The sequence below is a fragment of the Cytobacillus firmus genome (genome assembly GCF_023715565.1).
Lineage (GTDB): Bacteria > Bacillota > Bacilli > Bacillales > Cytobacillaceae > Cytobacillus > Cytobacillus firmus_C.
Window position 1 is genome coordinate 1 of record NZ_JAMBOJ010000041.1, and the last position, 43,075, is coordinate 43,075.

46 protein-coding genes and 1 riboswitch are annotated in these 43,075 nt (G+C 40.8%); of the genes, 30 read left to right on the forward strand and 16 right to left on the reverse strand.

Annotated features, from left to right (window positions below; all coding sequences use genetic code 11):
* Positions 1-129: 129 nt before the first annotated feature.
* Entirely contained in the window at positions 130-348 is a 219-nt protein-coding gene (locus M3205_RS16285) for a methionine aminopeptidase (RefSeq protein ID WP_251170929.1), read from the reverse strand.
* Between the two features lie 261 nt (positions 349-609).
* The gene (locus M3205_RS16290; protein ID WP_251170930.1) at positions 610-1,500 is read right to left on the reverse strand and encodes a LysR family transcriptional regulator; all 891 of its coding nucleotides are present in this window, start codon (positions 1,498-1,500) and stop codon (positions 610-612) included.
* 196 nt (positions 1,501-1,696) lie between these two features.
* Here M3205_RS16290 and M3205_RS16295 point away from each other — a divergent pair, with 196 nt between their 5' ends.
* The 8 genes from M3205_RS16295 to M3205_RS16330 all read left to right on the forward strand — a co-directional run bounded on the left by M3205_RS16295 (position 1,697) and on the right by M3205_RS16330 (position 10,694).
* Positions 1,697-3,505 (forward strand): assimilatory sulfite reductase (NADPH) flavoprotein subunit, encoded by a 1,809-nt coding sequence (locus M3205_RS16295; protein ID WP_251170931.1) that lies wholly within the window; start codon positions 1,697-1,699, stop codon positions 3,503-3,505.
* A 26-nt stretch (positions 3,506-3,531) separates the two neighbouring features.
* Complete coding sequence (cysI, locus tag M3205_RS16300; protein ID WP_251170889.1) at positions 3,532-5,253, forward strand: assimilatory sulfite reductase (NADPH) hemoprotein subunit; 1,722 nt, start codon at positions 3,532-3,534, stop codon at positions 5,251-5,253.
* A gap of 1,147 nt (positions 5,254-6,400) precedes the next feature.
* Complete coding sequence (locus M3205_RS16305) at positions 6,401-7,408, forward strand: nuclease-related domain-containing protein (RefSeq protein WP_251170890.1); 1,008 nt, start codon at positions 6,401-6,403, stop codon at positions 7,406-7,408.
* Between the two features lie 51 nt (positions 7,409-7,459).
* The gene (locus M3205_RS16310; RefSeq protein WP_251170891.1) at positions 7,460-8,620 is read left to right on the forward strand and encodes a pyridoxal-phosphate-dependent aminotransferase family protein; all 1,161 of its coding nucleotides are present in this window, start codon (positions 7,460-7,462) and stop codon (positions 8,618-8,620) included.
* A 63-nt stretch (positions 8,621-8,683) separates the two neighbouring features.
* Complete coding sequence (locus M3205_RS16315; protein ID WP_251170892.1) at positions 8,684-8,857, forward strand: hypothetical protein; 174 nt, start codon at positions 8,684-8,686, stop codon at positions 8,855-8,857.
* A 191-nt stretch (positions 8,858-9,048) separates the two neighbouring features.
* Positions 9,049-9,201, forward strand: a complete 153-nt coding sequence (locus M3205_RS16320) for a hypothetical protein (protein WP_251170893.1) — start codon at positions 9,049-9,051, stop codon at positions 9,199-9,201.
* 276 nt (positions 9,202-9,477) lie between these two features.
* The gene (locus tag M3205_RS16325; RefSeq protein ID WP_251170894.1) at positions 9,478-9,936 is read left to right on the forward strand and encodes a GNAT family N-acetyltransferase; all 459 of its coding nucleotides are present in this window, start codon (positions 9,478-9,480) and stop codon (positions 9,934-9,936) included.
* A gap of 11 nt (positions 9,937-9,947) precedes the next feature.
* Entirely contained in the window at positions 9,948-10,694 is a 747-nt protein-coding gene (locus M3205_RS16330) for a class I SAM-dependent methyltransferase (RefSeq protein ID WP_251170895.1), read from the forward strand.
* Between the two features lie 100 nt (positions 10,695-10,794).
* Here M3205_RS16330 and M3205_RS16335 read toward each other — a convergent pair whose 3' ends face one another.
* Entirely contained in the window at positions 10,795-10,935 is a 141-nt protein-coding gene (locus M3205_RS16335; protein ID WP_251170896.1) for a hypothetical protein, read from the reverse strand.
* A gap of 20 nt (positions 10,936-10,955) precedes the next feature.
* A complete protein-coding gene (locus tag M3205_RS16340; RefSeq protein ID WP_251170897.1) occupies positions 10,956-11,201 on the reverse strand; it encodes a hypothetical protein in 246 nt (81 codons plus the stop codon).
* 225 nt (positions 11,202-11,426) lie between these two features.
* Between M3205_RS16340 and M3205_RS16345 the strand changes: the two genes are divergently transcribed.
* The 6 genes from M3205_RS16345 (at position 11,427) to M3205_RS16370 (ending at position 18,987) form a co-directional block, all read left to right on the forward strand.
* Positions 11,427-12,452 carry a DUF2332 domain-containing protein gene (locus tag M3205_RS16345; RefSeq protein WP_251170898.1) on the forward strand — a complete coding sequence of 342 codons (1,026 nt, stop codon included), beginning with the start codon at positions 11,427-11,429 and terminating at the stop codon, positions 12,450-12,452.
* A gap of 134 nt (positions 12,453-12,586) precedes the next feature.
* Entirely contained in the window at positions 12,587-13,537 is a 951-nt protein-coding gene (trhO, locus tag M3205_RS16350; RefSeq protein WP_251170899.1) for an oxygen-dependent tRNA uridine(34) hydroxylase TrhO, read from the forward strand.
* Between the two features lie 95 nt (positions 13,538-13,632).
* Positions 13,633-14,253 carry a LysE family translocator gene (locus M3205_RS16355; RefSeq protein WP_251170900.1) on the forward strand — a complete coding sequence of 207 codons (621 nt, stop codon included), beginning with the start codon at positions 13,633-13,635 and terminating at the stop codon, positions 14,251-14,253.
* A 207-nt stretch (positions 14,254-14,460) separates the two neighbouring features.
* Positions 14,461-14,925: a hypothetical protein gene (locus tag M3205_RS16360; RefSeq protein WP_251170901.1), complete on the forward strand. Its 465-nt coding sequence runs from the start codon at positions 14,461-14,463 to the stop codon at positions 14,923-14,925.
* A 113-nt stretch (positions 14,926-15,038) separates the two neighbouring features.
* Positions 15,039-18,251 carry a DEAD/DEAH box helicase gene (locus M3205_RS16365; protein ID WP_251170902.1) on the forward strand — a complete coding sequence of 1,071 codons (3,213 nt, stop codon included), beginning with the start codon at positions 15,039-15,041 and terminating at the stop codon, positions 18,249-18,251.
* A gap of 292 nt (positions 18,252-18,543) precedes the next feature.
* Complete coding sequence (locus M3205_RS16370; protein WP_251170903.1) at positions 18,544-18,987, forward strand: GyrI-like domain-containing protein; 444 nt, start codon at positions 18,544-18,546, stop codon at positions 18,985-18,987.
* A 29-nt stretch (positions 18,988-19,016) separates the two neighbouring features.
* Here the strand turns inward: M3205_RS16370 and M3205_RS16375 are convergent, their stop codons facing one another.
* Positions 19,017-19,643 (reverse strand): metal-dependent hydrolase, encoded by a 627-nt coding sequence (locus M3205_RS16375; RefSeq protein ID WP_251170904.1) that lies wholly within the window; start codon positions 19,641-19,643, stop codon positions 19,017-19,019.
* 170 nt (positions 19,644-19,813) lie between these two features.
* Between M3205_RS16375 and M3205_RS16380 the strand changes: the two genes are divergently transcribed.
* Together M3205_RS16380 and M3205_RS16385 are read left to right on the forward strand one after the other, a co-directional pair.
* Entirely contained in the window at positions 19,814-20,980 is a 1,167-nt protein-coding gene (locus tag M3205_RS16380; protein WP_251170905.1) for a TraB/GumN family protein, read from the forward strand.
* A gap of 138 nt (positions 20,981-21,118) precedes the next feature.
* Entirely contained in the window at positions 21,119-22,129 is a 1,011-nt protein-coding gene (locus M3205_RS16385; RefSeq protein WP_251170906.1) for a DUF3231 family protein, read from the forward strand.
* A 58-nt stretch (positions 22,130-22,187) separates the two neighbouring features.
* Here the strand turns inward: M3205_RS16385 and M3205_RS16390 are convergent, their stop codons facing one another.
* The gene (locus tag M3205_RS16390; protein WP_251170907.1) at positions 22,188-23,348 is read right to left on the reverse strand and encodes an ABC transporter permease; all 1,161 of its coding nucleotides are present in this window, start codon (positions 23,346-23,348) and stop codon (positions 22,188-22,190) included.
* Positions 23,308-24,237: an ABC transporter ATP-binding protein gene (locus M3205_RS16395; RefSeq protein WP_251170908.1), complete on the reverse strand. Its 930-nt coding sequence runs from the start codon at positions 24,235-24,237 to the stop codon at positions 23,308-23,310. Before M3205_RS16395 ends, M3205_RS16390 begins: the two co-directional genes overlap by 41 nt.
* A 178-nt stretch (positions 24,238-24,415) precedes the next feature.
* Between M3205_RS16395 and M3205_RS16400 the strand changes: the two genes are divergently transcribed.
* Together M3205_RS16400 and M3205_RS16405 are read left to right on the forward strand one after the other, a co-directional pair.
* The gene (locus M3205_RS16400; protein WP_251170909.1) at positions 24,416-24,649 is read left to right on the forward strand and encodes a nucleotidyltransferase domain-containing protein; all 234 of its coding nucleotides are present in this window, start codon (positions 24,416-24,418) and stop codon (positions 24,647-24,649) included.
* A 341-nt stretch (positions 24,650-24,990) separates the two neighbouring features.
* Entirely contained in the window at positions 24,991-25,203 is a 213-nt protein-coding gene (locus M3205_RS16405) for an aminoglycoside adenylyltransferase domain-containing protein (protein ID WP_251170910.1), read from the forward strand.
* A 37-nt stretch (positions 25,204-25,240) separates the two neighbouring features.
* Here M3205_RS16405 and M3205_RS16410 read toward each other — a convergent pair whose 3' ends face one another.
* Entirely contained in the window at positions 25,241-25,582 is a 342-nt protein-coding gene (locus M3205_RS16410; protein ID WP_251170911.1) for a hypothetical protein, read from the reverse strand.
* Between the two features lie 106 nt (positions 25,583-25,688).
* On the opposite strand from M3205_RS16410, the gene M3205_RS16415 reads away from it, so the two are divergent.
* The 5 genes from M3205_RS16415 (at position 25,689) to M3205_RS16435 (ending at position 30,983) form a co-directional block, all read left to right on the forward strand.
* Positions 25,689-26,144, forward strand: coding sequence for an NUDIX hydrolase (locus M3205_RS16415; protein ID WP_251170912.1), 456 nt, complete (start codon positions 25,689-25,691; stop codon positions 26,142-26,144).
* Between the two features lie 68 nt (positions 26,145-26,212).
* Positions 26,213-27,337, forward strand: coding sequence for a DNA polymerase III subunit beta (dnaN, locus tag M3205_RS16420; RefSeq protein WP_251170913.1), 1,125 nt, complete (start codon positions 26,213-26,215; stop codon positions 27,335-27,337).
* 240 nt (positions 27,338-27,577) lie between these two features.
* The gene (locus M3205_RS16425) at positions 27,578-28,270 is read left to right on the forward strand and encodes a response regulator transcription factor (RefSeq protein ID WP_251170914.1); all 693 of its coding nucleotides are present in this window, start codon (positions 27,578-27,580) and stop codon (positions 28,268-28,270) included.
* Positions 28,248-30,467: a sensor histidine kinase gene (locus tag M3205_RS16430; RefSeq protein ID WP_251170915.1), complete on the forward strand. Its 2,220-nt coding sequence runs from the start codon at positions 28,248-28,250 to the stop codon at positions 30,465-30,467. The genes M3205_RS16425 and M3205_RS16430 overlap by 23 nt, the downstream gene beginning before the upstream one ends.
* 15 nt (positions 30,468-30,482) lie before the next feature.
* Positions 30,483-30,983, forward strand: a complete 501-nt coding sequence (locus M3205_RS16435; RefSeq protein ID WP_285886507.1) for an RNA polymerase sigma factor — start codon at positions 30,483-30,485, stop codon at positions 30,981-30,983.
* A gap of 484 nt (positions 30,984-31,467) precedes the next feature.
* On the opposite strand, the gene M3205_RS16440 is transcribed toward M3205_RS16435, so the two are convergent.
* The gene (locus M3205_RS16440; protein ID WP_251170917.1) at positions 31,468-32,019 is read right to left on the reverse strand and encodes a DUF3231 family protein; all 552 of its coding nucleotides are present in this window, start codon (positions 32,017-32,019) and stop codon (positions 31,468-31,470) included.
* Positions 32,020-32,168: 149 nt separating this feature from the next.
* Between M3205_RS16440 and M3205_RS16445 the strand changes: the two genes are divergently transcribed.
* Together M3205_RS16445 and M3205_RS16450 are read left to right on the forward strand one after the other, a co-directional pair.
* The gene (locus tag M3205_RS16445; RefSeq protein WP_251170918.1) at positions 32,169-32,690 is read left to right on the forward strand and encodes a general stress protein; all 522 of its coding nucleotides are present in this window, start codon (positions 32,169-32,171) and stop codon (positions 32,688-32,690) included.
* Between the two features lie 432 nt (positions 32,691-33,122).
* On the forward strand, positions 33,123-33,938 hold the full coding sequence (locus M3205_RS16450) for a lipid II flippase Amj family protein (RefSeq protein WP_251170932.1): 816 nt from the start codon (positions 33,123-33,125) through the stop codon (positions 33,936-33,938).
* A gap of 33 nt (positions 33,939-33,971) precedes the next feature.
* On the opposite strand, the gene M3205_RS16455 is transcribed toward M3205_RS16450, so the two are convergent.
* The 6 genes from M3205_RS16455 to M3205_RS16480 all read right to left on the reverse strand — a co-directional run bounded on the left by M3205_RS16455 (position 33,972) and on the right by M3205_RS16480 (position 38,831).
* Positions 33,972-34,574 carry a DedA family protein gene (locus tag M3205_RS16455; protein ID WP_251170919.1) on the reverse strand — a complete coding sequence of 201 codons (603 nt, stop codon included), beginning with the start codon at positions 34,572-34,574 and terminating at the stop codon, positions 33,972-33,974.
* Between the two features lie 135 nt (positions 34,575-34,709).
* Positions 34,710-36,020, reverse strand: coding sequence for a hemolysin family protein (locus M3205_RS16460; RefSeq protein WP_251170933.1), 1,311 nt, complete (start codon positions 36,018-36,020; stop codon positions 34,710-34,712).
* Positions 36,021-36,141: 121 nt separating this feature from the next.
* Positions 36,142-36,513 (reverse strand): MerR family transcriptional regulator, encoded by a 372-nt coding sequence (locus M3205_RS16465; protein ID WP_251170920.1) that lies wholly within the window; start codon positions 36,511-36,513, stop codon positions 36,142-36,144.
* A 169-nt stretch (positions 36,514-36,682) separates the two neighbouring features.
* Positions 36,683-37,906: a dicarboxylate/amino acid:cation symporter gene (locus tag M3205_RS16470; RefSeq protein WP_251170921.1), complete on the reverse strand. Its 1,224-nt coding sequence runs from the start codon at positions 37,904-37,906 to the stop codon at positions 36,683-36,685.
* Between the two features lie 149 nt (positions 37,907-38,055).
* Positions 38,056-38,198, reverse strand: a riboswitch (cyclic di-AMP (ydaO/yuaA leader).
* A 106-nt stretch (positions 38,199-38,304) separates the two neighbouring features.
* The gene (locus M3205_RS16475) at positions 38,305-38,589 is read right to left on the reverse strand and encodes a GNAT family N-acetyltransferase (protein WP_311315739.1); all 285 of its coding nucleotides are present in this window, start codon (positions 38,587-38,589) and stop codon (positions 38,305-38,307) included.
* The gene (locus M3205_RS16480) at positions 38,553-38,831 is read right to left on the reverse strand and encodes a hypothetical protein (RefSeq protein ID WP_251170922.1); all 279 of its coding nucleotides are present in this window, start codon (positions 38,829-38,831) and stop codon (positions 38,553-38,555) included. The genes M3205_RS16475 and M3205_RS16480 overlap by 37 nt, the downstream gene beginning before the upstream one ends.
* A gap of 111 nt (positions 38,832-38,942) precedes the next feature.
* Here M3205_RS16480 and M3205_RS16485 point away from each other — a divergent pair, with 111 nt between their 5' ends.
* From M3205_RS16485 to M3205_RS16505, 5 genes are all read left to right on the forward strand, one after another.
* A complete protein-coding gene (locus M3205_RS16485; protein WP_251170923.1) occupies positions 38,943-39,398 on the forward strand; it encodes a GNAT family N-acetyltransferase in 456 nt (151 codons plus the stop codon).
* Positions 39,399-39,527: 129 nt separating this feature from the next.
* Positions 39,528-40,538, forward strand: coding sequence for a serine hydrolase domain-containing protein (locus M3205_RS16490; RefSeq protein ID WP_251170924.1), 1,011 nt, complete (start codon positions 39,528-39,530; stop codon positions 40,536-40,538).
* A gap of 195 nt (positions 40,539-40,733) precedes the next feature.
* Positions 40,734-41,897, forward strand: coding sequence for an endonuclease (locus M3205_RS16495; protein ID WP_251170925.1), 1,164 nt, complete (start codon positions 40,734-40,736; stop codon positions 41,895-41,897).
* A 147-nt stretch (positions 41,898-42,044) separates the two neighbouring features.
* Positions 42,045-42,227, forward strand: a complete 183-nt coding sequence (locus tag M3205_RS16500) for a DUF3896 family protein (RefSeq protein ID WP_251170926.1) — start codon at positions 42,045-42,047, stop codon at positions 42,225-42,227.
* A 171-nt stretch (positions 42,228-42,398) separates the two neighbouring features.
* Entirely contained in the window at positions 42,399-42,899 is a 501-nt protein-coding gene (locus M3205_RS16505) for a DinB family protein (protein ID WP_251170927.1), read from the forward strand.
* Here the strand turns inward: M3205_RS16505 and M3205_RS16510 are convergent.
* On the reverse strand, positions 42,892-43,075 hold a 184-nt coding region (locus tag M3205_RS16510; protein WP_251170928.1), incomplete at its 5' end, for a hypothetical protein. The two genes, M3205_RS16505 and M3205_RS16510, sit on opposite strands and share 8 nt — an antisense overlap.

Here is a 43,075-nt window from a genome sequence, read left to right on the forward strand (position 1 = left end):
GTAACTTAATTGTATCAGAAGTGGTCCTTATTTTTCTCAAAAACAATCAAAGCCGGTGACATTTTACTCGTCGTAAAATGTCACCGGCTTTTTCATTTCAGAGGTGGGTTTTGTCCCAGCCTCTTTCCATTAGGATAAACTTTGCCATTCTGAATACAGTCCGGTTCCATTGCAGCCCTGGCAGTCAAATTGATTAGCGTGATAAGCGAATTCATTCCCCGGATAGAGTGAAAAACCTCTGCCGTAACAGTCTGGACACTTATTTTCTTCCTTCATGCGATTAACATGGTTTTGATATTTCATTTCACGCCATTCATTAAAGGCATTCAATAATCCCATCGTTTTCACCTCAGCCAATTTTTCCTTATTTTGAATAAATTGGACAGATTTTATACACCTCTACACAATAATATATGCATAAAATAGGACTAGTGTGAAAAAAGCTTGTCTTATTATTAGGTTTTTTTCAAGGATTTTTGTCTTTTGTTTATGAATTCAACCCGTTTCAGGCTCCCGGCGCACGGGCTGGAATCGAAGAAAATGTTTCAGCATTTTCAAGGATGGAGTGCCCACACAGAGGATCAGCTCAGCAAATAAACCAAGTTACTGTTATTTATATTTCCATTTTTCGCTGAGAGCTTCGATAAAAATGCTGACATTCCTTTTCTCCTGCATAATGGGGGAAAGCACATAGGAAAGAGTGCGTTTGAATTCGTGATTTTTCACCTTGATAATCGACAGGTTATTTTGTTTTACGTCCCTTGCCACTACGCTTCCGGAAAGAATGCTCATTCCAAGCCCGTTAATGAGTGTTTCTTTTATCCCCTGATTACTGCTGATCGTCAGGAGAGATTTCACCTTAAGACCATTTGACCTGACGACATGGTTAAAATACTCTCTGGTTCCTGACCCGTTTTCCCTCATGATCCAGGCCTGATCCTGCAGGTCAGCAATGGTTGCTTCTTCTTTTTGTGCCAATGGATGCTGGTTGGAGATCACAATAAATAATTCATCCTCTAAAAAGGGAGTCACGATAAGCTCTTTTTCATTTGTCTGGCCCTCAATTAAGCCGATATCGACATGATGGGAGCGTGTGGATTGGACTACTTCCTCTGTGTTGGCAATCGTAACATGAAGATTCAGTTCGGGATATTCATTCTGCAGGTCAAGCAGAAGGGACGGAAGGACATATTCCCCTATAGTGAAGCTGGCTGCAATTTTCAAATCCCCTTTTATGGAGTGCTGCTGATCTAAAATTTCCTGCCGGGTTTGCTCATAGATGGTAATCATCTGCTTGGCCCGATCATATAATATTTCACCGCTGGGCGTAATCTTCAAGTATTTTGGAGAACGTTGAAACAGTTTAGTCTGAAATTCCTTTTCAAGATTTTTGATATGGAGGCTGACACTGGGCTGAGACATGAGCAGAAGCTCTGCCGTTTTTGTAAAATTTTTCACTTCAGCCAAGGTGACGAATGTTTTTAACGCATCATAATGCAGAAAAACCATCCTTTCTATAATTAATAATATTAATAGTTATGATAATTAATATTTATTTTACTAATGCTAATTCATTCGGTAAAGTATTAGATATATATTTTTTAATTATAAACCCGACTTTTTTTATAGGAAAAGAAGAATTTTGAAAAAATAAGAATAAACCAGCCCATTCTGCTGGTTTGCGAGGTGGATCATGTTGCAACTTCAGGTAATGAACAGTCCGTTTAACGAGGAGCAGACAGAGCTCCTTAATCGTCTACTCCCAACTCTGACAGAGACTCAATCCCTCTGGCTGAGCGGGTATCTTGCCGCTGTACAATCCTCAACACTGCAGGCTGCACCTGCAGTAGAGGAACGTCCAGCACCGGCATCGGTGCCTTCAATTCCGAAAGAAGTGACCATTTTATTTGGTTCACAGACCGGGAATGCGCAAAATCTGGCAAAAAAAGCCGGGAAATCGCTTGAGGAAAAAGGTTTTCAAGTAATCGTCTCAAGTATGAGCGACTTTAAGCCTAATAATCTGAAAAAAGTTAAAAACCTGTTAATTGTGGTAAGTACGCATGGCGAGGGTGATCCTCCTGATAACGCGCTGACATTCCATGAGTTCGTTCATGGAAAAAGAGCGCCGAAACTGGAAGACTTCAGGTTCTCCGTTCTGGCACTTGGCGACAGTTCGTATGAATTCTTCTGTCAGACCGGGAAGGATTTTGATAAGCGATTGGAAGAGCTTGGCGGTACTAGAATTACGCCAAGGGTAGACTGCGACCTTGATTTCGACGAACCTGCTGCCCAATGGGTGGAAGCTGTATTATCCGGTTTGAGTGAAGGGGCTAGCAGCAGTCAGTCTCCTTCAACAGCGTCAGTATCAGCGGCAGCACCAGCCGAATCTGTTTATTCCCGCTCCAACCCATTCAGGGCAGAAATACTTGAGAATATTAATCTCAATGGCCGTGGTTCCAATAAAGAAACACGCCATCTTGAGATTTCGTTAGAGGGTTCAGGTCTGACGTATCAGCCTGGTGACAGCCTTGGGGTATATCCGGAAAATGATCCTGAATTGGTTGATCTGCTCTTAGCTGAGATGAACTGGGATCCTGAGGAAGCAGTCAGAGTGAAGGAGGAAACAGTAACACTAAAAGAAGCACTAACGTCTCACTTTGAGATTACTGTCCTGACCAAACCGCTTGTAGAAAAGGCTGCAAAGCTCTCCGGTAATGAAGAGCTGCACCAGCTTGCCTCAGACAGCGCTCAGATGAAATCCTATATTGATGGGCGCGATTTAATTGATTTAGTGCGTGATTTTAAGCCATGGAACAGCACGGCACAGGAGTTTATCGCTATACTGCGCAAGATGCCTGCGCGTCTATATTCTATTTCCAGCAGCTTTGAGGCTAATCCTGATGAAGTGCATTTAACTATCGGTGCAGTCCGCTATGACGCCCATGGTCGTGAACGCAAAGGGGTCTGCTCGATTCTTTGTGCAGAACGCCTCCAGCCGGGTGATACACTTCCAGTGTTTATTCAGCATAATGAAAACTTCAAACCGCCTGAAAATCCGGACACACCTATCATCATGGTCGGTCCGGGAACCGGAATTGCACCGTTCCGATCCTTTATGCAGGAGCGTGAAGAAAGCGGGGCGGAAGGAAAGTCCTGGCTATTCTTCGGCGACCAGCATTTCGTGACAGATTTCCTTTATCAGACGGAATGGCAGAGGTGGCTCAAGGATGGAGTGTTATCGAAGATGGATGTTGCTTTTTCCCGTGACGGTGATGAGAAGGTATATGTTCAGCATAGAATGCAGGAAAACAGCAGAGAGGTATTCGAATGGCTTGAGCAAGGTGCGGCCGTCTACATCTGCGGCGATGAGAAACATATGGCGCATGATGTCCATAACACACTTATAGATATTATTGAAAAAGAGGGCGGAATGAGCCGTGAACAGGCTGGGGAATATCTGGCTGATATGCAGAAAAATAAACGCTACCAGCGCGACGTATATTGATTTGGAAGGAAAGGAGTTTTTTCAGCATGGTAAATCCAAAATTAAAAGCACCGGACGGCCCTCCAAGTGATGTTGAGGGAATTAAGGATCGAAGCAACTTTTTGCGCGGAACGCTGGCGGAAGTTATGGAGGACAGGATCAGCGCAGGTATTCCCGAAGATGATAATAGATTAATGAAGCACCATGGGAGCTATCTGCAGGATGACAGGGATCTGCGGAATGAACGCCAGAAACAAAAGCTTGAGCCGGCTTATCAGTTTATGCTCCGTCTTAGGCTTCCCGGCGGGGTCGCAACCCCTGAGCAATGGCTGGTCGTGGATGACCTGGCTGAGAAGTATGGCAACGGCACACTGAAATTAACTACACGCCAGACATTTCAGATGCATGGAATCCTGAAATGGAATATGAAAAAGACCATTCAAGCTATCCATTCGACTATGCTTGATACTATCGCGGCATGCGGAGATGTGAACCGGAATGTCATGTGCATCTCCAACCCTGATCAATCTGAAATTCATGAGGAAGTGTATGAGCTGGCGAAGATGCTAAGTGACGATCTTCTGCCCCGCACACGTGCCTACCATGAAATTTGGCTGGATGAAGAAAAGGTAGCCGGCTCTCCAGAGGTGGATGAAGAGACTGAGCCGATGTATGGCCCGCTGTATTTGCCGCGGAAATTTAAGATTGGGATCGCTGTGCCGCCTTCCAATGATATTGATATCTTTTCACAGGATCTCGGCTTTATTGCGATAGTCGAGGATGGCAAACTGATTGGCTTTAACGTGGCAATTGGCGGGGGAATGGGATTCTCACATGGAGATAAAGCCACATACCCGCAGCTTTCGAAGGTCATCGGCTTTGTGACGCCAGATAAAATTTATGAAGTGGCTGAAAAGACCATTACGATTCAGCGCGATTATGGAAATCGCTCAGTCCGGAAAAATGCCCGTTTTAAATATACGGTTGACCGCCTCGGGCTAGAGACTGTTATTGAAGAGCTCGAAAACCGCTTAGGCTGGAAGCTGGAGGAAGCTCGCGGATTCAAGTTTGATTCCAACGGTGACCGCTATGGATGGGTAAAGGGTATCCGCGGAAAATGGCATTTTACGATGTTCATAGAAGGAGGCCGTGTGGCTGACTTCGACGGGTATAATTTGAAAACTGCATTGCGGGAGATTGCCAGGGTTCATAAAGGCGATTTCAGGCTGACGGCCAATCAGAATCTGATTATCGGCAATGTGGCTGACGAAGATAAAGCTGCGATTGAATCATTGATTGAAAAATATGGCTTAACAGACGGAAGCCGCTACAGTGCGCTGCGCCGCGGTTCCATGGCATGTGTCGCTCTGCCGACTTGCGGATTGGCAATGGCTGAGGCTGAACGCTATCTGCCTGGATTGATTGATAAAATTGATGAAATCGCCGATGAGGCAGGATTGCGGAATGAGGAAATTACTATTCGCATGACCGGCTGCCCGAACGGCTGCGCGCGTCACGCACTCGGCGAAATCGGCTTTATCGGCAAGGCGGTCGGAAAGTACAATATGTATCTCGGGGCAGCCTTTGACGGAAGCCGCCTCAGCAAAATGTACCGCGAAAACATCGGAGAAGAAGAAATCCTGAACGAGCTGCGTGTCATCCTGCCGCGCTACGCCCGGGAACGTCTGGACGGCGAGCATTTTGGCGACTTCGTGATCCGTGCTGGGATAATTGAAGCTACTACGGATGGGACTAATTTTCATGATTGATTGGGTATGAGGAAAGATGGGGCTGGTGCCCTGTCTTTTTTTGTGTGCTGGTGAACGCACAGAAATTTGGTTGTCCGCACATATTTTGGGGTTATGCGCACACAAATTTGGTTATCCGCACACAAATGTCGTCTATCCGCACAGAAGCTCCCTTTTGGTACTTTTTTTAAAGAGATATGTAATAGATTTCTAGTATCAATCAAGATTGGTGCGGAAAATGATCCTTAAAGAGCGGAAAACCCCCTTAATTAAGCTAGAATTCTATCTTTTTTGCATAGTGCTGGATTGAACGCACAGAAATAGTTTTATCCGCACATAATTTGGACTTATGCGCACACAAATTTGGTTATCTGCACACAAATGTGGTCTATCCGCACATAAACTCGCTTTTGGTACTTTTTCAAAAATACTATTCAGGCTTGGCGCGGAAAAAAGATACTTAAAGAACGAAAAACCCCCTTAATTAAGCTAGAACCCTGTCTTTTGAATAGTGCGGGGAGTGAACGCACAGAAATAGTTTTATCCGCACATAATTTGGACTTATGCGCACACAAATTTGGTTATCCGCACACAAATGTCGTCTATCCGCACATAAACTCGCTTTTGGAACATTTTTTAAAGAGATATGTAATAGGTTTCTAGTATCAATCAAGATTGGTGCGGAAAATGATCCTTAAAGAGCGAAAAACCCCCTTAATTAAGCTAGAATTCTATCTTTTTTGCATAGTGCGGGAGTGAACGCACAGAAATAATGTTATCCGCACATATTTTTAGGCTTGTGTGCACACAAATTTGGTTATCCGCACACAAATATCGTCTATCCGCACATAAACTCCCTTTTGGTCATTTTTTCAAAGAGATATGTAATTGAATTTCTAGTATCAATCAGGCTTGTAGCAGAAAATGATCCTCAAAGACTGAAAACTCCCCTTAATTAAGCTAAAACCCTGTCTTTTTGTATAGTGTGCAAATGAACGCACAGAAATAGTTTTATCCGCACATATTTTTCGCTATGTGCACACAAAAACGCCTATGTGCACACAAATTCCATCTATCCACACATAAATCATCTTTTTGTAGTTTTCCAAAGAGGATTTCTAATAATCTTGAAGAATTCTCTAGTATAAAACAAGAATGGAGTGAAAAAATGATCCTCAAAGAACGAAAAATCCCTCTATTAATCCGTAAAACAGAAGCTCTCCTCCGCAGGCTGCCGTCAAACCACCCCAAAATCCCATTCATTAATGAAGAGCTGAATAAAAGACTTGCAGGTTATAAAGGAGAAGCTTCATTGGATTTTCCTCTTGATTTTCTAGATAGCAAGGAATATTTTATTCTTCATGATCTTCGCTTGCCGGATTATGATCGCTTTTTCCAAATTGATACTCTCATCCTTACGAAGAAATTTGCGCTAGTACTGGAAGTGAAAAATATTACAGGAATTCTGCATTTTGATACAGTTTATAATCAATTAATTCGCATTAAGAATGGAAAAGAGCAGGTTTTTCCTTGTCCTTTACTTCAGGTGAATCGCCAAGCGTCACAACTTAGAAGGTGGCTAAAAGTCAGTGGCACTATGGAAGATTTACCGGTTTATTCTTTTGTAGTTATCAGTAATCCGCATACGGGAATTAAAGTTATCCCTCCACATATTGACCTCAGCCGTAAAGTTGTCCACCGAAATACTCTTCCTTTAAAGATTGAGCAAATAGAAAATTCCATTAAGAAAGAAATCAGTGAAAAAACACTTAAAAAGATCATTCGTTTATTAAAGAAGCAGAGCACAGAGCAGGAAAGTTCTATTCTATCAAGATACCAGCTCCATCATTCTGAAATCCTTACGGGTGTATTCTGCCCTGCCTGCGGCTTTTTGCCTCTACAAAGAGTAAGCCGCACATGGTGCTGTCCCAAATGCAATCTGAAAAATAAAGATGCACATGTGAAAGCATTACACGACTATAGCCTTCTGCTGGGTAATGCCATCACAAACAAGGTACTCAGAAATTTTCTTCATATCCCGTCTGCCTATACCGCAACCCGGCTCCTCCAATCCCTTAATCTTCCGCAAACCGGTGCTCAGAAAAATAGAACATATACACTCATATTCTCCGAAGAATCAACAAAGCAAAAAGGAATTAAAAGAGGTATTCAATAGTTAATGTCGAAACATTTAGATATCTGCACAACTGCTAAAGGAGGATTTTCCATGCCAAACGAGGAAATGCTTTTAATTCCAGGGCCTACGCCTGTAGTGGATTCTATTTATGAAGCGATGTCAATGGAGACTAGGGGGCATACCGATCCAAGGTTTGCTGCCATTTATAAGAGTGCGATTGAGAAAACGCGTGAGATGCTGAAGACAGATGGAGAGGTGTTCGTGATCTCCGGCTCCGGTACGATTGCGATGGAAATGGCTCTGGTGAACACGGTAGCAGCAGGGGAACGGCTATTGATTATAAGCCAGGGCTTTTTCGGTGATCGTTTCCTGCAATTAGCCAAGGCGTTCGGAATTCAGGCAGATATTATACAGTCCGAATGGGGGAAGCAGGTCGACCCCGCCGCTGTCGAGGAAAAACTTGCATCTCATTCCTATAAAGCGGTGACCATAACCCATGCTGATACATCAACCGGTGTTGCAGCAGATCTGGATACGCTGGTGCCTATCATTAAGAAGCACGGGGCACTTGTCATTCTGGATGGAGTTTGTGCTACGGCTGCGATGGAAGAGGATATGAGCAAGTCATATGGCGAAGGGAAAATTGATGTTGTTTTAACAGGCTCTCAGAAGGCGATCGGGGTGCCGCCGGGACTCGCTGTTGTAGCATTCAATGAGACAGCACTGGCTGCACGAGAACAAATCGAACGGGTACCTGCTTATTATTGTGATATCTATAATTGGATTCCCATTATGAATGATCCGCAAAAATACTTTGCCACCCCGCCCGTGAATTTGATATATGCCTATGATGAGGGAATGAGCCTGGTATTAGCGGAGGGAATGGAACATCGCTTCAAGCGTCATGAAGCGTACGGCAAAGCAGTCCGTGCGGCACTTGTTGAATATGGAATGAAAGCAATAGCTGATGAAAATGCCGCTGCCGCAACTCTCAGCTGTATTCTTTACCCTGAGGGAATTGATGATGCTAGATTCCGTGCATCACTTGCGAAAAAAGGGGTCATTGTTGCCGGAGCATTAGCCCATCTTGCGGGGAAAGCATTCCGAATTGGCCATATGGGGAATACCACGGAAGAGATGCTGGAAAAAGCCATTGTGCTGATCGGAGAAACAATGAATGAATTGGGATTTGAGGCAGATATCCAAAAAGCGGTTGGCAGATTTAAAGAGCTTTCTATGCCAGTTGCTTAATAATCATGAATAATAACTCATTATCGAGGCTGCCTTCCCGGCAGTCTTTTCCCTGAAAAAAGAATGGAGAGTTTACAAGTGATAGATTATCGGATTAAACAGGTGATGGGCTATGATGAAAAAATAGGAGTCCTTGTGTCAATGCTAGAACACGCAAGGTCTGTGACATTTAAAGATGTTGCTGACTTGACACAGAATGAGCTTGATTTTCTCCCGATGAAAACAGTAATTCGATAGGAGCCCTTCTGAAGCATATTGCTTTTATTGAGTATGTTCACGGTCATAATCGTTAGTTAACTTTCTTTTCCCGCATGAAGATCGTCTCAACAATTTTAAAAATCCCAATCAGCTCAGCAGATAGATTATTTATTCCCATTTTAATTGGCCAGGGTAGGGTCTTGCTTCATCGTTCACTCGAATAATATCATTTGCGATCACTGTTTGCCGTTATCATCATCTTTTCCCTCCTTCCTCTTTCTCTTGCAGAGATCTATCAAAAAACGCTCGCAAATGGCATTAATGCTGTTTCCTATATTAAAGATGAAAGCCAATGTAAGTTTGTTATGAATGTTGAAATGTGAGCTGCCATTTGAAAAATTACAGCAATGAAGAAGGGTCTTTTACTATTTGCTTTTATGACAGATATTTATTTGAAGAAGATGCAAGATGCTATCACTGATGAACAGCGGTGAACCTGCTAGAGTTAAATTGCTCCCTAACGATAAAGGTCGTCCTGATTGAGAAAGAGATAGATGTGTCAAAAATCAAAAACCACGTTGAAAATGGAAAGCCGCTTATGTAAGCATCATTATTCAATCTGGTGAGAACAACAGGAAATTGTATTAGGGGCTGAGGCAATGAACATTGAGTTAAAACCTGTCACAAGAGACAATTGGGAAGAAGCCATTCAGATGAACGTAAAAGAGTCGCAACGCGATTTCGTTCCTTCAGCGGCTGTATCACTTGCCAAGGTTTATATTAAACCAGATGGGGATGCAGTAGAGTATATTCCATTCTCAATCTATGACAATGAAAAAATGGTTGGTTTCATCATGCATGCCTTTGAGCCGGATACAGTGAATATGTATTGGATAAATGGGTTTTTTATTGATCAGAAGCATCAGGGCAGGGGATATGGCCATGCAGCTTTAGACGGGATGATCAGCTGGATAAAAACTAGATTTCCAATATGCGAAGAAATTCGCTTAACAGTTCATAAAGATAATCAACACGCAAGGGTACTTTATAAAAACTTCGGATTTTCGCCCACCGGAGAGATATGGGGAGAGGAAGAGGTTTACTATCTTTCAGTATAAGGGAGTTAATTATGTTTAGTGAAGCACTGGAATTAAATAAAAAAAGCTGGGATGAAGCAGCAAAAAGGTTCTATGGGCGCAATCCTCTCCCTGAATATGGACCGCTTGTGCCAACAGAAGATGACCTTCAATTGTTTGGAGATGTCCGCGGCTTAAAGATGTTGGAGATTGGCTGTGGCAGCGGGCATTCCTTAAAGTATTTAGACCAGCGGGGAGCTGGTGAATTATGGGGATTGGATTTATCGATCCGACAAATCGATGCTGCCAAGGAACTTTTGCAAAATTCCTCCTCAAAAGTAAAGCTGTTTGAATCACCTATGGAACAAAATCCAGGAATCCCTGCTGATTATTTCGATGCCGTTTTTTCCATTTATGCGATTGGCTGGACAACGAATTTAGAAGAGACGCTGAAAAACGTTCATTCCTATCTTAAACCAGGCGGGATGTTTATTTTCAGCTGGGAGCACCCTCTGTATAACCGGATTAAAGCTGAAAATGGAGCACTAATGATGGATAAATCCTATCATGAAGAAGGCCCCTATCAGCACATAGCGTGGAATCAGCCTGCCATTATGCAGCAATATAAATTGAGTACATATATCAATCTATTAATTGACAATGGGTTTGCCCTTGAAAGGCTAATTGAAGATGTCAGCCTTACTGAGGAAGATGTTCAGCGCCATGCCAATCGTTGGTATTCCTATGAAAAGGCGAGATCTATACCGGCTGCTTTTATCATTAAATGCAGAAAGTTATAGCATGTGGAGATGAATAAATGAAAAAATAATTAAAAGGATTGGGTATAGATGTTTTTCAAAAGACACCCGCATTTGTCATGGGGGTGTCCTGTTTAAGGGGCTATAGATCAGATTTAGGATTTGTATTAAATGTGCCGTTTTTATTTTCCTTTTCATGGCCCTGCACCTGGTCTCCGCCATTTCCTTTTTCGTGCGCTTTTTTGCCGCCGAGCTTTACATTTTGATATTCTTGTTCCCGCATGGTCTTCACCTCCATATTAATTAAATTATCCATAAAGGATGATAATATATAAATTTTGAGGTTTTAATATGGAAATAACTCTTATCGGACATGGCAGGTCCGCGCATATATAAAATCACCGCATGAGCAGCCGTATTTAACCCTTCAGCAAAGGTACAATCAGATCCGTTATTCAGGGAAATGGATTTGCCGGTGCCAGACATGAACTTTCCAAGAGTGAGATTAAGGCCAAATACATAGTCTGTAATATTAAGATTAGTTTGCATCTACACAGGGCTGTGAATCATACATTAATGCAAAGAAACGGGCAAAGCAGGCATCTTTAAAGTTAACTTCGTTTGCAAGAGAACATCAGCAAGCCGTTCTCAAAGGGCACGGATTTATCAATCTTTATATTGCAAAAGTTCAAAAAGCCGGAGCAAAGGAATGAGAAGAACAAGTCCAAATCATTGGAATGCAGTCACTTACATATATAAAGGGGACGTTGGAAAATGGTAAACCCGAACCTAGTATCGAAGTTCAAGACATTTGCACAATATGAATGCCACAGGTCAAGCGATCTATATGAGTTCTTATCTTACAAGATTGCAGAGGATGAAGAATTGCTGGATTTGGCATCGAATACGAGAGACAGCCAGCCGGTGCCGAATTTATTTTTTGGCGCTATTCATTATTTGCTATTACAAGGGATAGAGCATGAACTTAAGGAATTCTATCCAAGTATAGTGGAGGATCCAGGAAACCCCCGGGATTCCTTCCCAGGCTTTAAAGATTTCTGCAGGCTGTATTCACAAGAAATTAAAGAGATAGTACAAACGAGATTAGTTCAGACGAATGAAGTTAGGCGCTGTACGTACTTATATCCGGTATTTGCTTATATTTTCAAGCAAACTAAAAAGCCGCTGGCCCTTATTGAGATTGGAACCAGCGCAGGCCTGCAGCTTCTTTGGGATCAATACAGCTACTCTTATGGGACAGGAGAAACATACGGGAATCCAAACGCGAACGTTCATTTATCCTCTGAAATCAAGGGAGGGCATATCCCGATTTTTCCTGAGGAAATGCCGCCGATTGCTTCCAGAATTGGGATTGATCTTCATATAAATGATTTGAATAACGGGGAAGATTTTTTGTGGCTGAAATCACTTATCTGGCCTGAACATGAGGAGAGAAGAACCCTTTTCGAAAAAGCTGCCCAATGTGTAAGGGAAAATCCAATCACCCTTATAGAAGGAGATGGTGTGGAGTTTTTGCCAGATTTAATTGAAGGTATACCGGAAGATCATTCAATCTGTGTATTCCACACCCATGTGGCCAATCAAATGCCGCCAGAAGTAAAAGAGGATCTGCTTGCGAAGATAAAAGCAAGCGGACGCATGAGGGATATCTTTCATATTTATAACAATATCAACGACCGAAATCTGCATCTTGATTATTATTTGAATGCCACAGAATACAAAAAACTGGTCGCCCAAACAGAAGGGCACGGAAAGTGGTTTACATGGGAAATGTATTAGAACTCATAAATCTTTCGCTCTCCGAAAATTTTGAAACTTGACATCATCTGTTATACTTATCTAGGTAAGTATATATTGTTTTAACCTATTAGCAGATATATCTTGCAAATATTAAGTGATAGGTGGAAATACAAATGAGTCAAAAACCGTACAGAGTATTACTTTACTACATGTATGTTCCGATTGAGGACCCTGAGGAGTTTGCAAGGGAGCATAAAGAATTTTGTAATGAGCTTGGCCTTAAAGGGCGTATTCTTGTTGCGAATGAAGGCATAAATGGGACTGTTTCCGGACCAGTGGAACAGACAGACCGCTATATGGAAGTAATGAAGCAGGATCCGCGCTTTGCGGAGATGGTTTTCAAAATAGATGAAGCAGATGGACATGCATTTCCAAAGATGAAGGTTCGTGCACGCCCTGAGATTGTAACACTTCGCCTTGAAGACGATGTGAACCCGAACGAGATTACTGGCATATACCTGGAGCCAAAAGAGTTCTTCGAAAGACTTCAGGATGAAGACACGATTGTATTGGATGCACGAAATGACTATGAGTACGATCTTGGACACTTCAGAGGAGCTATCAGGCCGGATATTGAAAATTTCCGCGACCTGCCAAACTGGGTCCGTGAAAATAAAGAATTGCTTGGCGATAAAAAGATCATAACGTATTGCACAGGCGGCATCCGCTGTGAAAAGTTCTCCGGCTGGCTTGTAAAAGAAGGCTTTGAAGATGTAGCCCAGCTTCACGGAGGAATTGTCACATATGGAAAAGACCCTGAGGTTCAGGGGCAGCTCTGGGATGGCCAGCTTTACGTGTTCGATGATCGTATTGGCGTTCCGGTTAACCAAAAGGAGCATGTCATCGTAGGTAAGGACTACTTCACAGGAGAGGCTTGTGAACGCTACGTCAACTGTGCAAATCCTGCCTGCAATAAAAAAATTCTTTGCTCAGAAGAGAACGAGCATAAATATATGCGCAGTTGTTCTGATGAATGCCGCACACATCCACGCAACCGTTATATTGCTGAGCACGGCCTTTCAGAGGCAGAAGTGGAAGCAAGATTAGAAAAAGTAAAAGCATAAGAGCAGATTTTCCTTTATGGAAACTGCTCTTTTTTATTGGAAATTTCATGATACCTGATATAATATTCTTAAAATTTATATCAGGTAGGTGTTATATGGAGAATTTGCTATTATTTCTGTTTATGTCGTTTCTGCTCGTCATTTTACCTGGACCTGATACAGGAATTCTAATTCAAAACACGATTTCAAACGGGAAAAAAAGCGGCATTAAAACGATGTTCGGATCTGTCGCTGGACTGATGGCCCATACAATGGCTGTCGTTTTTGGCTTATCGGCATTAATTGTAAAGTCTGCATATATTTTTTCTTTTATTAAGTATGCCGGTGCGATTTATCTTATATATTTGGGCATCGTTTCGTTAAAGTCTCTATTGAATAAACAAGAAATGGCTGACATGGAGAGAAAGCAAAAGAAGAACAAATCGCATTTTCTTCAAGGTTTTTTCACTTGTGTGTCAAACCCAAAAGTGGCAGTATTCTTTTTAACTTTTTTTCCTCAATTTTTAAGCGCGGAAGGGAATCACTTTGCGCAATTTCTTGCCATGGGCTTAATATATAGTCTCATAACAATCATTTGGTTCTTTTTTTATGTATATTTGATTGACTTTTTCAGGGCCTGGCTGAAAAAACCTGCTGTTAATAATGCGATTCAAGGAGTTTCTGGTGCGGTTTTAATGGGATTCGGCATTAAATTGGCACTTGAGAAACAGCCTTAAGGAAGTGGCTGCTTAACCTCTAAAATAGGTTTAAGCAGTTCTTTTATGGTTTAATAAAATAACAGCAAGAATCTATGGTAAATGACCGAAAGTAACTTTGAATGCAAAGAATAATCCATTTAATTTTCCTTTTAATCGATTAATGTTACCAAATCAAGAATAAAAACAGCCATTTAAGAGACATTAACAAATAAAAAGGATTTTGCCATGATTGGACTGTTGGTTGCCATCATTCTTTTTAATTTCATTGCCTTTATGACAAATAAACGTTTGACAAAAAACCAAATTTTACATATATGGACATTTACCATATCCCTTCAGATGACATTTGATGTTATGGTCGAGTTTAAATATTTGGGATATTGGTATTTGGACAAGGAGCCCAATTGGGGAGGGCTCTTGGCACACATTGCTCTATTGCCCCCGGTGAATATGATGTTTTTGAACTGGTATCCTTTTAAAGGAGATCGTATTAGACGCTTTTCTTATATCTTTTTTTGGGTAGTGGCCATTTTGCTGTATGAAGTTGTCACCTTATTGCCGGAACCCTGGGGGTATTTTCATTACGGCTGGTGGAGATTATGGCATGCGGTAGTACTTGACCCAATTCTCCTTCTACTAGTAGTGATATTTTATAAATGGATTATCAGGCTGGAAGGTGAACTTAAGTAATTGGTTTGTTCAAAAGGGGGATATGCTCCCCATTTTTATGTTGCATAAAAATGAATTCAGGCTGCTGACTATGATACAATTTCAGTATAGATTTTCCCGGAAGGAGAGCGTTTGTGGATATTAAATTGACTCACAAAATGATAAAAGAAATGTGTGGCACCGTCTCCTTCAAAAGAGGGGATGCCTTTTTCAGGAATCAAAAAGTAACGATAAATAAATACGATGATGATAAATGTGAGGCAACGGTATCTGCTGGTGAAGATTTTTATGTTGAAGTAGAGAAAACTTCAGGTAATGGCTTCAAAATAACATGCAGCTGTCCCAAGCTTGCATCATTTGATAAAGAGTGCCAGCATGCCGCAGCAGTACTGCTGGAAATTTTTGATATGCGGCAATATCGATCGACAAACCATTCTGCAGGCAGCCTTGAGGCTTCTCCGAAACACGCCTTAACTGATAGCCTTATGACACTTTTCAGTGAACATCCTGGAAGGTCAAGCGGGCACCAGCTGCATTTTGAAAACAGGCAAGTGCTCCAGCCTGAATTCACCTGTGTGCCTGTTCATTTAGGAAAAGGGCATTATCTGTTTGCCATTAAATGCTCCATAGGCTCAATGGATGTCCTGGATATCCGGCAATTTCTCCACTCAGTTAAAGAGGGGAAACCAAGCCTATTATCTCTGACTTTTTCCTATGATCCAGTCCTGCATTGTTTCCCGCCGGAGGCAGATGCTGTCCTTCAGCAGCTGATACAGGTAATACATGATGAATCCATTTATATCAATGCTTTAATGGAAGATTTTGATTATACAGCGAGCAAGCATATGCTCTTAATTCCTCCATCATCATGGGAACGGCTAAAGCCTGTTTTGGCGCTCGCAGAAAAAGTGAAGCTTGAAATAACAGGTAAAACATTTGATCGTATGGCTTTTAGAGAAGAGCGGCTGTCATTGCGATTTGATTTGGCCGAAGCAAAGGATAATTATTTTTTACATGTTAAAGGACTGGACCGGCTGATGATCCTGGACTCGTATAGTGCTGTTCTGTCAGGCGGCAAGTTCATTACACTCAAGAAGGATGACTGCAAGCGTCTGTATGATTTAACTCAAATGCTGGAGGCAGCCGGAAAAAATGAAATTCCGATAACAGCTGAACAAATGGAGATGTTTCTGGATAAAGTGGTACCTGGATTGAGAAAGCTGGGGGATGTACATATTTCTGAGGACATGTCACACAGGTTTATGAAAACTCCTTTGACTGCCAAGTTGTATCTAGACCGTCTGCGGAACCGTCTGCTGGCAGGAATTGAATTTCATTATGAAAATATCGTGATTAATCCGCTGGAGAGCAGAGAGCCGAAGGGCGGCACGCGGATAATTAGAGATGTGACAATAGAGGATGAGATCCTTCAGCTTATGGAGGAAAGCTCTTTTGCCAAGACGGATGGCGGGTATTTTCTGCAGAACGAAGAGCTCGAATATGAATTTCTTTATCATGTTGTCCCCAAGCTGCAGAAGCTAGTGCAAATATATGCGACTATGTCTGTCAGGAACCGGATTTTCAGGGAGAATGCGAAACCGCAGATACGGATAAAAATGAAAAAAGAGCGGACCAATTGGCTGGAATTCAAGTTTGAATTGACCGTCATAGCTGAGCAGGAGATACGGGATGTCTTAGTAGCACTTGAGGAAAAACGGAAATTCTTCCGCCTGAAAAATGGTGCGCTTCTATCATTGGAAACAAGAGAATTTGAGGAAATCCAGCGTTTTCTGAAAGCTGTTCCAGATCAGGCGGAGGATCTGGAGCGCGGTTTAAACATGCCGATTGTATCCGGTCTTAGAATGTTGGATGCAGCTGGTGATCAGGAAGTGTTTTGTCATGAGGAATCATTTAGGACGTTTTTGAAGGAGCTTGAAGATCCGTCATGCCTGCATATTTCTGTTCCGGAAAAACTGGATTCTACTTTAAGGGAGTACCAGAAAAGTGGATTTAAATGGTTAAAGACAATCGCGCATTATGGATTTGGCGGCATTTTAGCTGATGATATGGGACTGGGTAAGACACTGCAAAGCATTACTTTTATTCAGTCTGAGCTTAAGGATATTCGGGAAAGTACCCACCCTGCCCTTATTGTATGCCCATCATCTTTAACGTACAACTGGTTAAGCGAGCTGACGAAGTTCACTCCGGACATCCAGGCAATTGTTATCGATGGAAATCAAAAAGAACGGGCTGAGCTTCAGATGGATTTATCCGGGGTTGATGTGGTGATTACTTCCTATCCGCTAGTGCTTAAAGATATTAAATGGTATGAAACGCAGCAATTTCACACGGTATTTTTTGACGAAGCACAGGTATTTAAAAACCCGGTCACCCAAACAGCGAGAGCAGTAAAAAAAATTCATGCCAGATATCGTTTTGCTCTAACAGGCACACCCGTTGAAAATTCTGCAGAAGAGCTGTGGTCTATTTTTCATGTTGTTTTCCCTGAATTGTTTGGGGGCTTAAAGGAATACGGAAATTTAACAAGGAAGACAATTGCGAGAAGAGTTCGCCCGTTCATGCTCAGGAGAATGAAAGAGAATGTTCTTTCAGAGCTGCCTGAAAAGTTGGAGCTGATTGATTCGGCTGAATTGCAGCCCGATCAGAAGAAGCTCTATGCAGCGTACCTGGCAAAACTGAGAGAAGATACCTTAAAGCATTTAAATAAAGACACAATCAGAAAGAACCGCATAAGAATCCTTGCCGGTTTGACAAGACTCCGCCAGATTTGCTGTCACCCTGCTTTATTTGTGGACGGGTATAAAGGGAGTTCAGCAAAGTTTGAACAGCTCAAGAGAATTATAGAAGAATCCAGATTATCTGGCAGACGAGTGCTGATCTTTTCACAGTTCACTAAGATGCTGGACCTTATTGGCAGAGAACTGGCTCTTATGGATTTGCCGTTTTTTTACCTGGATGGGCAGACACCCTCGGGGGACCGGGTGGAAATCTGCCGCCGATTTAATGAGGGAGAGCGCGATTTTTTCCTTATTTCATTGAAGGCAGGTGGAACAGGCCTAAATCTGACTGGTGCTGATACGGTCATTTTATACGATTTATGGTGGAACCCTGCCGTTGAGGAACAGGCAGCCGACCGGGCCCATCGCATCGGACAGAAGAATACGGTTCAGGTAATAAAATTATTGTCGAGAGGTACCATCGAAGAGAAGATGAATGAACTGCAAGATAAAAAGAAAAACTTGATCGAGGAAATCATCGATCCAAATGAAAGTGCAGCAGGAAGCCTGACAGAAGAGGATATTCGGGAGATTTTGATGATTTAAAAGGTGCAGCATAGGATATAAAAAAGGTTATGGGTGGCTGTTGAGTAGGAGGCGGCTTGAGTTCTGACACAAAAGAGGGAGATCATGCTTTTGCTTAGGGTCCGACTCAAAACCAGAAATACCAGGTGGCAGAGTCCGGAATACCCCTCCCCTCAGACTAAAGGAATGAAGTTTGCGAGTTAAAAAGACGCGTCCTGCAAGGGGCGCGTCTTTTCTAATGCACAAGAATAAAGGAGGATTTTTCCATCTCTTGGAGAATTTCATATGAATAAAAGTTTAAGGGGGAAATCTAATGTGCATTGTGGTATCAAAAGGATTCAAAGCAGTTGTCATAAGAAACAGTGGTTTATTTGAGGAGTATGCCCATTTGGTGCCTGAAGCAGCTCAGTCTTTTTTAAGGCAGGGCCATCTTGTTCAAAACAGCAGCAGTTTAGAAGTGGCCTTTTATGAACCTAAGAGAGGGGAAGACCACTTAGAGGGTACCTTTTTTACGGGGAATTTAGTTTATGAAAAAGCACAAACGCTGCCAAATGGGATGGAATATATAGAGGCTGAGCACACTTATGCCTCAATCAGAGGAAAGACTGCTGAGGTGGGCGATTTGCATAAGCGGCTTAACAGCTGGCTCAGCGAAAATGACCGTCAGCAGTCTATTGATGATTATATTATTGAAGTCTATTATCCGGGTGAAAATAAGGAGGAAGAGGCAGAAGTTTTTATTCCAATCAAAGATTAAACCGCTCAAAAATATGAGCGGCAACTGTCTTAAATCTCTTTCGATGAAAGGGGAAGAAAGAGCTTTACCCCTCTCTTATTAAAGGGCAGGATTTTTAAATCGGCAATCAAATGGCTTATGTAACCGGCAAGGCAGGTATAATAGACTCCTTCTATGCCAAGAGACATTTCAAATCTGGAAGAAATGAATGCGAAAAAAAGAACCCCCAGCAAGGAATGGGTATAACTGCGGTGGGAAACAAAGGAAGCTATCAAGATATAAATTCCAAATAATATGAGCCAAAGTTCCTGCAGCGAGATTCCTCCTGCCAGGACCCCAATTCCCGTTATGGTGAGCATATGCTTTTGCTTGATTTTTGACGAAATGGCTGTCATTCCAATTCCAATGGCCATTCCTAGCCATTTCTCTTTCGGGGAGCCTTCATAAAAACTATAAATAATCATTAAAATTCCAATGATTTGGGCAACCGTCTGAACGACTTCATGTGATAGTGTAAGCCGGTCTCGAAGCTTTCCATCAATGTCGAGGTCAGGGATCAATCCTGAAACACTCCCGAGACCGACTAATAAAAGGGTTGTGGAGGGACTGGCGTGAACAGTGTTCGCAACCACGTATCCTGCTGCTGCTCCAATTGCTGCATGGGCGGTACCATTCAAAACTATTTCCACCTTTATGTGATATTTGCATTTTTTTCATGCATTCTTATATTATATCAAAACATCTGTTCTGTTTGGCGGTTAATAGATAAAATTTCCCGCCACTTCATGGTATAATGTGGACAAAACTAAAGTATACATAATCGAATTTGTATCTAAGGAAGGTATTTATGTCAGAGGAAAACATAACGAGGATTCATTTAGACGGCAAGGAATACATACTGATTGGAACAGCACATGTGTCAAAGCACAGTGCAGAACAGGTGAAGAAAGTCATTGAGGCTGAACAGCCTGACTCTGTTTGTGTGGAATTGGATGAACAAAGGTATCAGTCGATTACAGAAGGCAGCAAGTGGAAGGAAATGGATATTATTCAGGTGATTAAGGAAAAGAAAGCGTCATTGCTTTTAATGAACCTGGCAATTTCATCCTTTCAAAACCGTATGGCCGACCAGTTTGGCATAAAGGCTGGCCAGGAAATGATCCAGGGAATTGAGTCAGCTAAGGAAACAGGGGCAGAGCTCGTTCTCGCTGACCGCAATATTCAAATTACCTTTGCAAGGATCTGGGGCAACCTTGGATTAAAAGGGAAATCACTGCTTCTCAGTCAGGTAATAGCAAGTATTTTCAGCAAAGATACCATAACTGAAGAAGAACTAGAAAAAATGAAGAATCAGGATACAATAAATGCAATTCTAAATGAATTTACTGATAGTTTTCCGCGACTGAAGAAACCACTCATTGACGAGCGGGATCAATACCTTGCGCAGAAAATTAAAGATGCGCCAGGAGAAAAAATTGTTGCGGTGCTGGGGGCGGCCCATGTACCGGGCATTAAAGAAGAAATAAAAAAAGAGCAGGATATGGCCAAATTGAATGAGCGCCCGCCGAAATCCAATGTTCCAAAGATCATTGGATGGAGTATTCCGGTGTTCATTTTAGCCATCATCGCCTATACCTTCATCGCAAATCCATCTGCGGGTCTTGCGCAGACGATCAGCTGGATAATCTGGAATGGATCTTTGTCAGCACTGGGTGCTGCCATTGCAATGGGGCATCCGCTGACCATTTTGACAGCTTTTGTTGCAGCACCTATTACGTCACTGAATCCCCTTCTTGCAGCAGGCTGGTTTGCCGGACTGACACAAGCATATATGAGACGCCCAAACGTTAGAGATTTTGAGACCTTAACTGGAGATGTATTCAGTGTTAAGGGGTTTTGGAGAAATAAAGTGAGCAGAATATTACTGATTGTTGTCCTATCCAATCTGGGCAGCTCACTCGGAACTTTTATTGGTGGAGCCGATGTAATCAGATTGTTTTTTGAAAATTTATAATTAACGAGTTTAAGGTGAAACCACGGGGTTTCACCTTTTTTAGTATTTACATCGTACTTAATATATTGCTGGAAATTGATTAATAAATTTGCGAATTACAGGGAACCATATATTAGACAAAATGCAGGAGGGAAAGGTATGCCTGGCGGAAATAAACAAGACAAGCTTACTGCAGCTGAACACGCAACCCTTTGGTCGCAATATGTAAATGATAGTCTTTCTATTTGTATCACGCGTTATTTTTTAAACCATGTAAATGACAAAAAAATCCGCAAAGTACTTGAATTTGCCCTTAAATTGTCTGAAAGCCACTTAGAAAAGATTGAAGGGTTTTTATCACGAGAGAATCAGCCAATCCCAGTTGGGTTTACTGACAAAGATGTTCATGTGGATGCCCCGTTATTATTTACTGATATTTTTATGGGGGTATATATACATATCATGTCCATACATGGGGGCACCCGATATGCAGGTGCTATAGGCAATTCCACCCGGCAGGACATTAGGAAGTATATGAGGCAGGTTATTAGTGAATCACTGGAATTATTTGACCGCACTTCAGATGTATTAATTGAAAAAGGCGTGATCGTCAAACCGCCGATATTGCATAACCAGCATGAAATTGCATTTATACAAAAACAGAGTTACTTAGCAGGCTGGTTTGGAAAGCGGCGACCTATAAATTCGATTGAAATCAGCGGGTTATACGTAAATATGCAGAAAATGATGATGAAGGTAGTGCTGGAGCTTGGATTTGGGCAGGTTGCCCAATCCAGAGAAGTTCAGAAATACATGGAAAGAAGCAGGCAGCTTTGCCGCAAGCACCTTGAAATTTTATCTGATATATTAACACAGTCGAATTTGAATATCCCAAGGACATTTGAAGCAGAAGTAACGGATTCAACAATTCCTCCCTTTTCAGATAAATTGATGATGTATCATATTTCAACGCTTTTATCCACCTCTATAGGCTTTTATGGAGAAGCGATGTCCATGACGCAGCGAAGGGATATTGCAGCACAATATGCAAAAATGATTGCCGAAGTTGGAATTCTGGCTGAAGATGGAATGAATATGATGATAGACAATGGATGGTTTGAAAAGCCGCCAATGGCAACTGACCATGAAGATCTGTCAAAGAAAAAGTGAGGAGAATCAGTTCTGAAGTGAGGCCCAGCCGCCTGGTTCCAGGCAGCCGGGCCTTTTTTTATCTATCTGCAGCAATTGCCTTCCTTTTATAAAGTACTGACCCCAGAAGGAATGTGACCGCACCCCAAATCACCATCACGGCAATTCCTGCCCAAAGTGATGCAGTAGCTAAGCCGGTTTCATACACCATGCTTTCCCTTAAACCATCAGCAAAATAGGTGAGCGGCAGAACAGCCGAAATCGGCTGGATCCATTCAGGCATCGTTTCAATAGGGAAAAACACTCCGCTTAAGAACATCATGAGAAAGCTGCATATATTGGCTACGCCCATATAAGCCTCGGTAGTTTTGCTGAAAGAAGAGAAGAAGTAGCCAAGTGAATTAAAGGATAGAGCTCCGATCAAAAAGACGATAATCAGGGTAAGTGGATTAATATAAAGATTGGCACCGAACACGAGCACTCCTATTAATGAGAGCAGGATAATCTGTACAATGCTGAACAAAAGTCTCATTACCATATCGCTTAACCCGAATATGCCCATATTCGCCGGAGTCATGCGCAGTCTTTTAATTAATCCCTTTCTGCGCATTTCCACCATGTCCACCATGCCAAACATGCCGCCCTGGGCAATGGATAAAGCAATCATTCCGGTTAAAAGAAAATCGGTATAATCCAGTTCATTGGTGCCTGATGTAATCGATTCATATTGAAGGTTATATTTAGGAGCGGCACCTGCAGCCAGTAAATTAGCCTGCTGCACAAATTTATTCAGAATGCCTGAAACAGCCTGGGCTGCTGCACCCTGTTCATTTTCTTTATTAACAACAAGAATCACAGACGATGCTTCCGCTGACTCCGGGAGGATAATGGCGGCATCCACTTTCTGATTTTTTACCCATTCCTCCGCTTTATCCCTCGTAACAGGCTTTCCTGATTTAACCTCAAAAACAGGAAGTTCACTAATCTGAGAAAGCATCATCTCGGAAGCAGGATTCGGGCTTGGATCAACTACCGCAACCTCTGTTTTAAACTCTTCATCTGAATTTCCGCTGAAAATGACCATAAAGATGACCATTAAAATAACTGGGAAAAAGATACCCCAAAACCACGCCTGTTTTTCGCGAAGAGTTAATTTCAACTGCGCCAGAAACATCATTTTAAATTGATTAAATTTAATGTTAATCCCTCCATTCCTTCCCGGTAAATGCAATAAACACATCTTCCAGGCTCATTTCCCGTATGGAGACCTGCTCCACTCCATATGATTTTTCTTTAGTAAATTTAAATAAGTCCAAAAGGGTTTCTTCCGGCTTTGATGCCCATATTTTCAGAGCAGCGCCTTCCCGTTCTGTCTTGGAAACGGAGGGAAGCTCCTTTGAAAAACCGTCAGCGTCCTCAGCCGCCTTTTCTCCATCAAGAAAGCTCAGTCTTATTTCACGCTCATTTGTCAGTTTCTCAATGAGGGCGGAAGGGGTGTCAAGTGTAATAATATTCCCCTGGTCCACAATGCATACCCGGTCACTCAGCTTTTCCGCTTCTTCCATGTAATGTGTCGTTAGAATGGTTGTTTTGCCTAATTCTTTTAGATGGAGAATAATATCCCAAATATTTCTTCTGGCCTGAGGATCGAGTCCTGTGGTCGGTTCATCTAGAAAAATAATTTCCGGGTCGCTAATCAGGGCGAGCCCAATGGCAAGTCTTTGCCTCTGCCCGCCTGAAAGTTTTTTTACGTGATTTTTGCGGTGATCAGTCAGGTTAACAATTTCAAGAATCTCTTCCGCTGGCCGGGCATGATCGTAAAAGGAAGCAAAAAGGTTAAGGTTTTCTTCCGGTGTCAGCAAATCAAACATAGCGCTTGACTGAGGCTGCACACCAATCTTCTTTTTTATCGAAACGGCATGCTTATTCCAATCGAGTTCACCAAAATGAATTACCCCGTTGTCGGGTGAAACAAGGCCTTCGATCATTTCCAGTGTCGTCGTCTTACCAGCTCCGTTAGGTCCTATTATTGTGAAGACTTCACCGGCATGAACCGAGAAACTGATATCCTGGACAGCCTTAATGGAACCAAAGGATTTTTGTAGATTCCTTACCTCTAATACAGTCATTCATTTTCCCCGCTTTCATGACAAATTGGATGTTGGTATCCAGCAAAATTCCTAACCTTCTATTTATACTTTGTTAATATTGAAAAAATTCACTTTTTTAGTAAACTTAACAATATCAAGGAAGGTTCCATAATATGGAGCAATCAAAATATGATTAAAAGTCAGGGGAGCAGTGCAAATGAGAGAACTTCCATTAGCAGTTAATGATCTGCTGAATAATTACATGAAAATATTTAATGAATATTCGCCTAATCAGCTTGCAGGTCTTTATTTGCATGGATCACTTGTACTTGATGCTTATGTAGAAGGATCAAGCGATATAGATTTTATTGCAGTTACACATAAAGAGTTAATCCAATCAGAATTGGAAAAGACTGAGGAGATTCATAAATTAATAACTGAAAAATATTAGTATCCTGAGATGGATGGGGTTTATATAACTCAGATTGATCACGGGAAGCTTGGTGAATGTCACTTTTATAACAACGGTAAAATGAATTATGGGCATTTCCTGAATCCAGCCACCTGGTGACTTTTAAATAAGAAGGGAATAGCCATTTACGGTGATCTCCCTTTTATTGAGATAAATGACAATGAGTTGGTTTCATACACTTATGAAAACATGAATACATATTGGGCAGATCGAATCCGGACGTTCGAGAAATCGATTGATAAACTTACACGAATAGCTGAATCTGAGGTTGATAGGAAATTGAATGGACGGTGCTAGGTATATTGCGGCAGTTTTACACATTGAGGGAGAAGGATATTATCTCTAAGAAAGGGGCCGGGGAGTACTCCATAAAGCATTTGCCGGAAAAATGGCACCCAATTATACTGGATGCCAACAATATTCGCAGCGGTAAAGAAGATAGGCATTATGCAGGAAAGCTTGAACGAATGGAAGAGGCTATTAAACTGTCAAAATACATTATAAACCATACGTCAACTATCAAAAATAAGTGAGCCTCCCATGATGTGAAACTCACCTGATTTAAGACCGTTATGTTAGCCTCATTGGATTATTCAAATTATGGGAGTCCCGGTAGGATCGGTAAGAGACAAATCTTTTTCCATGTGAGGATCCATCCAGTTGGAGAATTCGTTCATTAATTGTCTCCATATACAGAAAGTCATCATTCGCATTTAGACGGTAGAAAGTGTAGGTATTTCCAAGTAGCTCTTTCTTTGTTATTTGCGTATCGGGATGCTGTCTGATGAATTCTGAAAGCTGCTTAACAGATACGGAAGGTATGTCTGCCATTTCATAAAGCTTCCCTTTAAGGTTTGATTTTAACTTGTTTACGGCATTCATTGCCTTTTCTTTATATTTATTTCTGGACATGAAGTCACTCCTTTATAATGGGATATTAAGAATACTTTCCATTTGCAGAAAGAATAAACATTCCAATCAGGAAAGTCAATATGGTAAATAAGAAAGAAGTGGAGAAATGACACAGAACGAAATCGTGCTTGTTGCCAGTACATCCATTATACAAGAAGGGAAAGTGCTGATGATCAAAGAGAATAAAGCCACAGTAAAGAATAAATGGAATTTCCCGTCCGGGCGTGTTGAAAAAGGAGAAGATATTCTTGAGGCTGCCTGCAGGGAAGTTAAAGAAGAAACTGGCCTGGTTGTTTTGCTGACTCATACAACCGGGATATATAACTTTATCAGCAGTACGGACCATCAGGTCATCTTATTTCACTTTATTGGTCAAATAACAGGTGGCTTTTTGAGCCTTCAGGAAGAAGAAATTGCCGATAGCAAATGGGTGAATCTATCAAACTTTGAGAGCTTTAAGGAGGAGGAACTCCGTGATGCCAAAGTCATTAGGCAAATCTTTGATGCCGTAAAAGCTACTCAGCTTTATCCTCTTGAACTGTTTCAAACAAAATTAAGCTGACAGGCTGAAAGGAATTTTCAGGAATTTTGTCGAAAGAATACCCTATCGAAAGAATAGGCGGGGTATGAATGGAGTTTATAATTAAGAATGAATATTTTTATAAAGCAATTGGGGAAGTAAACAGTGTAGTATCAGCTAATACTCCTTTTCCTATTCTAACCGGGATAAAGCTGACTGCATGTGATGATCATATAATACTCACGGGAAGCAGCTCTGATATTATAATTGAAAAGTTTATTCATGCATCTGATGAAGGTGCCAGACTTGAAATCGCAGAGACTGGAAGTGTTGTAGTGACATCCAGATACCTGACAGAACTCATTAAAAAGCTGCCTGGTGACATACATATCAAAGTGGATGAAAAGAATAGCATGATAGTACAGTCAGACGAAATCCTTACTTCCTTAAACGGGTTTCCTGCTGAAGAGTATCCAGCACTTCCAGAAATTGAAGATTCTCATGGAATTGAATTTTCTTCTGTAAAACTAATAGAAATGATAAAGAAGACCGTGTTTGCTGTTTCAAAGAATGATACGAAGCCGGCTCTCACTGGTGTGCATATGAATTTTAACGGAAACAGCTTTTCTTGTGCTGCAACTGACTCACATCAATTAGCTTTTCTGGAAACTAAGATCCATTATCCATCTAACGGCTCTTTCATTGTTCCGGGCTCCAGCCTTAAGGAACTTTCAAAGCTATTGGCTCATCAGGAGGAAAGTAAAGTGCAAATCTTTTCAACAGAGAGTTATTTAGTTTTCAAAACAAAATCAACCATGCTTTGTTCGCGGCTTATCAGTGAAAATTATCCGGATATATCCGGACTCATCCCGAAGGAAGCGAAAACAGTCATAAAAATGGATGCAAAGAAACTATTGCAGGGTATTGACCGCGCCTGCCTGTTTGCACATGAGTGGAAAAACAATAATGTCCTTTTGGAGATAAAAGAAGGCGCATTGAAGATATCTTCTGTTTCCTCTGCCATCGGAAAAATTGAAGAAACCCAGCCTCTTTTAGAAATCAATGGCGAGCGGGAACTATCCATTTCACTCGATGGGAACTTTTTAATGGATGCCCTAAAAGCTTTAAAGGAAGAGCAGGTTCTTTTAAGCTTCAGCGGTTCCATGAGACCAGTCATAATCAAGTCTGTCAGCAGCGAGTCTTATATTCAGCTTGTATCACCTGTCCGCTCATAGTTGAATTTTGTTCTTTAAGCACCCTCCATCAGCAAAATCAGCTGGGCGGAGGGTGCTTTTTTATGTCTTACAATTACAAGTCTATATTTCCATTTCCCCCCATTATAAAATAGTAATGGTGAAAACTTAAGAAACACAAATTCAATCTTAAGAAATTCTTAAGATTTCTATTACATTAATGTTAAGATTTTACGTTTAATATAAAAATAAGAAAACGAGCACCTTGAAAGCAGGGGAATTATGGATAACTATAATGTACTTGTCGTAGATGACGAAAAAGAGATCAGGGACGCCATTGAAATTTATCTCAAAAATGAAGGCATCACCGTTTTAAAAGCAAAGGATGGAATTGAAGCTCTGGAGATTTTGAATGAGCAACAAGTGCATCTGATTATTTTAGATGTCATGATGCCTAGGCTGGATGGCATTTCGGCTACATATAAAATTCGAGAGAAGAAGAACATCCCGATAATAATTCTGAGTGCCAAAACAGAGGATACCGATAAAATCCTCGGGCTGCAGGTTGGGGCTGATGATTATGTGACCAAGCCCTTCAATCCGATGGAACTGGTTGCCCGCGTGAAATCGCAGCTGAGAAGGTATGTGACATTCGGAACATTTGAAGGAGTTAAAAAGGTTATTGATCTGAACGGCCTTATGCTCGATAAGGAAGCAAAAGCAGTGACTGTTAATGGAGAGCCGGTGAAATTGACGCCAATCGAGTATAAAATAGTGGAGCTTTTGATGACAAATGCCGGACGCGTTTTTTCCATAGATGAAATTTATGAACGGGTATGGAACGAACCAGGCTATAACGCTGAAAATACGGTGGCAGTGCATATTCGGAAAATCCGTGAAAAGATTGAAATCAATCCGAAAAATCCGAGATATTTAAAGGTGGTATGGGGAATTGGATACAAGATTGAAAAATAGATTCATCATTGTGATGATAATGGTATTATTTGCTTTCGGAGCAAGCGGTGTTTTGGCAGTTCTGATTAATGCTAGGGAATATGTAAACCCGGATTACTTCCACACCGGACAATTCAGAGGTGAAATTGATCAATATGCCGGCTATCTGGAATTGTATGAACTGAATAACGTGACTATTGAAAAAGCGAAAGAAGCGATTGAGGTGACGGAAGAGGAAATTAATGAGCATCGCTATCGTTATGGATCACTTCTTGAACAAATTGATAATATTAAGATCCAATATGAGCCCAGGATTGAAGAGGCAAAAGCGGTGAACAGCAATGAGATTGCCCAATCATTAAAAGATCAAATGTATAAAAAAATTGAAGATGTCACAAAAAACTTTGAAAGTGACGAACATGTACGCACCAAAGTGATTAAAGAAAAAGAAGAGAAATTAAAAGCATTTTATAAAGAGAAAGAGCAGCTCCGGAATCAGTACGATTACTATAAAGATTCATTTACCTATTATTTCAAGGACACTGCGACTGGTGAGGTATACACCAATTTAACCCTGGCCAAGAATGAATCTCCGGAAGAGGTAATGGAAAAAGAAATGCTCTTTCATACCGACTATACGATGGATAAAGATTATTTCCTGAATTTTATTATAGGGGGATATGGCGAGTTCCATCAGGCACTGGTTGAATCTCAATCAGGTTACTTTAAGGGACAAATAGGCCTGGCTAAAAATCTTCCTGATTCAAATATGTTCATTGACCAGAATAATCATTTTAAGCAAAAACAGACTATATTAATAATTTATGGCGGCTCAGCGATTTTAGCTGTTATCGCTGCATTGATTGCTTCCAGAAAGTCAAGGGCCCTGTCAGCTGAGATCAAAAGATGGCAGCCATTATATAATAAGATGCCTATTGATTTACGGATCACCTTTTTAGGGATAACAGCAATAGGAAGCATATTGGCGCTTTTTCTGCTGAACGATTTTCTTATAGACACCTACAACTTCCTTTCGCGTGTGGTTGAGTTAACCATTGTTCTCCTTGGAGCGTCGGTTCTTTGCGGCCTGACAATTGTTCAGCTTAAATATATTGCAGGTGAATTCAAGGACTTGGAAAGTGCAAAGTCAGTTTTGAAAAAAAGTCTGGTTTATAGAACAGGAGCCAGTTTGAAAACCAGCCTTCAGGAAGCCTTCCTAAACCGGAGTATAGGAACGCAGCTGTTTGTTGTACTTGCAATAATCTTTGGAATGGGAATGGGTACAATTGTTATGCTCTATCACCCGGTGCTCGCCCTATTATATGTATTGATCTTTGCTTTTGCAGGAGTTCCATTTGTAATGCTATTAATCAGACGAGTGGGCTATTTTAACCGGATTGTTGAGACCGCAGATGATTTGGCATCAGGCCACATGGGACAGGACTTGCCGGTTAAAGGAAAAGGAGTTCTTGCTTCACTCGCGGGAAACATTAATATTTTGAAGCAGGGCGTAAAAACATCCCTTAGCGAGCAGGCAAAAAGCGAAAGGCTGAAAACGGAGCTGATTACAAACGTCAGTCATGATTTAAGGACACCTTTGACTTCCATTATTACGTACACCGAGTTGCTGAAGTCAAGCGAGCTATCAGAGGACGACCGTTCAGCCTATCTTGAAATCATTGACCGTAAATCTAAACGGTTAAAAGTTTTAATTGATGATTTATTCGAGGTCTCAAAGATGGCAACCGGCAATATTGAGCTACGAAAGGAAAAAGTGGACCTGGTTCAGCTGCTGCAGCAGGCTCTTGCAGAACATGATAATGCCATCAGGGAGTCGAATCTGCAGTTTCGCGTCATCAAGCCTGATCTTCCGGCTATCGCGAATGTGGATGGCCAAAAGCTCTGGCGTGTGTTTGATAATTTAATAGGCAATGTTCTTAAATATTCATTGGAACATTCACGGGTGTATATTGCCCTTGCGAAAGTCAATGGCCAGGCAGTTATTACGTTTAAAAATGTTTCTAAATATGAGCTGGATGACCAGAGTGAAGAATTGTATGAGCGATTTAAGCGGGGAGATAAATCAAGGCATACAGATGGTTCAGGCCTGGGGCTCGCCATTGCCAAGTCGATTATTGACCTTCATGAAGGGAATCTCGATATAGATACAGATGGTGATTTGTTCAAGGTGAGCATTTCATTGAAATTAGAGGAGTAAGGGAAGAGGGGAATTATGGATATTGCAGAGCTGTATTCCTGCCATTATAAACGGCTTTATTATATATGCTTTTCGATGACAAGAGACGCATATCTTGCAGAAGATATTGTTCAGGAAACGTTTATTAAAGCTATGAAGAAGGCGGAAACAATTATTGATGAAGAAAAAGCAGGGGCATGGCTGTCGGTCATTGCCAGAAGAACCGCACTGGATATGATTCGGAGGGATAAGCGAAAGGCTGCAGTGCCGGTGGAGCAGGACACTCTTGAAAGCTTCTGCCTCATTACAAAGCAAGATGTCGAACAAGAAGTGGAAACAGCTTTTGCAGCAGAGGAAATCAAGTCGGCCATCACGCAGCTGGGATCGAACTACAGGGAGGTTTTATTACTGAAAGTGGATGAAGGATTAAAAGAGCAGGAAATTGCTGCAATTCTTAATTTAAAGCCTTCAACAGTGAAAACCAGGATTTTTAGGGCAAGAAAGCAGATGAGAGCCTTAGCTGGAATAGGAGCTTAATTGAAAGAGAGTTGACCAATGGTTTAATGGTCTGCTCTCTCTTTTTTTATGTCAGGATTTGTGAAGAATATATCTGAATTTCATGTCGGAAAGCATGCGTTCTTTTTTCTTTTATAAGCAAACTGTGTCATTTTTTCGATTCTTTTCGAAATCATTATCAGTAAAGGTGGATTTTATTAATTAAATCTCCTGGAAATGGTGGTAATTAATCTTCTATAATTGTTCAGCTTTTTTCTTTTTGCGCTGGCATTTGACCAAATTAGAGCTTCTTGTTGTTGCCGGAAGCCCGCATTCTTTCTTTATTCCGTTCCATTCTGTTGTCGAATAATTTCCTGGCCTCACGTTTTAGCATACTTTTGGTTCTTCTTAGTATTTTCATATTCATCACCAATATAGAAATACGCTGTGAAAATATTTCTGTGCCAGTACTGTATCGGTAAAAATGTAAAAAAGACTCCTGCTCCGCAGAAGTCTTTTAGAGTAATTATTTTCTTTCAGGATTGCCAGGCGGCATATAGCTTGGCGGGATTCTCAGCCAGCCTCTTTCTTTCATTAAATTTTTAAGGGGGGAGGCGAATTCCATTAAATGCACTTGTATGGAAAAAAACATCATTCCCACATCCGTTCTGACTGTTTTTGCCATAGCCTGTGCACAAAAGGTTATGCTTGCTGCGACTTTAACAGATATTAAATTGGCGATTTCATCATCCGTTAACCTTACGCCCTCAGGAACAGAATCAGGGTTGGAAAGTGGTTTTTCTGCATTAGTTAATGGCAGAGGCACCCCTTCTTTTAGCAGAAAGTTTTCAATCTTTTTTGTGTCTGCCTGGCTTCCTTCAATGGCAGAACGGATGGTATGCAATAGCGCTGTATCTGTCGTCATATTTAATGCAATATAATAGAGAGAGTGGGCTTCATGGAAAGCAGTATATAGAGTCCAAAGATCCATAACCTCCCCGACATGCAAAGGCGGCTTGGGATCGTCATCAGTGAAATTTTTAAGGGTTTCTTTAATTGCTTCAAAGGGGTTTCGCATTGTCTCACTCCTGATAATATGCTTTTTATTAGTTTTACCTTATTTTCATTTTAATTCGATATTGTAAAAGAGACTGATTTTTGAAACTATTTTTGGGATTATTCGTAATATATTTTAGCGTTTCTTACTCGGAAAAGGAGAATCTCAAATTGAGAAATAGAGTGCTTAAAAGACTTACATATCTTATTACTGGAGAATCATTTAGTCTTATTTTGTTTGTACTCATCAGTTTCCTGGTGAACGATACTTATCCGGATCTCCATTTATATTCACTGCTTTCTTTCTGGTCTTCATTTCTGCTGCTGGAATTCATATTGATTCAGGGCTCTATTTATTGGTTTGTAAAATGGAAGCGATTAAAAAGAGAGAATACGTCAGAAGCCCCGATCAAGCTAGTACGGAGGCTTTGGGTTATGAAGAAATGGAATCTGAGCACGATCGCAGTGATTCCAGGTGCATTCTTGGCAGACTTCATAATATGGCATCCGACAGTTCCTCCTGGGCTGGCGATTGCCGGCTTTATCTATGTCTTTGCCATTCTCGAATATATCAACTATTTTCATATTCAGCTATCCTATGACAATCGCTCTGATATTAACAGCCTTAAACAGACTAAGCGCTTTAAACAGGCTTGTTTGAGCAAGGAATTTAAGAGGATGGGGAATGCATGATAGATACCTCCTTTTCAAAAAAATTTAACCAAGTTGCGTCATATCGCATGCGATACAGCAAAATTTCCATATACATCCTCATTCCGTGGTTTACCATCTTCCAATAAATTAATCGATAGTAATAATGCCTAGACGATTGAGAGAATGAGAAAAATGGTAGTTAATCAAGTGGAATAACACCCAAAACGGCGAGAGCAGGAGGAGAATGGTAGTCAGGTGGAATAATGCCCAAAACGGCAAGAGCAGGGTAGTTAATCAAGAAATAATGCCTAAAACCAAGAGAAAAGAAGGAAATGGAGGGTAAGTCAAGAAGAAATTTTTTGCGACTTGTCCTTTTTGTAAAATGGTTCAATTCATCCGGATTAGCATCCTGTAACTTCCCAGACACATGACAGGATGGTATAATCAGGAAAAATGAAAGAAGTGTTCATATTGGATCTAATTACAGGAAAGATCCTGTTTACTTCCTTATTCATCATCCTTATACATAGTATTGAAACTTTAGCCTATGCTGTCCGGCTATCGGGTGCCAGGGTCAAGCTGATTGCATCAGGGCTTTCTTTGTTCAGTACCATTGTCATTGTTTCTCGAATGGCGAACATGGGTCAGCAGCCGCTCATTGGGAGTATAATTGATACGGCTCCAGAACAAAATTTTCTCGGTTTCGTTGAAAGTCAATTCAGGGTATTAATTGGGGCATCCACAATAGGGACCATCATTGGTATTTTGCTGCTGCCGACATTCATAGCGATTTTTTCAAGAGCTATTATCCGTCTTGCTGATACAGGAGGGTCAGTCCCTTCGCTGCTAAAGATCGGCTTAAGCTGGAGGTCGGTAAAGAAAGTGATCAAACATTTAAGGTTTCCGAGATTGTCCTATCTAAATGGAATTAAACTCAGTGAAATACCGAAACGGCTATTTTTATTTAATATGTTTGTCACCGCCATCTATACAATTGGAGTGCTCTCAGCGATATATGCTTCCTTGCTTACCGACGAAAGCTCCAGAACAGCGATGATGTCATCTGGCCTCATTAACGGCGTAGCAACAATCCTTCTATCCATATTTGTCGACCCGAAAATCTCTGTCATGTCTGATAATGTAGTGCGAGGGAAAGCCAAGTATACGAACCTGAAAGGAATTTCAATTATGATGGTTACTTCCAGATTGGTAGGCACCGTCCTGGCTCAGATCATGTTTATACCCGGGGCCTATTATATTGCCTGGGCTTCAAAGTTTTTTGTATAGAAAAACGGCACTGGTCATTCAGTGCCGTTCATTTTAGATACTTTCGCTCTTACGCTTGCTGATGAATTTGTACGTAAAGAAAATAATGATTCCTGCAAGGATAATCAGGACTAGAGGAAGAGCATAGCTATTGAAGATTTCCTCTGCTTCTTTATAATGAGGGCCAAGTTTATACCCAAGATAAACATAGAAAGCGGTAATCGGAAGCATAGCCAGGAATGTATAAATCGAGAACTTCCACACATTCATTTTGGTCATTCCGCATGGAATCGAGATCGCTGTACGGACAACCGGCATAAAGCGGGCAAAGAAAGCGACGCCTGAACCGTACTTTTCAAAGAACTTGTCCGACGCATCAATCTGCTTTTGCGAAACTAAGAAGTATTTTCCGTATTTTAAAACCATGGGGCGGCCGCCATATCGGCCCAGCGCATATAAGGTCAGCGGTCCGATCGTTCCTCCCACAGTGCCTGCTAATACAACCAGATAATAATTAAAGTCACCCTCGAAAACCCAAAAGCCGGCCAATGGAAGAACCACTTCTGCAGGGACAAATTCAAAACATAGGGCCAGCAATATTCCAAAGTAAGAGAACTGTTTTAGAAATTCAATTAAGCTGATAACAATTTCTGACATAGACACACATCCTGTAAATTTATAAAAAGGTAATACTTGAAGTACATAAGTCAGTCTAACGGGTAATAAGAAAACAATCAAGTATTATATAGACACAAAAATGGCGGCTTCCTTAATCGGAGCCGCCGTTTTTTCTTACGTTAACTGGGGCTTGCTTTTGAAAACCTCCAGATAATGAAGCTGGTGCCCATCTTTTTCGTGGACTTTGAAAGTAAATCCATCCGCATCAATCTCTGTCCCTATCTCTGCTTCCATATGCTGTGTAAGGAACCAGCCGCCAATGGTATCCACGTCTTCATGATCAAAATCTGTGCCAAGCAGATTATTGACATCTTCTATAAGAAGCTTGGAATCCAGGATATAATGATCATCGTTCAGCTTTCGTATTTCAGGAACTTCATCCTCATCAAATTCATCTCGGATCTCCCCGACTATTTCTTCAAGAATGTCTTCAACCGTCACCAAACCGGAAGTACCGCCATATTCATCCATTAAAATGGCAATATGGATTCGTTCTTTCTGCATTTTGACAAGCAGGTCATGAATTGGAATGCTTTCAATGACATGGATGACCGGATTCACAAAGGAGTCTAAATCAAGGTTCTCCGGTGTAATCTTGTCTGTGAGACTGGCTGTCAGAAATTCTTTTACATTAATAAACCCGCGGATATTGTCTTTATCCCCATCTTCAACTGGGTATCGGGTATAATTTTCTGTTTGAATGATTTCCATGATTTCAGCCAGTGAATGATCCGAAGCAATTGTAATCATCTCCGTACGCGGAACCATGATTTCTTTAGCAATTCTTTCATCAAATTCAAAGATATTGTTCACATACTTTAGTTCATTTTTATTGATTTCACCGCTTTTATAACTCTCTGATAAAAGGATGCGAAGTTCTTCTTCAGAATGGGCCATTTCATGCTCAGAAGCCGGCTTTAAACCAAATAGGCCAACGAGTACCCGTGCTGATCCATTTAAGAACCAAATGAATGGAAACATCACTCGATAGAACCAGATTATCGGCGCTGCGAATGCCATTGTAACTGCTTCCGCTTTCTGAATGGCAACTGTTTTTGGTGCAAGCTCTCCTACTACGACATGCAGGAAGGTGACTAAAGCAAAGGCAATACCAAACGATAAAATATGGGTAAGGGACTCTGCTATTTCAAATCTTTCAAATAACGGATGCAATAACTTTTCAACCGTAGGTTCCCCAAGCCACCCGAGACCCAATGCGGTGATGGTGATCCCTAATTGACAGGCCGATAGATACTCATCCAGATGCGAAACGACTCTCTTTGCCGCCATAGCCCTTTTATTCCCTTCAGCAATCAGCTGATCAATTCGGGATACACGGACCTTAACAATCGCAAACTCAGTTGCTACGAAGAATGCAGTTAATGCTATTAATAATGCGATCAGTAATAAATTTATGGTTGTCAACAAGCAGTCTTACTAAAAAGTAAGACATACACCTCCTAAAATGGTAATAATACAAATAAGTTCACTACTTAAATTGTGCCCAAACAGATATCCATAATGCTCCAAAAATCAAAAAACGACATCAGTTCAGCAATAAAAGCAGTGACTGAATTAATGAAAAGCTTTCATGTGAAATATTTTTTTTAACGTATTCATATTTTTTCGGATCTGATTTTTTTAGCTGAGAAAGTGCTTTCGTCACATCTTCCTCCAAGTCTTGTATTTTTAGCCTTAGTTCAAGAACATCTACCTCTTCTGAAAATTGGCTGATGACTTTTCTCTTAATTTCCTCGAGTGACAAACCTTCTGCTTTAGATTTCTCAATAAAAGTAATTCGTTCGATGGAGGAATAGTCATAATAACGGTAATTTGAAGCTGAACGTTCTGCTTCTAAAAGACCTAAGGAAGTATAATAATCAATCGTTCTCTTTGTAACCTTGGCTTTTTCAGCCAATTCTCCTATTCTTAACTTCTCAGCCCCATGAGGTTTCCTCCAAACTGTTACGTGATGGTTATGAATCTAATTATACTAAACTATCATAGAAAAGCAATGAAATTGAATGATGGAGAGGGGGGGAGAGGTCCAAAAAAAATAACACCGGATAGCCGGTGTTATTTTGTAATCAGGCTTTAACAGCCTCTTTCTTTGCTTCTGTTTCAGCGACAATAACTGCACAAGCAGCATCGCCTGTAATATTGACAGCTGTTCGCGTCATATCAAGCAGACGGTCAATACCAATGATTAATGCAATACCTTCAACAGGCAGGTTAACGGAGTTAAGAACCATCGCAAGCATGATTAGGCCAACTCCTGGAACTCCTGCAGTACCAACACTGGCAAGAACTGCAGTTAGAACAACAGTGATAAGCTGTGTGAGTGATAAATCAACATTGAAAACCTGTGCGATGAATATAGTGGCCACACCCTGCATGATGGCTGTTCCATCCATGTTGATCGTTGCACCCAGCGGCTGAACAAAGCTGCTGATTGATTCAGGAACTTTAAGATTTTTTTGAGCAGTACTCATGGAAATTGGCAGTGTCGCATTACTGCTTGATGTACTGAAAGCAACACCCATTGCCGGTGCAAAGCCTTTAAAGAACCAAAGCGGGTTCTTCTTTGCAAGTAAAGCGATAGAACCTCCATAGGTTAAGATCGCGTGAATAAATAATGCTAACAGAACGACAATCATATAAAGTCCCATCGCTTTAATAGCACTTAGTCCCTGGCTTCCAACAGCCGACACAATAAGTCCGAACGTCCCATAAGGGGCAAACTTCATAACAAGATTAACAAGATACATCATTATCTCATTGCCCTGTTCAATAAGGTTTAAAATTCCTTTAGCTTTATTTCCAAGCATCGTTAAAGCGAATCCGATGAAAATGGAAAACGTGATGATTTGAAGCATATTTCCTTCTGTAAAGGCTTTTACAGGATTGGTTGGGATTATATTCAATAGTGTCTCTGAGACAGGGGGAGCCTCTTTAGATTCATACTCCACATTTGTTACGTCAAATTCCCCAACATTTCCGGGCTGGAAAACAGCTGCTAATGTAAGTCCTATAATAATGGCTATACTTGTAGTAACTAAAAAGTAAGATATTGTTTTTATACCAATTCTTCCTAATTTCTTTGGATCACCAAGGCCGGCTGTACCAAGAGCTATGGAAAAGAATACGATTGGGACAACAAGCATGTTAATCAGGTTGAGAAAGATTTTCCCAAGTGGTGTAAACAGAAACTTGTCGAGCTCAGGGAATATACCAGGCGCAAACAAGTTTATTAAAAGTCCTGTTATTCCCCCTGCAATCAAAGCAATAATAATTTTAGTAGATAATTTCATACGCTTTCCTCCAATGGATAAAGTAAAAAAATGTAAAATAAAGACACGGAAAACAATGTCCTTCCCTATTTTACCCCCAAAAATCATAAACCTAACTTAAATGGCAACAAAAAAGCACAGAGGTATCACCACTGTGCATAGTTGCAGTGTATTCCTCTCAACACGCTTACGAGGTTAGCTGTCGGGTTCGGGTCTTGAGAGTACCCTACCTGAAAAAGGATTCACCCCAGGCACCTTTATAGAAAAGTGCGATTGGTTCCCCCGTTCATTTAAGATTAAGCGTAAAAGTTTATGTTTTTTTAATATAATAACAAAGAATTGCGAAAGTTGTAAATAGCACTTTTGTTTCCAAAAATCTATTATTCAATTATTTATAATTATATTACGGGAAAATAATCCTATTTCCGCAAAACTATAATAAAGCCGTCCAAAATATCGTGACTCACAGCAAATCCCTTCCGTGTATAAAATTCAAGGGCATCTGCATTTCCATTTGACACATAAATAAAATAATCTTCCACATCTTTAAATTGACGTAACCATTCTATTGACATGTTAAAAAGAACTGAGCCAATTCCGTATTGCCGGTAGTTATCTTTAATGTAGAATTGTGATAAGCAGCCAACATTGTCTTTCCTGACAGAATTTAAATCAAAGAAAGTGGCGAAATCATTGGTGTGTATGCTTCCTTAGGAGAAACATTGGAATAGACATAGCCGACAACTTCTTCAACATCTTTAACGATCACAATATAATTATGTATAGCAGACTTTACAGATGGAATCATCCTTGACTCAAAGTTCATACTGTCAAAACGCTCAGGTGATATATGTGCCTTTGATTTTTGGAAAGCCATCAGCTCTTTACATAAATCCCGGCAAAGGCTGAGTTTGTCTTCTGTTATCACTTCATATTTTAGAAACATCTACTTCACCCCTAAATCATTTTATATTGGAAGGGATTCATTCGTCCAAAAAAAGAGTTTTTTTTCGGTAGAGAATTATTTTTAAAATTAATCTAAAAAAGAGGGACTATTATGATAAAGGAAATAAATATTAAGGACCGGAAAGCGGCTGAACAAGTTCTAAGCATACAGCTTCCCGCGTATAAAATTGAAGCTCAAATCATTAATTATCCTGATTTACCACCTTTGAAAGATACTGCTAATACCCTGCATATTACAGGAGAGACCTTTTTTGGGTACTTTATAGGCGCAAGATTATGCGGTGCAGTTTCCTTTAAAGAGAAGAATGATGTTTTAGATATTCACAGACTGGTTGTGCATCCTGATTATTTTAGAAAGGGAATTGCCCAAAAGCTGCTGAACTTCATTGAAGGGAGGCAGATGATAAAAAAATGTATCGTTACTACAGGGACGAAGAATACACATGCAGTCACTTTTTATCTGAAAAACGGATTTAGAGAGGTTGAAAAAATTTATATAAATGAATTACTGACTATTACTGCTTTTGAAAAATATTTATCGAATTGATTTAGCGATTCTTCTGATATGAAGAATGGCTTTTTTTTACGAAAAATATGGAAAATTATGATATATTTTTTATAGAGTCCGCTATTGTCCATTACAGGTCATTGGAAAGATACCTAAAAGGGGGTACTCATGTTAATTGATAAAAAGGTACGTACTGTAATTAATAATGTTGGTTTTTCCGGTGTTGTACTTATGAAAGAAAAGGAGGAAAATCCCCTGCAACTAGCAGAAGGGTATGCAGATAGAGCAAATAAAATCTCCAATAAAACAGGTACCAGGTTTGGCATCGCCTCCGGATGTAAAATTTTTACGGCAGCAGGCATTTGTCAATTGGTCGAGAAGGGAATCCTATCATTCGAAACAAGGCTTAATGATGTATTGGAGAATGTTTTTCCTTTCTTTGATGAGACTATTACGATTCATCATCTATTAACTCATTCATCAGGGGTGCCGGACTATTTTGATGAATCAGTTATGGATGATTTTGAAGAGCTGTGGAATGAAAGGCCAATGTACCTGTTAAATCATCTTAGAGATTTTCTTCCTATGTTCCAAAATAAAAAAATGATGTTCAAGCCGGGGGAGAAATTCCATTATAATAATGCCGGATATATACTATTGGGTTTAATTATAGAGAAGAAGACTGGACTGAGTTTCCAGGATTATATCCAGTCTCATATTTTTGAGCCATGTGGAATGAAGAATTCAGGCTATTTCAGATTTGACAATCTCCCTGAGAATACAGCAATTGGTTATATAGATAATGAAGAAGGTGGGTCATGGAGAACCAATATTTATTCATTGCCCGTTAGAGGCGGCTCTGATGGAGGAGCCTATGTTACTGCTCAGGATATGCTCTTATTTTGGGAAGCATTGGGTACTGGTGAGATCATAAGCGAGGAGTATACTGAAAAGCTTATGACCCCGCATGTTCAAGCAGGTGAGAATAAGTATTACGGCTACGGGTTATGGATCAGCAAGAAAAACGATGCTATTTTCAAGTTCCACCTCATGGGCTATGATCCGGGAGTCAGCTTTCATTCTGCCTATTATCCACAAAGTGGGATAACCCTTGCGGTGACATCAAATAAATCATATGGGCCCAATGCTATAATGGAAGAGATTGAAAAAGATCTTTAAGACATGCAGTTTTTGTATCTGATGTGTTTGTTGAAAAGAAGCGGTTGTGAATTTAATTTTAAGCTGTTTTGTAAAACAGTAAAATATCGGGACCAATACCCCATGCTTTGGGCGAAGGTGTTCATTTATACTGGAAGTTGATTGTGACTTTTCTGATTATTCTAAGTCCTTTCAAAACATTATGGAGGCGAATGAATGCTGAATCGTAAGAGAAAAGGTCTGCTGTTATCGCTGATTCTTTTTGCTGCCCTTCTGGTTGTTATGCAGCCCATTCAAGATTCAATCACAAGGGCAGCTGCGGGAGATGGATCCTGGTCATCACCTTATTCTGTATCACAGGGAATCAATTCTCAAAACATCGAGGGCAAAACTGTTCAAGGCTATGTGGTCGGACAGCCAACTGCCACAAATACAGTTATCACCAGCGGGTTTCCAAATGACTTTGCTTTTGCCCTTGCGGATAGTCCTTCAGAGACCAGTATGACTAAGATGCTTTATGTACAAATCCCATCCTCCTTTCGCTCAAGCTTTGGCCTGAAATCGAATCCATCGCTGATGGGAAAGAAAATCAAAGTATCGGGAACGCTGGCTGCCTATTTTTCTCATCCGGGACTTAAAGAGGGTACTGCTTTTGAATTGGATGGCGGTGGAGCATCTGATCCGGAACCCGGACCTGGCGGGTATTATGATGCAGCATATGGAAAAACAGGTGAGTCTTTAAAAACAGCTCTTCATAACATCATTGATGATCATACTGAAATATCCTATTCCAATGTGTGGGAAGCTCTGCGTGAAACGGACGAAGATCCGGCAAATCCGAATAAAGTCATTCTCTTATATACCGGCCGTTCACAGGACAAATTCGCCAATGGATCTGGAGTCAATGACTGGAACAGGGAGCATGTATGGGCTAAATCGCACGGAAACTTTGGCACAGCGATGGGTCCGGGAACTGACCTTCACCATTTGCGGGCAACAGATGTTTCTGTTAATAGTTCAAGAGGGAATCTCGATTTTGATAATGGGGGATCCCAGCATTCAGAAGCAATTGGAAATTATTATGACTCAGATTCATGGGAGCCAAGGGATGCTGTAAAAGGTGATGTAGCGCGTATGCTGTTTTATATGGCTGTCCGCTATGAAGGAGACAGCGGAGAAGTGGATCTCGAGCTAAACAATGCAGTCAACAATGGTTCTGCTCCATATCATGGCAAAATGTCTGTCCTGCTCGAGTGGCATAAGGAAGACCCAGTCGATGATAAAGAACGGAGAAGAAACGAAATCATCTACTCTGATTATCAGAATAACCGCAATCCGTTTATCGATCATCCTGAGTGGGCATCTGCGATTTGGGAATAACTTTAGAAAAAGCACTTTCTTTAAAGGGAGTGCTTTTTATAGTTCGCAAATTATCAATATATTCTGAAATAATTACGAGGATTAATCAATTATAATTAAGTGAAGAGAAAACGCTTTCAATTTAAAAAAGGCGAAAGGGTGCTGAAAATGAACTATTTAGAAATAAAGAAGAAGCTGGAAGCTGCAAAACAAGAACTGGAGATGAAATTGCAAGATCAGGCTGCACCAGAGAGTGAAAAAGGAGCTCTTCAAAAGAGGATTGAGAATTACGAGTATATGATTGAATTGACGGATATGAATCACTTTGAAAGAGGGAATATCATCAGTTAGGGAGGCGGTTATGTGAGCCGTCTCTTTTTTTTGAAAGACTATGATAAAAGAGCATGATGATTTCTCTTATTGGCAAACAGGGCAGATTTTTGAAGAAGGTATTTGTAATAGAAAATTGAATAAATAGTTACATATTCAGTGAGTTAATTTTAATATAAAGGAGAAATTAAAATGAGCGAACTTAAGCTAATAAAGACTTACAAAAACGAGCTAAAAAAATATTCTTTAGAACAGTTAAGGTATAAATCTGAAGAAACGGTCTGGTCAATTGGGCAAATGTATGACCATTTAATCCTTGTTGCCCATGAATACCTGGATAATATGGAACAATGTTCAAAATTAAATGGTAAACAGCCACTTGGGAAAACAGAGTTTGGTGAGCATTTATTCAAAATAGGAGGGTTTCCTCCAATAAAAATTAAATTACCGGTTGAACTAAATGCTCCACCTAACAATTCAGATAGCAAGGATGATCTTATCAGCAGAATGGACCAAATAATTCTAAGGCTAAGTCAATGGAAACCAAAAGTGGATAATATAAACCCAAATTATAAAGTAGAGCATGGAGGGTTCGGATGGCTGAATGCAAGGGAATGGTATGATTTAGTAGGTATGCATTTTCGTCATCATTTGCGCCAAAAAGCTGAGTTAGAACAAATGCTTGTTAAATGACGAGTGTGTAAGTTGAGGAAAAAAATGGTTTTGGCTGGTCTTTTTCTTTGGCTCTTTTCGTATAAATTGTTGTTTTTCGCTTATCAATGTTGTCCGTTGATTGCAGTGAGAGGATGCTCAGCGAACCACGGGGCGGGCGGTGAGCCTCCTCGACGCTACGCGTCTGTGGGGTCTCA

What these genes read in the sequence shown, in the direction of transcription:
- trhO (WP_251170899.1), top strand. Translation starts at nt 12,587, where the DNA reads ATGAGTCAAAAACCGTACAGAGTATTACTTTACTACATGTATGTTCCG.
- M3205_RS16325 (WP_251170894.1), top strand. Translation starts at nt 9,478, where the DNA reads ATGAACATTGAGTTAAAACCTGTCACAAGAGACAATTGGGAAGAAGCC.
- M3205_RS16415 (WP_251170912.1), top strand. Translation starts at nt 25,689, where the DNA reads ATGACACAGAACGAAATCGTGCTTGTTGCCAGTACATCCATTATACAA.
- M3205_RS16330 (WP_251170895.1), top strand. Translation starts at nt 9,948, where the DNA reads ATGTTTAGTGAAGCACTGGAATTAAATAAAAAAAGCTGGGATGAAGCA.
- M3205_RS16495 (WP_251170925.1), top strand. Translation starts at nt 40,734, where the DNA reads ATGCTGAATCGTAAGAGAAAAGGTCTGCTGTTATCGCTGATTCTTTTT.
- cysI (WP_251170889.1), top strand. Translation starts at nt 3,532, where the DNA reads ATGGTAAATCCAAAATTAAAAGCACCGGACGGCCCTCCAAGTGATGTT.
- M3205_RS16315 (WP_251170892.1), top strand. Translation starts at nt 8,684, where the DNA reads ATGGAGAGTTTACAAGTGATAGATTATCGGATTAAACAGGTGATGGGC.
- M3205_RS16395 (WP_251170908.1), bottom strand. Translation starts at nt 24,237, where the DNA reads ATGACTGTATTAGAGGTAAGGAATCTACAAAAATCCTTTGGTTCCATT.
- M3205_RS16340 (WP_251170897.1), bottom strand. Translation starts at nt 11,201, where the DNA reads ATGCAAACTAATCTTAATATTACAGACTATGTATTTGGCCTTAATCTC.
- M3205_RS16500 (WP_251170926.1), top strand. Translation starts at nt 42,045, where the DNA reads ATGAACTATTTAGAAATAAAGAAGAAGCTGGAAGCTGCAAAACAAGAA.
- M3205_RS16360 (WP_251170901.1), top strand. Translation starts at nt 14,461, where the DNA reads ATGATTGGACTGTTGGTTGCCATCATTCTTTTTAATTTCATTGCCTTT.
- M3205_RS16305 (WP_251170890.1), top strand. Translation starts at nt 6,401, where the DNA reads ATGATCCTCAAAGAACGAAAAATCCCTCTATTAATCCGTAAAACAGAA.
- M3205_RS16480 (WP_251170922.1), bottom strand. Translation starts at nt 38,831, where the DNA reads ATGTTTCTAAAATATGAAGTGATAACAGAAGACAAACTCAGCCTTTGC.
- M3205_RS16470 (WP_251170921.1), bottom strand. Translation starts at nt 37,906, where the DNA reads ATGAAATTATCTACTAAAATTATTATTGCTTTGATTGCAGGGGGAATA.
- M3205_RS16380 (WP_251170905.1), top strand. Translation starts at nt 19,814, where the DNA reads ATGTCAGAGGAAAACATAACGAGGATTCATTTAGACGGCAAGGAATAC.
- M3205_RS16345 (WP_251170898.1), top strand. Translation starts at nt 11,427, where the DNA reads ATGGTAAACCCGAACCTAGTATCGAAGTTCAAGACATTTGCACAATAT.
- M3205_RS16390 (WP_251170907.1), bottom strand. Translation starts at nt 23,348, where the DNA reads ATGTGTTTATTGCATTTACCGGGAAGGAATGGAGGGATTAACATTAAA.
- M3205_RS16485 (WP_251170923.1), top strand. Translation starts at nt 38,943, where the DNA reads ATGATAAAGGAAATAAATATTAAGGACCGGAAAGCGGCTGAACAAGTT.
- M3205_RS16400 (WP_251170909.1), top strand. Translation starts at nt 24,416, where the DNA reads ATGAGAGAACTTCCATTAGCAGTTAATGATCTGCTGAATAATTACATG.
- M3205_RS16355 (WP_251170900.1), top strand. Translation starts at nt 13,633, where the DNA reads ATGGAGAATTTGCTATTATTTCTGTTTATGTCGTTTCTGCTCGTCATT.
- M3205_RS16455 (WP_251170919.1), bottom strand. Translation starts at nt 34,574, where the DNA reads ATGTCAGAAATTGTTATCAGCTTAATTGAATTTCTAAAACAGTTCTCT.
- dnaN (WP_251170913.1), top strand. Translation starts at nt 26,213, where the DNA reads ATGGAGTTTATAATTAAGAATGAATATTTTTATAAAGCAATTGGGGAA.
- M3205_RS16370 (WP_251170903.1), top strand. Translation starts at nt 18,544, where the DNA reads ATGTGCATTGTGGTATCAAAAGGATTCAAAGCAGTTGTCATAAGAAAC.
- M3205_RS16425 (WP_251170914.1), top strand. Translation starts at nt 27,578, where the DNA reads ATGGATAACTATAATGTACTTGTCGTAGATGACGAAAAAGAGATCAGG.
- M3205_RS16310 (WP_251170891.1), top strand. Translation starts at nt 7,460, where the DNA reads ATGCCAAACGAGGAAATGCTTTTAATTCCAGGGCCTACGCCTGTAGTG.
- M3205_RS16410 (WP_251170911.1), bottom strand. Translation starts at nt 25,582, where the DNA reads ATGTCCAGAAATAAATATAAAGAAAAGGCAATGAATGCCGTAAACAAG.
- M3205_RS16440 (WP_251170917.1), bottom strand. Translation starts at nt 32,019, where the DNA reads ATGCGAAACCCCTTTGAAGCAATTAAAGAAACCCTTAAAAATTTCACT.
- M3205_RS16435 (WP_285886507.1), top strand. Translation starts at nt 30,483, where the DNA reads ATGGATATTGCAGAGCTGTATTCCTGCCATTATAAACGGCTTTATTAT.
- M3205_RS16505 (WP_251170927.1), top strand. Translation starts at nt 42,399, where the DNA reads ATGAGCGAACTTAAGCTAATAAAGACTTACAAAAACGAGCTAAAAAAA.
- M3205_RS16335 (WP_251170896.1), bottom strand. Translation starts at nt 10,935, where the DNA reads ATGCGGGAACAAGAATATCAAAATGTAAAGCTCGGCGGCAAAAAAGCG.
- M3205_RS16490 (WP_251170924.1), top strand. Translation starts at nt 39,528, where the DNA reads ATGTTAATTGATAAAAAGGTACGTACTGTAATTAATAATGTTGGTTTT.
- M3205_RS16385 (WP_251170906.1), top strand. Translation starts at nt 21,119, where the DNA reads ATGCCTGGCGGAAATAAACAAGACAAGCTTACTGCAGCTGAACACGCA.